At 57.0% G+C, this 56,960-nt stretch carries 57 protein-coding genes (2 of these 57 only partly in view); 29 read left to right on the forward strand and 28 right to left on the reverse strand.

All coding sequences use genetic code 11. The annotated features are described in order from the left end of the window. From FXO11_RS10945 to FXO11_RS10965, 5 genes are all read right to left on the reverse strand, one after another. Window positions 1–1,934: the 5' portion of a flagellar hook protein FlgE gene (locus FXO11_RS10945; protein ID WP_148863003.1), read on the reverse strand. The gene continues 10 nt to the left of window position 1, outside the view; the window shows 1,934 of its 1,944 coding nt (coding positions 1–1,934); its start codon is at window positions 1,932–1,934; its stop codon lies off the left edge, out of view. Window positions 1,935–1,955: 21 nt separating this feature from the next. Next, complete coding sequence (locus tag FXO11_RS10950) at window positions 1,956–2,630, reverse strand: flagellar hook assembly protein FlgD (protein WP_148863004.1); 675 nt, start codon at window positions 2,628–2,630, stop codon at window positions 1,956–1,958. A gap of 22 nt (window positions 2,631–2,652) precedes the next feature. Beyond that, window positions 2,653–3,102, reverse strand: coding sequence for a flagellar basal body rod protein FlgC (flgC, locus tag FXO11_RS10955; RefSeq protein ID WP_148863005.1), 450 nt, complete (start codon window positions 3,100–3,102; stop codon window positions 2,653–2,655). Between the two features lie 27 nt (window positions 3,103–3,129). Further along, window positions 3,130–3,531 (reverse strand): flagellar basal body rod protein FlgB, encoded by a 402-nt coding sequence (gene flgB, locus FXO11_RS10960; protein WP_148863006.1) that lies wholly within the window; start codon window positions 3,529–3,531, stop codon window positions 3,130–3,132. Window positions 3,532–3,729: 198 nt separating this feature from the next. Beyond that, window positions 3,730–4,290: a nitroreductase family protein gene (locus FXO11_RS10965; protein ID WP_148863007.1), complete on the reverse strand. Its 561-nt coding sequence runs from the start codon at window positions 4,288–4,290 to the stop codon at window positions 3,730–3,732. Between the two features lie 277 nt (window positions 4,291–4,567). On the opposite strand from FXO11_RS10965, the gene FXO11_RS10970 reads away from it, so the two are divergent. Together FXO11_RS10970 and FXO11_RS10975 are read left to right on the forward strand one after the other, a co-directional pair. Continuing rightward, on the forward strand, window positions 4,568–4,882 hold the full coding sequence (locus FXO11_RS10970; protein WP_148863008.1) for an Mpo1-like protein: 315 nt from the start codon (window positions 4,568–4,570) through the stop codon (window positions 4,880–4,882). A 1-nt stretch (window position 4,883) separates the two neighbouring features. Then, window positions 4,884–6,302 carry an adenylate/guanylate cyclase domain-containing protein gene (locus tag FXO11_RS10975; protein ID WP_406565630.1) on the forward strand — a complete coding sequence of 473 codons (1,419 nt, stop codon included), beginning with the start codon at window positions 4,884–4,886 and terminating at the stop codon, window positions 6,300–6,302. 75 nt (window positions 6,303–6,377) lie between these two features. Here FXO11_RS10975 and queF read toward each other — a convergent pair whose 3' ends face one another. Genes queF through FXO11_RS10990 form a run of 3 tightly spaced genes read right to left on the reverse strand, consistent with a single transcriptional unit; the run spans window position 6,378 to window position 8,955 of the window. After that, complete coding sequence (gene queF / locus FXO11_RS10980; protein WP_148863009.1) at window positions 6,378–7,196, reverse strand: NADPH-dependent 7-cyano-7-deazaguanine reductase QueF; 819 nt, start codon at window positions 7,194–7,196, stop codon at window positions 6,378–6,380. 53 nt (window positions 7,197–7,249) lie between these two features. Beyond that, entirely contained in the window at window positions 7,250–8,023 is a 774-nt protein-coding gene (locus FXO11_RS10985) for an ABC transporter permease (protein WP_148863010.1), read from the reverse strand. Continuing rightward, window positions 8,020–8,955, reverse strand: a complete 936-nt coding sequence (locus tag FXO11_RS10990; protein ID WP_148863011.1) for an ABC transporter ATP-binding protein — start codon at window positions 8,953–8,955, stop codon at window positions 8,020–8,022. Before FXO11_RS10990 ends, FXO11_RS10985 begins: the two co-directional genes overlap by 4 nt. A 323-nt stretch (window positions 8,956–9,278) precedes the next feature. On the opposite strand from FXO11_RS10990, the gene FXO11_RS10995 reads away from it, so the two are divergent. After that, the gene (locus tag FXO11_RS10995) at window positions 9,279–10,406 is read left to right on the forward strand and encodes an organic solvent ABC transporter permease (RefSeq protein WP_148863012.1); all 1,128 of its coding nucleotides are present in this window, start codon (window positions 9,279–9,281) and stop codon (window positions 10,404–10,406) included. A 100-nt stretch (window positions 10,407–10,506) separates the two neighbouring features. Here the strand turns inward: FXO11_RS10995 and FXO11_RS11000 are convergent, their stop codons facing one another. The 3 genes from FXO11_RS11000 to FXO11_RS11010 all read right to left on the reverse strand — a co-directional run bounded on the left by FXO11_RS11000 (window position 10,507) and on the right by FXO11_RS11010 (window position 12,939). Continuing rightward, window positions 10,507–11,808 carry an HD-GYP domain-containing protein gene (locus tag FXO11_RS11000; protein ID WP_148863013.1) on the reverse strand — a complete coding sequence of 434 codons (1,302 nt, stop codon included), beginning with the start codon at window positions 11,806–11,808 and terminating at the stop codon, window positions 10,507–10,509. A gap of 203 nt (window positions 11,809–12,011) precedes the next feature. Further along, entirely contained in the window at window positions 12,012–12,464 is a 453-nt protein-coding gene (locus FXO11_RS11005) for a hypothetical protein (protein ID WP_227545858.1), read from the reverse strand. Window positions 12,465–12,672: 208 nt separating this feature from the next. Next, window positions 12,673–12,939, reverse strand: a complete 267-nt coding sequence (locus tag FXO11_RS11010) for a PilZ domain-containing protein (RefSeq protein WP_148863015.1) — start codon at window positions 12,937–12,939, stop codon at window positions 12,673–12,675. Window positions 12,940–13,206: 267 nt separating this feature from the next. Between FXO11_RS11010 and FXO11_RS11015 the strand changes: the two genes are divergently transcribed. Continuing rightward, complete coding sequence (locus tag FXO11_RS11015) at window positions 13,207–14,226, forward strand: Fe(3+) ABC transporter substrate-binding protein (RefSeq protein ID WP_148863016.1); 1,020 nt, start codon at window positions 13,207–13,209, stop codon at window positions 14,224–14,226. 77 nt (window positions 14,227–14,303) lie between these two features. After that, entirely contained in the window at window positions 14,304–16,004 is a 1,701-nt protein-coding gene (locus tag FXO11_RS11020; RefSeq protein WP_148863017.1) for an ABC transporter permease, read from the forward strand. Here the strand turns inward: FXO11_RS11020 and FXO11_RS11025 are convergent. Both FXO11_RS11025 and FXO11_RS11030 read right to left on the reverse strand, forming a co-directional pair. Then, on the reverse strand, window positions 15,998–16,495 hold the full coding sequence (locus FXO11_RS11025) for a YiiD C-terminal domain-containing protein (protein ID WP_148863018.1): 498 nt from the start codon (window positions 16,493–16,495) through the stop codon (window positions 15,998–16,000). The genes FXO11_RS11020 and FXO11_RS11025 overlap by 7 nt on opposite strands. 174 nt (window positions 16,496–16,669) lie before the next feature. Continuing rightward, window positions 16,670–18,337, reverse strand: a complete 1,668-nt coding sequence (locus FXO11_RS11030; protein WP_148863019.1) for an AMP-binding protein — start codon at window positions 18,335–18,337, stop codon at window positions 16,670–16,672. Window positions 18,338–18,708: 371 nt separating this feature from the next. On the opposite strand from FXO11_RS11030, the gene FXO11_RS11035 reads away from it, so the two are divergent. From FXO11_RS11035 to FXO11_RS11050, 4 genes are all read left to right on the forward strand, one after another. After that, complete coding sequence (locus FXO11_RS11035) at window positions 18,709–19,044, forward strand: hypothetical protein (RefSeq protein WP_168203159.1); 336 nt, start codon at window positions 18,709–18,711, stop codon at window positions 19,042–19,044. Window positions 19,045–19,267: 223 nt separating this feature from the next. Beyond that, window positions 19,268–20,233, forward strand: a complete 966-nt coding sequence (locus FXO11_RS11040) for an ABC transporter substrate-binding protein (RefSeq protein WP_148863021.1) — start codon at window positions 19,268–19,270, stop codon at window positions 20,231–20,233. A 21-nt stretch (window positions 20,234–20,254) separates the two neighbouring features. Then, complete coding sequence (locus tag FXO11_RS11045) at window positions 20,255–21,157, forward strand: ABC transporter permease (RefSeq protein ID WP_148863022.1); 903 nt, start codon at window positions 20,255–20,257, stop codon at window positions 21,155–21,157. Further along, on the forward strand, window positions 21,154–21,948 hold the full coding sequence (locus FXO11_RS11050; protein ID WP_148863023.1) for an ABC transporter ATP-binding protein: 795 nt from the start codon (window positions 21,154–21,156) through the stop codon (window positions 21,946–21,948). Before FXO11_RS11045 ends, FXO11_RS11050 begins: the two co-directional genes overlap by 4 nt. Window positions 21,949–22,050: 102 nt before the next feature. Here FXO11_RS11050 and FXO11_RS11055 read toward each other — a convergent pair whose 3' ends face one another. Beyond that, window positions 22,051–22,866 carry a DUF6160 family protein gene (locus tag FXO11_RS11055; protein ID WP_148863024.1) on the reverse strand — a complete coding sequence of 272 codons (816 nt, stop codon included), beginning with the start codon at window positions 22,864–22,866 and terminating at the stop codon, window positions 22,051–22,053. A 584-nt stretch (window positions 22,867–23,450) separates the two neighbouring features. Here FXO11_RS11055 and FXO11_RS11060 point away from each other — a divergent pair. Further along, window positions 23,451–25,592: an adenosylcobalamin-dependent ribonucleoside-diphosphate reductase gene (locus FXO11_RS11060; protein WP_148863025.1), complete on the forward strand. Its 2,142-nt coding sequence runs from the start codon at window positions 23,451–23,453 to the stop codon at window positions 25,590–25,592. 29 nt (window positions 25,593–25,621) lie between these two features. Continuing rightward, window positions 25,622–26,317, forward strand: a complete 696-nt coding sequence (locus FXO11_RS11065) for a TSCPD domain-containing protein (protein WP_148863026.1) — start codon at window positions 25,622–25,624, stop codon at window positions 26,315–26,317. Window positions 26,318–26,417: 100 nt separating this feature from the next. Here the strand turns inward: FXO11_RS11065 and murB are convergent, their stop codons facing one another. The 9 genes from murB to FXO11_RS11110 all read right to left on the reverse strand — a co-directional run bounded on the left by murB (window position 26,418) and on the right by FXO11_RS11110 (window position 35,256). Next, window positions 26,418–27,476, reverse strand: a complete 1,059-nt coding sequence (gene murB / locus FXO11_RS11070) for a UDP-N-acetylmuramate dehydrogenase (RefSeq protein WP_148863027.1) — start codon at window positions 27,474–27,476, stop codon at window positions 26,418–26,420. After that, window positions 27,473–27,955: a low molecular weight protein-tyrosine-phosphatase gene (locus FXO11_RS11075; protein ID WP_148863028.1), complete on the reverse strand. Its 483-nt coding sequence runs from the start codon at window positions 27,953–27,955 to the stop codon at window positions 27,473–27,475. Before FXO11_RS11075 ends, murB begins: the two co-directional genes overlap by 4 nt. Next, window positions 27,948–28,745, reverse strand: a complete 798-nt coding sequence (kdsB, locus tag FXO11_RS11080; protein WP_148863029.1) for a 3-deoxy-manno-octulosonate cytidylyltransferase — start codon at window positions 28,743–28,745, stop codon at window positions 27,948–27,950. Before kdsB ends, FXO11_RS11075 begins: the two co-directional genes overlap by 8 nt. 40 nt (window positions 28,746–28,785) lie before the next feature. Beyond that, window positions 28,786–28,974, reverse strand: coding sequence for a Trm112 family protein (locus FXO11_RS11085; protein WP_148863030.1), 189 nt, complete (start codon window positions 28,972–28,974; stop codon window positions 28,786–28,788). Window positions 28,975–28,995: 21 nt separating this feature from the next. Further along, window positions 28,996–30,003: a tetraacyldisaccharide 4'-kinase gene (lpxK, locus tag FXO11_RS11090; protein WP_148863031.1), complete on the reverse strand. Its 1,008-nt coding sequence runs from the start codon at window positions 30,001–30,003 to the stop codon at window positions 28,996–28,998. A 4-nt stretch (window positions 30,004–30,007) separates the two neighbouring features. Next, the gene (gene msbA / locus FXO11_RS11095; RefSeq protein ID WP_148863032.1) at window positions 30,008–31,756 is read right to left on the reverse strand and encodes a lipid A export permease/ATP-binding protein MsbA; all 1,749 of its coding nucleotides are present in this window, start codon (window positions 31,754–31,756) and stop codon (window positions 30,008–30,010) included. 31 nt (window positions 31,757–31,787) lie between these two features. Beyond that, window positions 31,788–32,210: an ExbD/TolR family protein gene (locus tag FXO11_RS11100; RefSeq protein ID WP_148863033.1), complete on the reverse strand. Its 423-nt coding sequence runs from the start codon at window positions 32,208–32,210 to the stop codon at window positions 31,788–31,790. A gap of 5 nt (window positions 32,211–32,215) precedes the next feature. Next, the gene (locus FXO11_RS11105; RefSeq protein WP_148863034.1) at window positions 32,216–32,842 is read right to left on the reverse strand and encodes a MotA/TolQ/ExbB proton channel family protein; all 627 of its coding nucleotides are present in this window, start codon (window positions 32,840–32,842) and stop codon (window positions 32,216–32,218) included. A 65-nt stretch (window positions 32,843–32,907) separates the two neighbouring features. Next, complete coding sequence (locus FXO11_RS11110) at window positions 32,908–35,256, reverse strand: DNA internalization-related competence protein ComEC/Rec2 (RefSeq protein WP_168203160.1); 2,349 nt, start codon at window positions 35,254–35,256, stop codon at window positions 32,908–32,910. A 104-nt stretch (window positions 35,257–35,360) separates the two neighbouring features. Here FXO11_RS11110 and FXO11_RS11115 point away from each other — a divergent pair, with 104 nt between their 5' ends. After that, entirely contained in the window at window positions 35,361–35,900 is a 540-nt protein-coding gene (locus FXO11_RS11115) for a DUF2062 domain-containing protein (RefSeq protein WP_148863036.1), read from the forward strand. On the opposite strand, the gene FXO11_RS11120 is transcribed toward FXO11_RS11115, so the two are convergent. Both FXO11_RS11120 and FXO11_RS11125 read right to left on the reverse strand, forming a co-directional pair. Next, on the reverse strand, window positions 35,901–36,611 hold the full coding sequence (locus FXO11_RS11120; protein WP_148863037.1) for an ABC transporter ATP-binding protein: 711 nt from the start codon (window positions 36,609–36,611) through the stop codon (window positions 35,901–35,903). It abuts the gene before it with no gap. After that, window positions 36,604–37,845, reverse strand: a complete 1,242-nt coding sequence (locus tag FXO11_RS11125; RefSeq protein ID WP_148863038.1) for a lipoprotein-releasing ABC transporter permease subunit — start codon at window positions 37,843–37,845, stop codon at window positions 36,604–36,606. Before FXO11_RS11125 ends, FXO11_RS11120 begins: the two co-directional genes overlap by 8 nt. A gap of 139 nt (window positions 37,846–37,984) precedes the next feature. Here FXO11_RS11125 and FXO11_RS11130 point away from each other — a divergent pair, with 139 nt between their 5' ends. The 9 genes from FXO11_RS11130 (at window position 37,985) to infA (ending at window position 45,486) form a co-directional block, all read left to right on the forward strand. After that, entirely contained in the window at window positions 37,985–38,581 is a 597-nt protein-coding gene (locus tag FXO11_RS11130; protein WP_148863039.1) for a PilZ domain-containing protein, read from the forward strand. Window positions 38,582–38,858: 277 nt separating this feature from the next. Next, window positions 38,859–39,203, forward strand: coding sequence for a phosphodiesterase (locus tag FXO11_RS11135; RefSeq protein ID WP_227545860.1), 345 nt, complete (start codon window positions 38,859–38,861; stop codon window positions 39,201–39,203). Between the two features lie 94 nt (window positions 39,204–39,297). Next, window positions 39,298–40,332, forward strand: a complete 1,035-nt coding sequence (locus FXO11_RS11140) for an agmatine deiminase family protein (protein WP_148864887.1) — start codon at window positions 39,298–39,300, stop codon at window positions 40,330–40,332. Beyond that, window positions 40,329–41,243: a carbon-nitrogen hydrolase gene (locus tag FXO11_RS11145; protein ID WP_148863040.1), complete on the forward strand. Its 915-nt coding sequence runs from the start codon at window positions 40,329–40,331 to the stop codon at window positions 41,241–41,243. The genes FXO11_RS11140 and FXO11_RS11145 overlap by 4 nt, the downstream gene beginning before the upstream one ends. 7 nt (window positions 41,244–41,250) lie before the next feature. Then, entirely contained in the window at window positions 41,251–42,162 is a 912-nt protein-coding gene (locus FXO11_RS11150) for an AAA family ATPase (protein WP_148863041.1), read from the forward strand. 242 nt (window positions 42,163–42,404) lie between these two features. Next, the gene (gene trxB, locus FXO11_RS11155) at window positions 42,405–43,361 is read left to right on the forward strand and encodes a thioredoxin-disulfide reductase (RefSeq protein ID WP_148863042.1); all 957 of its coding nucleotides are present in this window, start codon (window positions 42,405–42,407) and stop codon (window positions 43,359–43,361) included. Between the two features lie 260 nt (window positions 43,362–43,621). Next, entirely contained in the window at window positions 43,622–44,338 is a 717-nt protein-coding gene (aat, locus tag FXO11_RS11160) for a leucyl/phenylalanyl-tRNA--protein transferase (RefSeq protein WP_148863043.1), read from the forward strand. A 12-nt stretch (window positions 44,339–44,350) separates the two neighbouring features. Next, window positions 44,351–45,067 carry an arginyltransferase gene (locus FXO11_RS11165; RefSeq protein ID WP_148863044.1) on the forward strand — a complete coding sequence of 239 codons (717 nt, stop codon included), beginning with the start codon at window positions 44,351–44,353 and terminating at the stop codon, window positions 45,065–45,067. A 200-nt stretch (window positions 45,068–45,267) separates the two neighbouring features. Further along, entirely contained in the window at window positions 45,268–45,486 is a 219-nt protein-coding gene (gene infA, locus FXO11_RS11170; protein WP_148863045.1) for a translation initiation factor IF-1, read from the forward strand. 249 nt (window positions 45,487–45,735) lie between these two features. On the opposite strand, the gene clpA is transcribed toward infA, so the two are convergent. Together clpA and clpS are read right to left on the reverse strand one after the other, a co-directional pair. After that, on the reverse strand, window positions 45,736–48,006 hold the full coding sequence (gene clpA, locus FXO11_RS11175; protein WP_148863046.1) for an ATP-dependent Clp protease ATP-binding subunit ClpA: 2,271 nt from the start codon (window positions 48,004–48,006) through the stop codon (window positions 45,736–45,738). Window positions 48,007–48,024: 18 nt separating this feature from the next. Further along, complete coding sequence (gene clpS, locus FXO11_RS11180; RefSeq protein ID WP_148863047.1) at window positions 48,025–48,387, reverse strand: ATP-dependent Clp protease adapter ClpS; 363 nt, start codon at window positions 48,385–48,387, stop codon at window positions 48,025–48,027. A gap of 724 nt (window positions 48,388–49,111) precedes the next feature. On the opposite strand from clpS, the gene cspD reads away from it, so the two are divergent. The 8 genes from cspD to FXO11_RS11220 all read left to right on the forward strand — a co-directional run bounded on the left by cspD (window position 49,112) and on the right by FXO11_RS11220 (window position 56,697). Beyond that, window positions 49,112–49,444, forward strand: a complete 333-nt coding sequence (gene cspD, locus FXO11_RS20620) for a cold shock domain-containing protein CspD (protein WP_148863048.1) — start codon at window positions 49,112–49,114, stop codon at window positions 49,442–49,444. A 424-nt stretch (window positions 49,445–49,868) separates the two neighbouring features. Next, on the forward strand, window positions 49,869–50,489 hold the full coding sequence (locus FXO11_RS11190; RefSeq protein WP_148863049.1) for a pseudouridine synthase: 621 nt from the start codon (window positions 49,869–49,871) through the stop codon (window positions 50,487–50,489). Continuing rightward, entirely contained in the window at window positions 50,490–50,936 is a 447-nt protein-coding gene (locus FXO11_RS11195; RefSeq protein ID WP_148863050.1) for an NUDIX hydrolase, read from the forward strand. Window positions 50,937–51,137: 201 nt separating this feature from the next. Further along, entirely contained in the window at window positions 51,138–52,307 is a 1,170-nt protein-coding gene (gene mnmA / locus FXO11_RS11200) for a tRNA 2-thiouridine(34) synthase MnmA (RefSeq protein WP_148863051.1), read from the forward strand. 99 nt (window positions 52,308–52,406) lie between these two features. Beyond that, entirely contained in the window at window positions 52,407–53,048 is a 642-nt protein-coding gene (gene hflD, locus FXO11_RS11205) for a high frequency lysogenization protein HflD (protein ID WP_148864888.1), read from the forward strand. Between the two features lie 163 nt (window positions 53,049–53,211). Beyond that, window positions 53,212–54,579 (forward strand): adenylosuccinate lyase, encoded by a 1,368-nt coding sequence (purB, locus tag FXO11_RS11210; RefSeq protein ID WP_148863052.1) that lies wholly within the window; start codon window positions 53,212–53,214, stop codon window positions 54,577–54,579. 1 nt (window position 54,580) lies between these two features. After that, window positions 54,581–55,732: a cupin domain-containing protein gene (locus tag FXO11_RS11215; RefSeq protein ID WP_148863053.1), complete on the forward strand. Its 1,152-nt coding sequence runs from the start codon at window positions 54,581–54,583 to the stop codon at window positions 55,730–55,732. After that, window positions 55,729–56,697 (forward strand): GNAT family N-acetyltransferase, encoded by a 969-nt coding sequence (locus FXO11_RS11220; RefSeq protein WP_148863054.1) that lies wholly within the window; start codon window positions 55,729–55,731, stop codon window positions 56,695–56,697. The genes FXO11_RS11215 and FXO11_RS11220 overlap by 4 nt, the downstream gene beginning before the upstream one ends. Window positions 56,698–56,818: 121 nt before the next feature. Here the strand turns inward: FXO11_RS11220 and FXO11_RS11225 are convergent, their stop codons facing one another. After that, window positions 56,819–56,960, reverse strand: the 3' portion of a protein-coding gene (locus tag FXO11_RS11225) for a LysR family transcriptional regulator (protein WP_148863055.1). It continues 869 nt past the right edge of the window; 142 of the gene's 1,011 nt are visible here — the last part of the coding sequence; its start codon lies off the right edge, out of view; it ends in the stop codon at window positions 56,819–56,821.

A 56,960-nucleotide genomic window follows, 5' to 3' on the forward strand; every position in this document is an offset into this window, starting at 1 on the left:
TTGATAATCGTCTGGGTGACGGAATCCGAAGTTTCGATGGTCTTGGCGTTGGCCTGGTAGTTACGCTGGGCGATGATCAGGTTCACCAGTTCCGCCGAAAGATCGACGTTGGACTCTTCCACCGAACTCGCCTTGATCGACCCCAAAGTACCCGTATCCGGTGCCCCAATGATCGGCTGTCCGGACTCGAAGGTTTCTACCCACGAGGTATCCCCCGTCGGTGAAAGGCCATCGGTGTTATTGAATGCCGCCAGAGCCACCTGCCCCAAGGACTTGGACTGTCCATTGGTGTAACGGGCAAAGATCACCCCCTGATCGGAGACATCCAGCCCGGACAAACGCCCGGTAGAGTAACCGTTCTGCTGCTGGTCATTGACCCCGAAGGATGCCCCGTATTGCGTAGCGTCCCCCAGGTTCAAGACAAAGGCCGAACTCGTGGGCGGCTCCGGAATGGGGCTCACGACGTTACCCGGGTTGATAGGCGGACCATCGGCGCCATTGGGATCGCCCGCGGCATTTTTCGGTACCCAGTCGGTTACGATAATCTCGCCATTGGTGTTGCCATTGATCGACTCCAGGGAACCGTCCTGGTTAAAGAGAGCGGTGTAAGGCGACTGGTCAGTGCCCGCAACCATTTCACCGTCGATTTGCAGATAAACAGACCATTGGCTTTGCCCCACCCCGTTTCCAGGGGATTGGTCTTTGACAAAGAATTGCGTCAACTCATGCGAGTTGCCCAAGCTATCGTAAATGGTCGTAGACGTAGCGTGATTATACGTGCGCTGGTCGATCGGGTTGAAGGCGTTGGTGACGCTTGGATTGGCAGCGCCATTGTTAAAGTAGGCCACGATATCGGAGCCCGCATCGGGCGAGGTAGCGCTGTTGATGCTGTCGTCGGCCGACAGGCTCATCAGGAAACCATCGGTTGCAACGGAGCCGCTATCGCCGGAAGCAACGCTGTCAAACGACGTGCTCAGATGCTGACCGCGGCTATCACGTAAAACCAGATTACCACCGTCCACCTCAGCACTGACGGAAGACAAGCCAGGCGCGGCCGTAATCGCGGCGGCAAGATTTTCTAAAGAGGCAGGCGACCCCACATCGCCGCTGTCGAATGTGACATCGGAAGCACCGGCAACCGAGACGCTAAACTGAAAATCGGGTTGACCCAAAGCATTGTTCAACTGGGTCAGATTCGCCCCGCTAATACGCTGCTCGGTGCGTGCCGACGCATTAATACCTTCGATACCGTTTAATAACTCGGCCAGGTAATCTGCACCCTGTCCAGGCGTCAGTGCCGTAGGCAAGGTTTGGGACTGCGTAGTGCCATCCTGATAAGTAAGAGTAAAAGATTCTCCAAGGATAGCGCTGGTCTCTGCGGCAGAGGGGTTAGACCCCTCTCCCCCGATCAGGAAGGCAACCCGGTTTTCGAGTACGGTCTGCCTTGAGTCCAGATTGACGTCGGTCTGCAAATTAGTCGTCCGCCGCGGCGCCAGGTTAGCCGTTTCAATCTGCAGATCCCCACGCACGCCTGAAAGGTTGCCATCGCCATCCGCGGTGTAGCCCTGAACGCGCATGCTTTGGTTATTAACCACATACCCGTCTTTATCGATACTGAACTGGCCTGCACGCGAGTATCGAATTTCGCCGCCGTTGTTCAGCATAAAAAAGCCATCGCCACTAATAGCCATGTCCAGGCCATTATCCGTAAAGCTGATATTGCCCTGGCCAAATGACTGCTTAACGTCCTGAACATTCACCCCATCGCCGATGGGCGCCGAACCCGACGACAAAAAACCGTTGGCATAAAGGTCGCCGAACTGGACGCGGCTCTCCTTGAAACCCACCGTGCTGGCATTGGCAATGTTGTTGCCAGTGACATCCAGGTCAGCAGACGCGGCTCGAAGGCCACTAAGACCGATATTGAACGCCATACTTCACCTCACTAAAAACTGTTAGTTAATCTGCCGCACATCGGACAGGGCGATCGAGCCCATACCTGCGAGGTTCAGGGTTACGCTGCCTGCGGTACCCAAGGAAACACTGTCCACATTGGCGCTGACCATCGTGCCGAGCTGCTCCGTGCTGCCGTTGTAGCTGCCACTGGCTTTGACCATATACGCGCCCTCCGGCAGATCATTGCCGCTACTGTCTTTACCATCCCAAGTAAACGACGTCTGACCGGCCTGGGCCGCGCCAAGGTCAATCTGGCGCACCAGTTCACCGGAAGAATTCATCACGTCGACACGCAGGCTCGATGTGGTTGCCGGTACACCGATTACGCCCTCAACTTCCCGGGAGGCCCCGAGAATGCCGGTCTGGGACGGCACTAGCACCGTGCGGCCGACCATTGCCGACGCCTGCAGCGCCTGAGTGGAGCGAAACTGACCGACGACGTCCTGCACGCTGCCGGACAATCCCTGCATCTCTTCCAGCGAGCTGAACTGGGCAAGCTGCGCAATGAAATCGCCGTTGTCTTGCGGCTCCAGCGGATTTTGATTCTTCAATTGAGCAATCATGAGCTCCATGAACTCATTTTTGCCCAACTCATCGGAGGCGCCGGCCGAACTGCTTTGCGTCTGATACTGACTCAGTACATCAGCGGCGGCGGTATTATTTATCGCGCTCATGGGTTACTCCTTACTGAGCCGGCTACGACTGGCCGAGGGTGAGGATGCGCTGCATCATCGACTTGGCGGTGTTCATCACGTCGACGTTCATTTCAAAGCTGCGGGAAGAGGACATCATGTCCGCCATTTCCTCGACCACGTTGACGTTCGGGTAATACACGTAGCCGTCTTCGTTCGCGGCCGGGTGATTCGGCTCGTAGCGCATCTGTAGCTGCGCATCGCTTTCAACCACGCCATCAACCTGGACACCGGCGGAGGCGGCGCCTTCAGGCCCCCAGCCGGAACCGAACCCGTCCTGATTCATCATGTTTTGCTGAATGGCGGAAAATACCGGCTTGCGCGCACGATAGGCTTCATCGGTGCTGGAACTGGCGGTTTCCGCGTTGGCAATGTTCGAAGCGGTGGTATTCAGCCGCAGGGACTGGGCGGTCATGCCGGAGCCTGCGATATCAAAAATGTTGCCGAGTGACATGGTATTGATCCTCTACCTGCGAAACCGTTACTGGCCGGTAATGGCCTTGGTCAGGCCGGTAAACTTGCTGTTCAGAAACTGGAAACTGGCCTGAAAATCCATCGAGTTGCGCATGAACGTGGCTTGCTCCTGTTGGGCATCCACGGTGTTGCCGTCCAGCGAAGGCTGGTGTGGATTCCGGTATAGTAGCGCTGCCCGTTCGGTCATGGCCGCTCCCGTGTCGATATGGCCGTCGTTGGTTCGGGTCATCGATAGCCCTTGGGACGTCGCCTCGGCGGCGCCCAGGGCGGCACGAAAATCGATATCCCGTGCCTTGAACCCCGGCGTGTCCGCGTTCGCCAGGTTGTTGGCCAAAACCTCAGCTCTTTGAATCCGGAGATTCACCGCTCGCTCATGCACACCCAAAGCGTTGTTGAAATTGATGGCCATACCGTTTCTCCGCGGAGTTGCCCAAAACAAAAAGTTGCCGAAAATCGACTTTGATGAATCTAAAGCAATTGGGATGCCAGATTGGCTAAAAGCGGGTGAAGGCGAGGCTGGAGCGGAAACTTTCTAGTTCTGGGATGCAAGCGGGGAAGCAAAGCGGCAAGAGCTTTCCCCCTGCCGGCTGGATGCAGTATTAATGCCTCAATCGTTGGGCCACCGCGAAACGAAACTCTTTGTTTCGGCCGGAGCGACGGACGGTTTATTGACGATTGGCGTACCAACGTAGAGAAAGCCGGTAATCGTTTCGTTTGCGGCCAGGCCGAGCCCTTCTCTCACCGCTGAATGGTAGGCGACCGGCCCGGTACGCCACATTCCCGAATATCCGCGAGCCTCCAGGGCAAGTAAAAGGAAAGCCATGCCACACCCGGTAGACAGCGATTCCTCGATTTCGGGGACCTTGGGATGCTTCTGATGGCGCGTAATACCGACAATCATCATGGGTGCCCGATGAGGCATTTGACGCAGTTTCTGAACCTTGGGGGCCAACGGATCATCCGGATCGGCCGCCGCCGCAAATACGTCGCCCAAAGCCTCCAAGCCGTCACCCTCGATAATCAGGTAGCGCCAGGGACGAAGGAGCGCATGGTCAGGCGCCCTGGCGGCGCAGGCAAAAGCCTCTTCCAGAACCGAGGCATCCGGTGCGGGTTCCGCCAGTCTTGGTTCGGACGAGCGGTTCAAAATCGAATTAACAAGCTCACTCATATAAGTTCCTGGTTTGTCAGGGGCCTGGTTTGACAAGGAAATATAAAACCAGATCGACGCAGATCGCACTATAATTGAGCCACTTCGGTATTACTGCTAACCTTGAGGCATACGTAGAAGTGCCTAATTTTTGGCGTCCAAAGCGGGTTTCAACGATAGCCGCGAAAGGCTCAGCCAAGGATGAGGTCCAGGACGCAGCAATGCCGTTTTTCCCTGGCTACCGGGGCACATGATTAATGCTTTGAAGACTATAACAAGAAGTTACCGGCGGAAAGTCATGACCCAAGAAGATCGTGAATTCAAAAGCTTTTCCGAGTTTTACCCCTATTACCTGGAAGAACACAGCAATCCTACCTGCCGCCGCCTACACTACTTGGGCAGCATGCTGGTCATCGCAGTACTGCTTTACACTATGGCCACTACGCAATGGATCTACCTGCTTCTGTTGCCGGTCATCGGCTACGGCTTTGCCTGGCTGGGACACTTCTTTTTCGAGAAGAACCGGCCAGCCACATTCAAATACCCGCTATACAGTCTCCTGGGCGATTGGGTCATGCTCAAGGACATGCTGACGGGCCGAATCCGGTTCTGAAATGATGAATGCACCGCTGGCGAGTGGCAAATCCCTGTTGCTGGACCCCCAGAGCAAACCCGTCGTCATTCCGCCGATGCCCGACTACAACGGTCGAGTACTGGCTTATGTGGGTGCAGCGGCCATTATTTTCACCGGCCTGCACACCGGCTTATTTGCTGCGTGGCTGATCTGGTTAATTCCCGCCGCCCTGCTCTGGCCGCACGCGGTTCATTTTATGACCCGGCGGACGTTTCTGCGGCAATCCCCCCGTATCCGCCACAAGATGCTGTTGCTCGATTGTGCCGTTGGCGGCGCGTTTGTGGGCACCATAGGCCTGATTGCCATCCCCGCTTTGTCCGTGACGATGATGCTCATGTTCAGTTGCATGCTGGTGGGCGGCATGCGTCAGTGGCTGTTCGGGATTCTTTGGCTCGTCATCGGCGCATTGCTTGGCGTGGGATTAAATGGTCTTGCACCCTCGCTTCAGGCGCCTTTGCTGTTGAGCCTCGTCGCTCTGCTTTGTACCGGACTGTACATCTGCATAACCGCCTTTTACGCCCATCAACAGGCGCGGGCGCTGATGACCGCCAAGTCCCAGATCCAATATCAGCGCGAGCAATCCATCGCCCTCTCCCACAAACTGTCTAAATACCTTTCGCCCCAGGTGTGGCAATCGATCTTTACCGGCGAGCGGGATGTAAGGTTGGAAACCCAGCGTAAGAAATTATCCATCTTCTTCTCGGATATCAAAGGCTTTACTCAGCTTTCCGAGGAAATGGAGCCCGAAGCCCTGACCGAGTTGCTCAATCACTACTTCAACGAAATGTCTCAGGTCGCGCTTAAATACGGCGGTACCATCGACAAGTTCGTGGGCGACTCGATCATGATCTTCTTTGGCGATCCCACCAGCAGAGGACCCCGGGAGGACGCCCTGGCCTGTGTCTCGATGGCGATCGATATGCGCAAGCACATGAAGATCATGCGCCAGAAATGGCGTAGCCAAGGCATCAAGACACCACTGGAAATTCGTATGGGCATCAGCGCCGGCTATACCACGGTCGGCAACTTCGGCGCTGAAAACCGAATGGATTACACGATCATCGGCAAAGAAGTGAACTTGGCGAGCCGACTTGAGTCCCTGGCCGATCCCGGAGAAATTCTGATTTCCTACGAGACCTTCTCGCTGATCAAGGACAAGATTATGTGCCGGGACAAAGGGGAAATTACGGTGAAAGGTTTTGGCCGCCCGGTCCCTATCTACGAGGTCATCGACTTCCGCCGGGATCTGGGCGCCGAACGCAGCTTCCTCGAGCACGAACACGCCGGCTTCGCGATGTACCTGGATTCGGACAAAGTTAGGGGCAACGAACGGTCCGATATCCTGCGCGCTCTGGAAGAAGCCGTCGACCGTCTACGTCAGGAGGACGACGTTCCTTAACGCCGGCCCTCGCGACCACGGTTCTAATCGCCATGCATTCGAGCGCATGTAGCTTGCGGGGCCGGCGGCTTCGGTTCACTGCCTCAATAGGCGGGGCATCGGCGGTTCATGCGGATCGGTACTGCGCCAGGGATTGATATCCAAACCGCCACGGCGCGTGTAATGAGCACTCACGGTCAGCGACTCAGGCTGGCAATAGGTCATGAGGTCGGTGAAGACAGTCTCCACACAGTGTTCGTGAAAATCCTGCTTCTGGCGGAACCCCACGACATAGTGCAAAAGCGACGCCCTGTCGATCTTCCGACCCGAATAGCGAATCAGCAAACTGCCCCAGTCCGGCTGGCCGGTCACCGGACAGTTGCTTTTCAGCAAGTGAGAACATAACGCTTCGCTGACCCTATCGCCGCCAGCGGCCAAACGCTCTGGACACGGCGTGTAGGCATCAACCTCTACCGGCTCATCGTCGATCAACTCGAAATCCTGAGGCCGGGACACGATGCTTGAGGGCGCATCCACCGAATAGATTTCCACCGACACCACCGCCCCGCATGCGCTGGATAGATCCTCGCCAATCCGCTCTTGCACCTGTTCGTGACTGGAAAAGACTTCCTGGTTCAGCGAATTCAGGTACAGCTTGAGCGACTTGGACTCGATGATAGTCGGCGAGGCCGCCGGTACGCGGATAACGCCCCACCCGACAGCGGGCACGCCGCTCGGACGCAACCACGACAACTCCCAGGCCTGCCACAAATCCGCACCGAACCAGGGCCAGCGGCCATCGTCTAGCCCAATCCGGCGCCGGTTATCCTGGCGCGGTACCGGGAACAATAGCTCCGGCGCGTAACGCTCCGGATACTCGCTACTCTTGCCCAAAGGGGCGTCGTGCAGTGCCATAGTCTTATCCTGTTCGTAGCCTTATCCTGTCCGTAGCGGATCGTCTTGTCCTGTCAGTGACGGATGCCCTTACCGCGCGCCAGCATCCTCAACGAAACAATGATCAATAACACAATGAAGACCAAAATCATGGTCAGCGATATACCAACATGCACATCGGAGAAACCCAGAATGCCGTACCGGAAGGCGTTCACCATATAGAGAATCGGGTTGATCATCGACACGCCCTGCCAAATATCCGGGAGCAACTTGATTGAGTAGAACACGCCGCCCAGATAGGTCAACGGCGTCAGTATGAATGTCGGCACGATGGAAATGTCGTCGAATTTCGTGGCCAGCATCGCGTTGATAAACCCGCCCAACGAAAACAGCATCGAGGTCAGTGCCACCGTCAGCACCGTCACCAGCGGGTGATGTAAAGACAGGTCGGTAAATCCAAGCGAGAGCAGCGTTACAATCAACCCCACGCCAAGCCCCCGAACCATGCCGCCGGCCACGTAACCCGCCAGGATCAAGTAATTCGGTACCGGTGAAACCAGCAGTTCCTCAATGCTGCGCTGAAACTTCATGCTGAAGAAAGATGACACCACGTTGGCGTAGGAGCTGGTGATGACCGACATCATGATCAGCCCGGGCACAATGAATGACATGTAGTCGTAGCCTTCCATTTGCCCGATGCGCGAACCAATCAGATTGCCGAAGATAATGAAATACAGCGTCATCGTAACGGCTGGCGGCAGCAGCGTCTGTGGCCAAATCCGAGTGAAGCGGCGCACCTCCCGGGTGACGATGGTCATGAATGCCGTTAGTTTGGCCTGAGGGCTCATGACTGGGCCTCCCCATCGCCATTGGGTTGGACCATGCGAATAAACAGCTCCTCCAGACGGTTGGCCTTGGTGCGCATACTCACCACCCGCACGCCTTTGATATCAAGTTGACTGAACACTCCGTTCAGATCTTGCCCCCGGCGTACATCCACTTCGAGTTGGCCGTCACCGTTGAGGCGGGTTTCGAAATCCGGCAACAGGGGAACCTCATCGAGCGGCTCGGCCGTGTCTAGCAGGAAGGTCTCCAGACTAAGTTGCTTGAGCAAATCGCGCTTGCTCGTACTCTGGACAATTTTCCCAAGATCGATGATGGCAATGTTACGGCAGAGGGCTTCCGCTTCTTCCAAGTAATGGGTGGTGAGGATAATCGTGGTGCCTTGGCGGTTCATTTCCTCCAGAAAGGCCCACATGGAACGCCGCAATTCGATATCGACGCCGGCGGTGGGCTCGTCGAGAATCAGCAGGCGCGGTTCGTGGACCAGAGCGCGGGCGATCATCAGTCGCCGTTTCATGCCGCCGGACAGCATGCGGGCGGGTGAATCACGCTTGTCCCACAGCCCTAGCTTGCGCAGATAACGCTCTGCCGAATCCCGGGCCTGCCGAATGGGAATGCCATAGTAACCGGCCTGCGTGACGACAATATCGAAGACCTTCTCGAACTGGTTGAAGTTCATCTCCTGGGGCACCACCCCCAGATTCATCTTGGCGGCGGACAGATCGGTATCGATATCGTGCCCAAACACGGAAACCTGGCCACCGGTCTTGTTCACCAAAGAACAGACGATGCCCAACGTGGTGGACTTTCCAGCGCCATTGGGACCCAGCAGGGCGAAGAAGTCCCCTTCCTTTACCGTGAGATCGATACCCTTGAGCGCTTCGAAACCTGAATCGTAAACCTTGCTCAGGTTCGCGATCCTGAGTGCATCCGTCATCGGTGCTTGCCTGTAGTCGGGAAAAGCATTTGAAGAACCAGAATTCTGGCCAATGTGCCGTTAGCACACTAAGCGAGGAGATCCGCAAGTGCTCCTTCTATAGTGGCGATTCTTGCGAATTCAACCCTTTGCGACGCGTGCTGGGCTCGCCCGCGCAACGGATAGGATGCGAGAGGGATAGGCCTGGCCTCAGGTGCACATGACTTTGGCAAAGTGCGACGGACGTCCAACAACAGCCCCATTTCACTCCCTATAATCGAGGCAAAACAACGACAGACCGCCGCAGCTCAACGGACGGCGAACCATGGAAAGAACGGCAGACTATGCGACTCAAGCCCCTTGTGTTGATCTCGTCCCTTGCCCTGCTGCAAGGCTGTTTTGGCGGTGACGGCGATGATGGGGATGACACCCTCACAGGCCAGCTCACGCTCACCGGCGTAGAGGGCCTCGACTATCGAACCCAAAGCCAAACCGGCGAAACCGATTCCGCCGGGCGGTTCAGGTACTATCCGGGCGAAACCATCAGCTTTTCGATCGGCAACCTGGAAATCGCCTCTGGCGTGCCCACCGATAAGGTCATTACGCCCTTACAGTTTCTGCCTGAAAGCCGCGCGGCCCTGCAAAGCGCCATTGCCGACGAGCAGGGCCTGCTCAGCCATAAGCCGGTCGAACGCCAAGTCATCGGGCTTCCGGCGCTGATCAACCTTACCCGCCTCTTACTCACACTCGATGACAACCAGTCTACGTCCGACGGCGACGGCGTGACCGTCACCGACCGCGTAATCAGCCAACTTAACGAACAATTGAACACCCTGGACGCGGAGATCGATTTTTCTCAGCCGGTCGGGACTTTCGCCTTGGCAGATATCCCTGAAAACAGCGAGGACGCTCCGGAGTACTCGGCGGTGAATCGGCTCCTACGCGAGATCTGCTTCTATCCGGAGGATGACGAGTTGTGCCAGCAACCGCCCACCCAAGCGGAAATCGATGCAGCACCGGAACTGGGCGACGGCGAGGAGCGTGATCCGGACATCGACTACACGCAAGATCTCGAAAACAAACGCGATCGTATCCTCGACGCCATCCGAGACGTCAACGACATCGACCTGGAGGACGTTGAGGAATACCTGTTGCGGGAACTCGACCGGATCACCACCGACAGAGCCAACGATTACTACCTGAGCACCGTTACCGCCAATATTCCGGCAACCGATACTGATATTCGCGAGGTCTTTATCAAAAAGATCGGCGGAAAACCGGATGTGCTGCAAATCGAAGCCAAGAGTACCGACCCGTCGGCGGTTGTCATCCATAGCGCCAGCGCACAGACCCACTCGGTGGAGTATTTTATCGATGGTGCGCCGGGGGATGAAAGCGACCTTATCGTCAACTTCCGCCCGGCAGGGGATTACCGATGGTTGCGCAAACCGTTACGAGTCATTATCGAATAACGCGCTCACTCAGACCGAGCGAACCCCGGGGTTGTCCATCTAGGGTGTAGCTAGGACGTAGCGTCGCGTCCCTCCCTTGTAATGAAGAGCTAGAGCAGAATCAGCCGATCAGATGGCGCCAGCTCCAGCGGGAGCTGGCGCCAGTGACCTCGAAATGCCGTGGGTCCAGGCCTTCCGCTCCGAACGGCAAGCAGTTGCTGACCGATAGGACCTCGGACGATTCACGCCCCTCGTTGAATTCCGCCAGATTGACCACCTGGGCCGCTCTTAGTGGTTTCTGCTCAGTGTCGGTCATGACCATGACGTGAGGCCAAAGGCGCCGCCCCCGGGAATTGGAGACAACCGCCCCTCGCTGACCGTTACTCAGTTGCACCAACGTACCGGTAGGATAGACGCCGATTGACTGGATGAAGTGCTCCACCAAATCCTCCTGGAACTCTATATTGCGTAGCTCATAGAGATGCGCCACGGCTTGCGCCGGCGTCATGGGCGTTTGTTCCTGACGGGGCTCTACCAAGGTCTCGTAGTAATCCACCAGACCCGCAATCTTTGCCAGCAACGGAATCCGGTCCCCTCTAACCCGAGTCGGAAACCCAGAGCCGTTGTGGCGTTCCCGGTGATACTGCACGACATTAATCACCGCGCGCGGCATGTCCGCCTGTTGCAGCCGATGGACACCTCTTGCCACATAAGTCCGGAATTCGGCGTACGCCTCGGCGCCCAGCATCGTTTCGTTGCGGACAAGCTCAACGGATAGATCCAGCTTACCCACATGGCACAGCAGCGTTCCCAGGGCCAGATTAGTCAGGGCAACAGAGTCCAAGCCCATATGCCGGCCGCACACAAGCGACCAGACTGCAGCGTTGAGCGAGTGACGGTAACTGTAGTCATCGTGCTGGCGCAGGCGGGCCACCCAGAGCATGGCATCCGGGTTGCGGATTACGCTGCCGGCCATCCCTTTCGCTACCCGGCTCAGCGGGCCGAAATCCGGCGAGTCGCCGGCACGAAGCTGACGTTCAACCTGCTTGAGTGCCTTATCCACATCCAACAACACGCGCTGGCTATGGCGCACCTCTTTCTTCAAGCTGGCTGACAGCGGATAGGCCTTGCGGTTGCGCACCTGAATAGGGGGCAACTGAACGATGTCCTCATCGACCCGTTTGGCGCTGCGACGCGTAAATATAGGAGCCTTTGAGGCTTCATATTCGGACGTGTCGCGGGTTTCGGCCACATCGACCATAACCCACTTACAGTAGGAGGTTAGTGAGCGTATTTCATCCTGATTGCGGATGTAGAAGCCCTGAATCGGAAATGGCGTCTCATGCCACGGGCGATCCAGGTCGGACACAAATGCGCCGACCACCAAATCCTGAACAGCAACCTTATTTTGGCGGACACCCACGGTGTACTCAATCCCATGACATCAATCGATGTTTTCATTCTGACGCGCTCAACCCAAGACACAATTACAGTTTTGTACCTACCTGTAACCGAGGCATAACAGTTCGTTACAGAGTTTATCCGCAAGCAACAAAACGTAGCATTGAGATCGCGTTAACGGTGTGATCGTGACAGGGGTCACATTATAACGTGGCGGCAGCGAGGCTAATTGGCGTTGCAAACGCTAGCATCGAATTCAGGCGGACGTGCGGATAGGCTATTGCGTGGGGCCTGGCGCACACGAATCGTGTAAGGAACGACCGAGGCACGCAAGTAATCTTGGTTGACGGTTTCTCCGTCGACCATGGTCTCGCTAATCTTGGGTTTACATGAAACCACAAGCTGCAACTCTCGCTCCAGTTGCAGGACCCGCTCCGCGTTGCTGATGCGCATACACTGAACCTGGGCATCAGCTGCTTGACCCGTTGCCGCAACAAGATCGAGCTCGGGGCTTCCGCAGGCAACAATACCTTTACCGCAGTCTCCAGCGTGAGGTGGCTGCTGACCTTCATCCTGCAGGGACCAGGTCCGTGTGCTGCACTGGGTTTCCAGGCGTACAGGTGTCGCCTCGTCCGAGGCCACCCACCAATCGGGATAATCAACCGTTCTCCAGATCACCCGAAACTGGCGCTCCTCACCAGCCGAATTAGCGGCGGTAAATGCACCGTAATGCGTACTGTAGGATGCACACCCACTAGCAGCGGCCATGACTAGGAAAAGTAGGAGGAAAGGCCGGAAATTCGTTTTCATCATTGATCCATGCCAATCACGCAGGGCTTGAGCGCGCCACCTTGGGGCGGGCTTTTACGCCAAACCAGCCACACATCTATTCATCGATAAACTGAAGCCCGAAACCATCGACGGACATACGCACGACTTCCATTTCAAGCACAGGCGCGGGCACAGGCAGCCCCTGGACCTGAACTTCCACCCGATCCCCTAACTCAGGCAGTTCACTGCCCTCAGAAACGATGAAAATACCGCCATCGGAGATATCGCGGGTATTGTATACCCTCCGCCCGAGGGAGGGGTGGGTAACACTCACCTGCGCATTTAAAGCGGTGCGGATATGGGCACGTCGGTTACTGGACATCGTTGAGCTCAGTTACAGCTTTGAAAACATATGGATGCGCGGGCCGGGGCCGCACACCTGATCCTTTGTTTGCTGGAGAGCATAGCACTAAATACATTGAATTTGCCTGCAATTATTTGCAAACCGGTAGTTGATATTTGCAATCATTAAAATGAGAATACGTTCGTTTCTTATCATCGGTCAGAATTTAGGGAGTTTCATGCGATCATTGCTCCCGTGAAATGATAAAACCCTAACTTTCCCTGACATTGCAGGAGTTTACTATCCATGTTCAAGCGCACTTCGGCCACGGCCCTAACGGCAGTTCTTCTTGTTTCAGCCCCGACCTTCGCGAGTGCAGACGGTGAAGTGAATATTTATTCCTACCGCCAGCCGTACCTGCTAGAACCCCTCCTCGAAGCGTTCACCCAAAAGACCGGCATTGAGACCAACGTCGTGTTTGCCAAGTCAGGACTGGCCGAGCGGCTTGAGCGCGAAGGTCGCAATAGCCCTGCCGACGTTGTAATGACCGTGGATATCTCCCGGCTCAACGAGCTGGTCGAGCGCGACTTGACCGCATCCGTGGAGACCGATGCGTTGATGAACGCTATCCCGGAACATTTCCGTCATCCCGAGGGCAAATGGTATGGCCTGACAACGCGCGCGCGTCTGATTTTCGCCTCCAAGGAGCGGGTTGAGGCCGGCGAAATCTCCACCTACGAACAGCTGGCCGACGATAAGTGGAACGACCGTATCTGTACGCGCAGCGGCAAGCACCCCTACAACGTTGCTCTGATCTCCTCGATGATCGCTCATCATGGCGAAGCGGAAACGGAAAAGTGGCTTGAAGGCGTCAAGGACAATCTCGCGCGTAAACCCCAGGGCGGCGACCGGGACCAAATCAAGGCGGTTGCCGAAGGTGTCTGCGATATCGCCATCGGCAACAGCTACTACTACGGCAACATGCTGGAAGACGAGAACCAGCGTCCCGCCGCCGAAGCGGTCAATCTGGTCTTCCCCAACGCTGATGGCCGTGGCACTCACGTGAATATTAGCGGTATGGCCCTGACTCAAAGCGCGCCTAACCGCGACCAGGCGATCAAGTTCATGGAATACCTCACGACGCCAGAGGCGCAGTCTATCTACGCCAAGGTTAACTTCGAATATCCAGTCAATCCGGATGTCGAGGCTTCGGAGCTGGTATCGAGCTGGGGCGAGTTGAACGCGGACGACCTTTCACTGCAAAAAATCGCAGAAAATCGCGAAGCGGCGGTCAAGATGGTCGACCGGGTTAACTACGACAACTGATCGACGTTGTTAAAGCGGGAATCTGGAAGGGGGTCTGCTAAACTGCGCGCCTTTCGGACTCCCGCAACAGGATAGGCATGAATCAGGCGGCTGACAGGCTCCCCACCCGGGCACAACTCCAGGCACAGCAGGGACAAATGCGCTCGGGAACTGCCAAGCGGTGGGTCTTTTCAGCCGCCCTCACCACGTTTCTCGTGGCCCTGCCCGTTTTATCGGTTCTTTATCTGGCTTTTTTTCCGGACGAGAACATCTGGCCGCACCTGATCGACACCACGCTGCCTATCTATCTCTCCAATACCTTCAAGCTCATGCTTGGGGTAGCGACTCTGACGCTGGTGATCGGCGTTGCCACGGCTTGGCTGGTGACCATGTGCCAGTTCCCCGGTCGGCGCTTCTTCGAGTGGGCGCTGCTGCTGCCATTCGCCGTCCCTGCCTATGTCATTGCCTATGTGTATACCGATCTTTTGGATTACGCCGGGCCGGTGCAGATTCTTCTGCGTGATATATTCGGCTGGCAGAACGCCAATGACTACTGGTTCCCTTCTATCCGCAGCCTGCCCGGTGCGACCCTGATGATCGGCTTGGTGCTCTACCCCTACATTTACCTTCTGGCCCGTGCCGCTTTCCTGGAACAGTCCCCCTCTCTGTTTGCCGTTAGCCGCAGCTTGGGCCAGTCCGCATTCGGCACGTTTTTTCGTGTTGTTTTGCCGATTGCGCGTCCAGCCATTGCCGTCGGCCTGTCCCTGGTTCTCATGGAAACGCTCAACGACTTCGGCACCGTCGACTTTTTTGCGGTCAACACGCTTACCGCGGGGCTGTTCGATACCTGGCTGAATCTGGGGAATCTCGGCGGCGCGGCGCAAATCGCCACGGTGATGCTCAGCTTCGTTCTGATCCTCGTGACGTTAGAGCGGTTTTCCCGGCGCCGCCAGGAACAATACGCCGCCCGGGACCTTCGCGACCCACTGCATCGCTTCCGCTTGTCCGCCAGACGTCAGGCCCTCTGCGTCCTGGTATGCACAATTCCGTTGCTATTGGGTTTCGTCGTGCCTGCACTGGTGCTGGGTTACTACGCGTGGGAATACTTTGCAGAAAGCTGGACGGATACTTTTTTGCGCAATGCGCTGAATAGCATATTACTGTCCGGCGCTGCGGCCTTGACGACCCTGGCCATTGGCCTCTTGCTCGCCTACAGCCGCCGCCTGCACGACACCCGCGGCATGCGCATCCTGATGCGGCTATCCAGTCTCGGCTACGCCATGCCCGGCGCGGTGCTCGCTGTAGGTGTGATCATTCCGCTGGCCGCATTCGACAACTGGCTCGACCTGCGGATGGAAGCGTGGTTCAACTGGAATTCAGGACTGCTACTCAGCGGCACCGCCTTCGCCATCGTGTTTGCCTACACCGTGCGATTTCTTGCGGTGTCCGCCGGCAGCCTGGAAAGCGCTTTGCAAAAGATCACGCCCAGCATGGATATGGCGTCCCGTTCCTTGGGCGTACCGGCGGGCAAAACGCTGATGCGCGTCCACTTACCCATGTTGCGCGGGACACTGCTCACCGCAGCGTTGGTGGTCTTTGTGGATTGCATGAAGGAATTGCCGGCTACGCTGATCTTGCGGCCTTTCAATTTCGACACCCTGGCGACCTATGTCTACCAGTTCGCCTCGGATGAGATGTTGCGGCAAAGCGGGTTGCCGGCGTTGATTATCGTGTTGGCCGGCATCGTGCCGGTGATGGTCATGAGCCGCTCGATTGCACAATCACGGGAATTTCATTGAGTTTTGCCAACCCCCGGCCCGGCCATCGCTTGTTCGGACTTGAGGACGACAAACCGGCCGCTAAAGGTGGCCGCTGGAAACGCCGATCCGCGTTCGTCCACAAAAACGGTGGACTCCAGACAAACCCGTCCCTTACCCCGTCGTTCAACACTGCGCGCGAAACGCAGCATGTCATTTTCCGGCGGCAGGGTGCAGCGGGCATGGAAATCATTGCTGACCGGCAACCCGTAGTCCATGGTGCCCGATTGGATGACAACCCGTCCCATCAGATTGCGTTCTTCAAGCCATAGTTCCAGTAAAGACCAGGCGGCGGTCACCGCAACGGCATAAAGACTGCCTCCAAACCCTGTGCCGTGATGGTTATAGTTGGGGGCCAAAGGCGCGCGGGCAATAATGCTTGTGCCGGTATAATCCGAAAAGGTTACACCCAAAGCGCGCGTTAGCGGGATTTCTTCGTTGATACGTTTTTTCAACTGGGCAAGTTGCGCCATCGAAACACCCTCCTTTATGGCCAGTGTAAACCGCGCCGGATAGACACCCAATTCGACCAAAGGCGGTTCCCGGAATTCCCCTGTCGATAAAGCGTTCTCCAGACGAAAAAAAGGCCTCGTTCGAGGCCCTCTTCATACGGCGCTATGCGGCATCACAACACCCAGCCTTCGCGGCTACTGCCAGATTACCGGCTGTTTCGTCTCGTACCATCGGTCCGTATTAGCCTGGTAAGCATCCTCAACCACGTTGCGCTTGAGCTTCATCGTCGGTGTCAGGAAGTCGTTTTCGATGGACCATTCATCCTTGACCACTGCAATGAACTTCAACTGTTCATGGGGATCGATTGCCTGGTTAACGTCGGTCAGCAGTAGTTTGAAGCTCGCTTCCAACTCGCTGCGGAAGGCATCATCGGCGGTCTTGCGCTGGGCGTCTTCGGAGAGCATCACCAAGCAATGGGGTTGTGGGTAATTGGCACCCGATACACACACCATCTCGATATCCGGGTGACTCATCAGACGATTCTCGATCGGGGCGGGAGCAACATACTTGCCCTTGCTGGTCTTGAAGATTTCCTTGATGCGACCGGTCAGCTTCAGGCGCCCCATATCGTCGATCTCACCCTTGTCGCCGGTACGCAGGTAACCATCCTCATCGAAGGTTTCCCGGGTTTTTTCGTCGTCCAGATAGTAGCCCATCATGGTGGCCGGGCTTTTGACCAGCACTTCGCCCTGTTCGCTGATCTTCACATCCACGCCGGGCAGCGCTTCGCCGACATAGCCGGTGCGGGCCCGACCGGGCTTGGTCATGTGCGAATAGGCAAAATTCTCCGACATGCCATAGCCTTCCAGCAATTCCAGGCCAAGGCCGCGGTACCATTCCAGAATATCGTGCGACAACGGCGCGGAGCCGCTACCCGCAAATTTCACATGCTGTAATCCCAGGTTAGTCAGGATTTTTTTCTTGATCACTCTATTCAACAACGGAATGCGCAACAGCTTCTCGAGCTTTTGCTGCGGCATCTTCTCGAACACCCCGTGCTGGAACTTGGTCCAGATCCGCGGCACCGCCAGGAAAAGTGTGGGCTGAGCCCGTTTCAGATCGTCGACAAAGGTGTCGAGCGACTCGGCGAAGTAAAGCTGAAACCCGCGATACATGGACCCCAGCTCCACAACGAAACGTTCGAACACATGGGACAAAGGGAGATAGGAGAGCATGCGTTCGTGAGCGGAAACTTCCAGCGCTTCGGTTCCGCCCACCGATGCGTATCCCAGATTGGCAAAGCTCAACATGACACCCTTGGGCCGGCCGGTGCTGCCCGAGGTATAGACGATAGTCGCCAGTTCGTCGGGCTCGCGGGCAACGTTTTCCTGAAGTGGCGGATACTTGGCAACGATATCGTCCCAGGTTTTGAAATCGTTCCCAGGGCTCAACGGATAGGAAATACAATGCACCGATTCCGGTACACCGGACTTCATGGTCTCCCAGTCATCCAGCTTGCCGACAAACAACGCTTCACAACGGCTGTGATCCAATACATAGCGGACGGTATCCGCGTTCAGAGTGGGATACAGCGGCACGGAAATGTGCCCGGCCATCCAGATCGCCCAATCGGACATGATCCAATGGGCACAGTTTTTGGAAACAATGCCGATGCGGCTCTTATCCGGCAGATTCAACGATTTGAGGTAGGAGGCCATGCGGCGCGCCTCGCCGACAGCCCGGCGCCACGTGTAATCCATGACTGCGCCGCCGCCCATCGGCTGTGTCATGTAGATGTCTTCCGCCTTGGCGGTTTCCCAATGGTAGATCATCTCGAGTGGAAGTTTGTTTTTGGTGTCCATGGACTGTCCTTGCCTGTTTTTTGAGTTTTGTTTTTTGGCTGCCACAACGACGGGTCGTCGCTGGCTCGGTCCGGCTATCGTCGCGTTACGCTAATCTCTAAATTATTTGCGCCCGAAGCCTCTCCGTCTGATTCAAATAATTTCATCACACCTCAAGCCATCAAAATGTGACAGGACTTCAACTAAATGACAGTAGACGCTAATCGGGTTGGCCACAAACTAGCGCAACGGGACAAATGTACCGAAGGAGATGTAAAGCCGACCGGTTTTAGGGCACGATAATGGGCCACATACAATAACAATAGATCGCGACGATGAGCTTTCACCGCAAACCGACCATGTATGTCTGCATCAGCTGTGGTAAGGGCCTAATGGACCCCGTCTCGCGCCTGGACGAACCGGACCCGGCGGATCGCTACCAGTGTAGCTATTGCGGGCAGAAAGCGACTATCCCCCCGCTGATGATCAGCCTGACCCAAATCGGCTCTTGCCTCGCCGGACTGGGCTTTACGCTCTATTTGCTGCTGGGGCATCTCAACGCGGTTCTCAAGGCGTTCCAACTCAATACCGATGCCGACTTCACCTCGGACCTGTGGCTGATCGCGCTGGCTACGCTGTTTTTAACCGCCTTTCTCTATACCGTCTCCAAAGCGTTCCAGAATCTCAGAACGCAACTGCGCTACCGGCACGTCCGGTCGCCTTCCTAAGGAGTTATTCGGGGCTCCCTCAGCATCCCGTTGTCCGACGTGTATAGCTGCGGTTTCTCACTAGAGAGCCGATTCTGCGTTCTATGATAGAATCCGCGACTTTTCGACGACGCGGTCGACCGTGCCAAGAGCACCGGCTCGACTCAAGAATCACGCTCTTTCGTGCTGGTTGGCCGATGGGCCTGTAAAAAAGACATTCCTAACAAACCGGGAGTACAAGCGTATGACCAGTTACACCCTGAAAATTGCGTTTTCGGCCCTTCTTCTTGTGCTCGCCAGCGCTGTGCAGGCCGACCCTAAAGTTGTCGCCGTCACGCAAATTGTCGAACACCCTGCCCTCGATGCCGTTTATCAGGGCATCAAAGATCAGTTGAAGGAAGAGGGTTACGCCGAAGGCTCCGACGTCACCTACATGCACGAGAGCGCTCAAGCCAACACGGCGACTGCGTCTCAGATTGCACGTAAGTTCGTGGGCGAGCAGCCGGACGTCATCGTCGCCATCGCAACCCCCTCCGCCCAAACCGTCGCTGCGGCAACACGCAATATCCCGGTGGTCTTCTCTGCGGTAACCGACCCGGTTGGCGCGCGCCTGGTTTCCAACATGGAAAAACCCGGCAAGAACATTACCGGTATCACCGATATGCTACCGCTGGACAAACACCTCGATATGCTCCTGCGGGTGACGCCGGACGCCAAGCGCATCGGCACGGTTTACAATCCGGGCGAGGCCAACGCCGTCGCATTGATCGAGCAGCTCGAGGAACGCCTGAAAGCACGTGACCTTACCCTGATCAAGGCGGCAGCCACCAAAACCTCCGAGGTTCTAGGCGCAGCTCGCTCCCTCACCGGAAAAGTCGACGCTATATATCTCACCACCGACAACACGGTCATTTCCGCGGCCGAAGCCGTGATCTCGGTGGGCGAGCGCGCTGACATCCCGGTCTTCGCTGCCGATACCGCGACCGTTTCCCGTGGCGCCGTCGCCGCACTGGGCTTTGACTACTACGATGTCGGTCGGCAAACGGGCAAGGTGGTCAGCCGCATTTTGTCCGGCGAAAACCCCGGCGATATTCCGGTAAGTGGTGTCGAAGCATTATCCCTCTTTGTTAATCCAGCCGCCGCAGAGCGCATGGGTATTGAGCTGGCGCCGGATGTCATCGAAGACGCCGAAGAAGTCATTGAGAACTGACACTGACTGAAAGAGACGTTTATGTTGAGTGAAATCGCCCTCTACGGGGCCTTTGAGACCGGGCTTATCTATGGCCTGGTCGCCTTTGGGATTTACCTGTCTTTCCGGGTACTCCACTTTCCCGATCTGACAGTAGACGGTAGTTTTCCGCTAGGCGCTGCCGTTGCGGCTGTGTTGATCATTGGCGGCTACAATCCCTGGCTAGCCACGGGTGCGGCCATTATCGCGGGAATGGCGGCGGGCGCCGTGACCGCCATCCTCAACGTACGTCTCAACATCCTCAATCTCCTTGCCTCTATTCTGACCATGATTGCGCTCTATTCAGTCAACCTGCGCATCATGGGCCGCCCCAATATCGCTCTTCTGACCGAGGAGACAGTGTTGACGCCCTGGTATGACATCGGACTCGAGTTCCACCAGGTACCGGTACTGCTGTTCTTCATCTTTGCGATAGTGATGCTATTCCTGTTGTGGCGCTTTATGCAGTCGGAAACCGGCCTGGCCATGCGAGCCACCGGAGCGAACCCGAGAATGGCCAGGGCCCAGGGCATTGCCACCGGGTGGATGATCATCCTTGGTATTGCTCTGTCAAACGGATTGGTGGCTCTGGCTGGGGCATTGTTCGCGCAGAGTCAGGGTGCGGCGGATGTCACCATGGGTGTGGGTGTCATCGTCGTGGGCTTGGCCTCGCTGATTGGCGGTGAGGCGGTGCTGGCGCCCCGCAGTGTACTGCGCGCTTTGGTTGCCTGCATTCTCGGCGCCATTCTCTACCGTATTGCAATCGCCCTGGCGCTGAATGCCGACTTCATCGGCCTCAAGACCCAGGATCTCAACCTGGTCACGGCGGTGCTCGTCACCCTGGCCATTGTGTTGCCTAACGCACGGCACTCGATCAAGAACTTCCTGTCCCGGAGCCGCACATGATTAGTGCAACCGACCTCAAGCTAACGTTCGGCAAAGGCACGCCGCTGGAAAACCCGGCGCTGCGGGGGCTCAGCCTGACCGTCAATCAGGGCGAATTCGTGACCGTCATCGGTAGCAACGGCGCGGGCAAATCCACCTTACTGAATGCGCTGTCCGGAGAGGTCATCGTCGATAGCGGACGCATTGCGGTGGATGGCAAGGAGGTCACCCGGTTGCCGACCCATAAGCGTGCCGGCCAAGTGGCCCGGGTATTCCAGGATCCGCTGGCGGGCACCTGCGAGGATCTCACCATCGAGGAGAACATGTCGCTGGCGATTCGTCGCGGCATGGGACGCGGCTTAGGTACAGCCGTGAAAACCCGCTATCGCGAGCGGTTCCGCGAAGGGCTGGCAGGACTCAATCTTGGTCTTGAAGATCGCCTCAGCGATAAGATGGGACTTCTCTCCGGTGGCCAGCGGCAGGCTGTCAGCCTATTGATGGCCAGCCTCAACCCATCTAGCATCTTGTTGCTCGACGAGCATACCGCCGCGCTGGACCCGCGTACCGCAGCGTTCGTCCTAGACCTCACGCGCCGGATTATCGAGGAACAAAAGAAAACCGCGCTGATGGTGACCCATAGCATGAAGCAGGCATTGGAAGTTGGTAGCCGTACGGTCATGCTCCATCAGGGGCAGGTTGTGTTCGATATTGGCGGTGGGGAGCGCGAGGGCCTCCAGGTCGCGGACCTTCTACAATTGTTCGAGAAGCAGCGCGGCCTGGAAGTGTCTGACGATAGCTTGCTCCTGGGTTAGCGCACGATCAATTGGCACGATCCATTAACACCATCGCTCAGCACCATCGATTGGCGCAAAAAAGCCATGGCGAGAGCGCCATGGCTTTTTATTTCAGCGACCTCAATGGCCGTAGACACGCATGGCCGTATCGGTGATCACCAGGTCATCCAGTGCCACGGAGCCAATGGACGTTTCCCCCACCAGCACACCGCCAATGGTGATATCAGACCTGAATTCCTGAAGATCGATGGCCAGCGCATCGCGACCATCGGCTCGATGACCCCGGTACATATCGAGCTCGACGGTGGCGAAAAGATCCAGAACCCGTTTTTCATCGATATCGTACTCGTCGCCGGTCAAGCGCAAGTCTCTAATCCCCACAGCAATGAACGGGGCATCGAACTCCAGGTCATCGATCGCAATATCCGTTCTGAAGTTGAGATAATCCGTTTGCGTGTCGACTCGAATGGTGGCGGAGCCCAGAAGCGCATCCATATGGAAATTATCGAGTATCGTCGTCGAATCCGTCGTACCTCGCAGTTGCCACTCACCGGTACTCACGCGAAGATCCACTGCACCCAGAATGGGAACCGGCTGAACGTTGATAACGGCATCACCGTCGGCAAGCACATCGATATCGATACGGATGTTGTCGATCAAGTCGCTCGCCGGATGACTCGTAAGATTGGTCCTAAACTCCGGGAAAAGATCGGTACGATTGGTCCCGCCGATTTCGATATCGCTAATCGCCAGCATTCCCTCGTCGATATAACGGAACTCATCGATATTCACTTTCGTCTCAAGCTCAATGGACACACCAGCCTGTCCGGTGACTGCACCCATCTCGCTGTCGTCCAGCATTTGTATTTCCGCAACGGCAGCAACAGGCGTCACGGCCAGGCATAACACCAGCGGTTTGAATTTCAGGCCTTTCATTGCTGTTAGTCCCTTATTGCTCTTATTGGATATGAAGTGATACCGCCCGAGCGTCATCGCGCCGCCTGGTTTCGCTCCATAGACTCACTTTAGCGACACGTCATTGCTATAGACGTGCAGACCGTCACAATTCCACTGTTGGTCTGGTGAAGTAAGGTTCTAGCCTGGCCAATCAAGGATCACGCCAACCACAACATGTAGTGTGCGCTTCCGCGGAGACGGAACCAATTCAAGGGTAGAGTGCAAGGTATTCGGTATTGATTTTTATCAACCACCCCACTCCCGCCAATAGTTTTCTCCATCTTCACAGACCACAATATCCTGTTATACTCACCGAAAAATGACCGGACATATTGGGTTTAAGCACAAAAACCCAGGCAACATAGCAACGGCGTTCTCGGCGTCGTTCCTGCTTCGTGGTGCAGCCAGCGTCTTCCGGTAGCCAACGGCCCGGAAAATAGGCCTACGAAGTCACGAACACCAGATATAGTGTTTTATTTTTGACCAGGGGCAACAGGTTTCTGGTTTGGGGTCAGGCTCGACGAGGCCTGAAACGAGAAATCACCGGAGCATTGAGGGCGGCAATGAACGCGAAAGTACAGGAACTCATATCGACTATTCCCATGCAGGATGCCTCGCTGGACATCTGGAACAGTAAGTACCAGCTCAAGACCAAAAGTGGCGAACCGGTCGATGCCACTATCGAGGAAACCTACGCGCGTGTCGCACGCTCCCTGGCCGGCGTTGAAACCAATAAGAGCAAACGCGAGAAGCATTTCAAGGAATTCGTCTGGGCCCTGAAACATGGTGCCATTCCTGCCGGACGTATTATTTCCAATGCTGGCGCGGAAGCTCACAAACCGGCGACCTCGACGATTAACTGCACGGTTTCCGGCAGCATCAACGACTCCATGAACGATATTCTGGAGAAAAACCACGAAGCCGGCCTCACCCTCAAGGCGGGCTGCGGTATTGGCTACGAGTTCTCCACGCTGCGCCCTAAGGGCGCCTATGTTGCAGGCGCCGGCGCAACCACCTCCGGCCCGCTGTCTTTCATGGATATCTTCGACCGCATGTGCTTTACCGTATCGTCGGCCGGCGGTCGCCGCGGTGCGCAAATGGCGACGTTCGACGTCCACCACCCGGATGTTATCGATTTTATTCAGGCCAAGCGCGAAGACGGCCGGCTACGCCAATTCAACCTGTCGTTACTGATCACCGAGGATTTCATCGAAGCGGTGAAGAACGGCGAAGACTGGCACCTGTCCTTCCCCGTTACGCAGAAAGAGGCCGACGCGGAAAGTCTCGATTTGAACGATAAGAGCCAGTACGTCTATCGCGACTTCCCGGTGCAAGAGGGCTACGTGTGCAACGATAGCGGCGAAGTGGCTTGCCGCATCTACAAGACGGTCAAAGCCCAGTTCATCTGGGACAGCATCATGACCTCCACCTACGACTACGCGGAACCCGGCTTCATCCTGATCGACAAGGTCAATCAGATGAACAACAACTGGTTCTGCGAGGATATCCGCGCCACCAACCCTTGCGGCGAACAGCCCCTGCCCCCGTATGGTAGCTGCCTGCTGGGATCGGTGAACCTAACCATGTTTGTGGACTATCCGTTTACCGACCAGGCCAGCTTCAACTACGAAAAATACCGCAAAGTGGTGGGCATCTTTACCCGCATGCTAGACAACGTGGTGGAGATCAACGGTCTGCCGCTGGGAGAGCAGCGTCACGAAATTACTTACAAGCGCCGCCACGGCATGGGTATCTTAGGCCTCGGCTCTACGCTCGCCATGCTGCGTATGCCTTACGGTTCGGAAGAATCCGTCGCCTTTGCCGAAGACGTGGTACGCGAAATGGCCGTGGAAGGCTGGCGCCAATCCCTGGCCCTTGCGGACGAAAAAGGCCCGGCGCCGATCATGAACGACGAGTTCGAAGTCACCGGGAAGATGCTGGCAAAGTGCCCCCAACTGGCACAAGACGGCATCAAGGAAGGCGACAAGGTACCTGGCCGCATCCTGCACGCCAAGTACAGCGCCTACATGCAGCGTATTGCGGAGGTCGAACCGGAGCTGGTTGCCAAGCTGGCCGAGAAAGGCGGTCGCTTCACCCACCATACGTCCATTGCGCCAACAGGTACGATCAGCCTGTCCCTGGCCAACAACGCCAGCAACGGTATCGAGCCTAGTTTCTCGCATCACTATGCGCGCAACATCATCCGCGAAGGCCGCAAGACGAAGGAGAAGGTGGACGTGTTCTCCTACGAACTGCTGGCCTACCGCCATCTGATCAACACCAAAGCGATGCCTTTCTCCGAGGAACCGGAAGCGAAGCTGCCAAGTTACTTCACAACGTCGGACGACGTCACCCCGACACAGCACGTAGATATCCAGGGCGCCGCGCAGAAATGGGTCGACTCTTCCATTTCCAAGACCGCGAACGTGCCCACTGATTTCCCTTATCCGGATTTCAAGGACATCTACATGTACGCCTATGAGAAAGGTCTCAAGGGCTGCACCACTTTCCGCTTCAATCCAGAAGCTTTCCAGGGCGTCCTGGTGAAGCAGAAGGATCTGGAGAGCACGGAGTACGAATTTACTCTGGATGATGGGTCCAAAGTCAGCCTCAAGGGCCATGAGGAAGTAGAATACGACGGTGAAATTCATACGGCCGCCAATCTCTTCGATGCCCTCAAAGAAGGCACTTACGGCAAGTACTGATCCGTCACTACAGCACAGGACATAGAACGATGACTGTTAAGATCGATAAGAAGATCGTCGGCTATCGGGTTACCAAAGCCGACGATTCAAAGAACCAGCCGGCTGAATCTGCGGATAACCTGGCGCCCCAGCCGGTCAAGATGAATGAGTACATCGAGCGGCCGGATTTTCTTTTGGGTACGACCTATAAAATCAAGCCGCCAGTGGCCGAGCACGCGATGTACATCACGATCAACGACATCCTGCTCAACGAAGATACGGATCACGAAAGCCGTCAACCGTACGAGGTCTTCATCAACTCCAAGTCGATGGAGCACTTCCAATGGGTTATCGCGCTGACACGCGTTATCTCGGCGGTTTTCCGTAAGGGTGGCGATGTCACTTTCCTGGTGGAGGAGCTGCGCTCGGTTTACGACCCCAATGGCGGCTACTTCAAGAAAGGCGGCGTATTCATGCCGTCGCTGGTCGCCGAAATCGGTGCGGTGATCGAGAAACACATGAAAGCCATCGGCCTGATCGAGAGTGAAGAGCTGGGCGACGTCACCAAGCGCGTACTGGCCGAAAAACGGGCAGAGTTCGAATCGCGCCAGCCAGCCAATAACGAGACGGGCGCTAGCGACTATCCGGCAAACGCCACGTTATGCAGCAAGTGCAGCACCAAGGCGGTTATCATTATGGATGGTTGCGCCACTTGCCTGTCTTGCGGTGATAGCAAGTGCGGCTAATACGCTGACAGGCCAAGCTGAAAATCCACCCGGACTGCGGTCCCGGTGGATTTTTTCGCCCCTGGGGCGAGTAAAACTGGGGCAAGAAAAAATAGGCGCTTTAGAATCCGAAGGCTTCGCGCATGTCCACCGGAAAAATGCGGGGCTCCACCTCAAGCACCACACCAAAACGAGACTGCACGTCATCCCTGATACGCGCCGCAAGGGATAGCAATTCCCTACCCTCGCCGTTGCCATGATGCACCAACACCAATGCCTGACGATTATGGACGCCCACATGGGATTCCCGATGCCCTTTCCACCCACAAAAATCGATCAGCCAGCCTGCGGCAAGCTTGGCGTTGTCCGGACCTTCATAGGCGACTAGTTCCGGAAGCTCGATTTTAAGGGCCTGATAATGCTCAAGGGAAACCACGGGATTCTTGAAGAAGCTACCGACGTTGGGCAGCATATCAGGGTCCGGTAATTTGCGGCAGCGAACCTGAATGACCGCACGCGCTACATCTTCGGCAGTCAGCGAATCGGGCTCAACGTCGTCGCCGAAGTACGCCTGCAAATCACGGTACATCAGGTTGAGTGGCGCTTTCTTGGCAAGGCGCAGCCTGACCTTCAACACAACGTAGCGAGTGGGATTGCGCTTGAAAAGGCTGTCACGATAACCAAATTCACACTCATTGGCCGCCAGCGTGCGAATGTCTCGAGCCTCACGGTCCCATACCTGAACATCGATGAGACTCTGCGAAAGCTCGACGCCGTAGGCCCCGATATTCTGAATTGGCGCAGCGCCCACCGTTCCGGGGATCAGCGCCAGATTCTCAATTCCACGATAGCCGGACCGAACCGCGTACATCACCGTTTCGTGCCAGTTTTCTCCGGCGCCTAACTCCAGCGTCGCGGCATCCGCAGAGACATCGCTCCAACAACGGCCATTAATGCCGATCTTTACAACCAGGCCCGGGAAATCACCGGCAAGGATGACATTGCTGCCCCCACCCAGGATCAATAGCGGCAGGGAGCGGCTATCAGCCCAGTCAATCGCATCGCACAGCTGCTCGATAGTGGCGGCGCGGTATAACCAGGCCGCTCGCGCCGGTAAGCGCAACGTATTGCATGCCTGTAGGCACACATTCGCCTCGGGCTGAACCACCTCAGAATTCAAAGTCGGTTCTCCCGGATATCCCGGATCAAGCCATCACACGCATCTTCTATCAGATCCAGGACCCGCTCGAACCCATCACCATCACCGTAGTAGGGATCGGGCACTTCCTCCTCTTGATGACGGGTCGCGTAACTCAGGAACAGTTCGGGGCGGGCCTTCGCGTTGTCGGAAGTCAGAGCGGCCACCCGGCGTTGATTGTCGCTATCCATGGTGAGGACATAGTCGAATCGATCCATATCCCGGGGTTCGATCTGACGCGCCCGCAACGACGACAAGTCGTAACCTCGGCGAAGCCCGGCTTCCATCGCCCGCGGATCAGGTTGCTTCCCCACATGCCACTCACCCGTGCCGCAGGAGTCGACCGTGACCCGGCCAGTCAGGCCCGCTTCGTCAAGGCGTTGCTGAAATACGGCTTGGGCGGTCGGCGAGCGGCAGATGTTGCCCATACAAACGAACAGCACGTTTACCGGATCATGCATCGACCTCAACCTCCTCGAGTCCGTCGGCAAATATCCGCCTGACATGCTCCAGATCTTCCGGCGTATCGATCCCGTTTAGCGGCCGTTGCACGGCGATGTCGACGTGAATACGCGCCCCATTCTCCAGTGCACGCAGCTGCTCGAGGGACTCTGTCTTCTCCAGTGGGGACGCTTGCCAGCCGACAAAGTCATGCAGCAGTCCGACGCGATAGGCGTAGATACCAATGTGGCGCAGATAGCCCATTCCCGCTGGCAGCAGGCGCTCCGGGATTGCTGTGGTTTCCGACCAATCGTTACGTGCCCACGGAATGGGCGCGCGGCTGAAATACAGCGCAAAGTTGTCCTTGGCGCGAACCACCTTAACCACGTTCGGGTTGAAGATCAGCTCCGGTGCCTGAACCTCCTCGCATAGCGTCGCAATTTTGGCCTGCGGATACTGCTCAAGATTTCTGGCCACCTGGTTGATCAAGGCAGGAGGAATCAGAGGCTCGTCACCTTGCACGTTGACGATGCGGTCGTCCGGGGCAAAGTTCAGCGCCCGCGCCACCTCTTCAAGTCTATCGGTGCCAGACGCATGGTCCTCTGCGGTCATCATCACTTCGGCGCCGAATTCACGGGCGGCCTCGGCAATGCGATCGTCGTCTGTGGCGACGATAACGCGGCTCGCCTCGCTTTCGCAGGCGCGCTCGTAGACGTGCTGAATCATGGTCTTTCCACCGATTTCCAGCAGCGGTTTGCCGGGTAAACGGGTGGAGGCATAGCGGGCGGGAATGACTACGGTAAATGACATGGGCGTTCCTAACTTGTCGTTTATCCGGGCGTCAACGCGCTCAGCGCTTTTCCAGACGCTCATCCGTGGTTAAAGTTCGGGCCTCGTTGGCCAGCATGACCGGAATGCCCTCCCTGATGGGGAAGGCCATTCCGTCTGGGCGGCAGACCAATTCGTCGCGGGCATCGTTAATAGCAAGTTCACCCTTACAAACCGGACACGCCAACATGGCGAGCAATTTCTTGTCCATTATGGATTCCTACATCAATCATCATGGGCGGGCCGCTCGCGGCAATTGCAGTTCCGCAAGGCGACGATCAAACATTGTCCAGAAAGCATCCGGCAAGGCAGCACGAACTTCAAGTGACCAGCAATCCACATCGGCAAAGTCCCCGCACTTCACGGCATCCTTAGCGGTCATGACCAGAGGCTGATTTGCGGGATGCCGCAAATCGTCCGCTTTGAACGCATGGTGATCGCCCAGGGGCCGCTCCTGAACCTCCGCGCCCAAAGATCGTAGCGTGTCGAAAAAACGTGCCGGATTACCGATACCGGCAACGGCAGTCACGGCGATACCGGACAACCAGTCTAAAGGTCGGTTCTCGCCGGTTTTCAGATTCACGAGCCGGTAAGGCTCCATTTGCATAGTCTGACATTGAGGGTGGTCCAGTTGCGCCAGCTTACCAACGCCATTGATTACGACGGCATCTACCCGCGCCAAGCGTTCAACCGGCTCCCGCAAAGGACCCACGGGAATGGGCGCGCCGTTACCAAGACCACGCCCGCCATCAAACACCGCAATTTCCAGGTCCCGACCCAGGGCGTAGTGCTGGAGGCCATCGTCGCACACCAGTATATCCGCCAGGTTGTTATCGTACGCCCACTGAGCCCCTCGGGCACGTTTGGGATCGACCACAACTCGGACACCACCCTGGCGGGCGAGCATTAACGGTTCGTCGCCGCTGAGATGGGCTGCGGTGGACGCGCAAACTTCCAACGGATAGTGATCCGATTTCCCGCCATAGCCCCGGCTTACAATAGCCGGTCGCCAGCCCTGTTTTTTCAGGTGAGCGACGATAGCCAAAGTCAGCGGGGATTTGCCGGTGCCACCCGCCGTGATGTTGCCAACGACGACGACAGGGATGGGCGGGCGGCTGACGTCACGCCGCCCGGATAGATAGGCCTCCCGCCGACGCCGGGCAATCCAGCGATAGAGCCATGCTAGCGGCCAAAGCAGCCAGAGTGGACGGCCTTCTCCATACCAGAGACGGTCGACCATGGGGTCATCCTGCCTCGCTGAAATTGGTCTGGTGTAGCTGGGCGTACACGCCGCCCTGCTCCAGCAAGTCCTCGTGGCGCCCTGCTTCCACAATCTGTCCGTCGTCCATGACCAGGATACGGTCCGCCTTTTCGATCGTCGACAGACGATGAGCGATAACCAACGTCGTACGCCCTTTCATGACCAAATCCAGAGCAGCCTGAATATGGCGCTCGGACTCCGTATCCAGGGCCGACGTCGCTTCGTCCAACATCAGGATCGGCGCGTCTTTTAGCAGCGCTCTGGCAATCGCCAGGCGTTGGCGCTGACCACCGGAGAGCATGACGCCGTTGTCGCCAATCAACGTATCCATGCCCTCCGGCATGCGGTCGATAAATTCGAGGGCATGCGCTTTTGCCGCCGCTTCCCGTATTTCTTCCCGCGTGTGTTCGCGCAGTGCACCGTAGGCAATGTTGGCGCCAATCGTGTCGTTAAAGAGCACCACGTTCTGGGTCACCAAAGCGATCTGGTTGCGCAGTGCCCGCAAGGTGTAATCGCGGATGGGGACGTCGTCGATCAGAATCTCGCCACCGGTGTATTCGTAAAAGCGCGGCAGCAGACTGACCAACGTGGATTTACCGCTACCGGAGCGGCCGACCAGCGCCAAACTCTGGCCCTGAGGAATCTCGAGATCGATGGATTTCAGCACATCGTCGAGCTGGTCCCGGTAGCGAAAAGATACCTGCCGGAAACTGATATCGCCTTTGGCCCGATCGGGCGCGTATGTGCCGCTATCGTCTTCGGGTGTTTCGTCTATGGTTTCGAATACGTCGTGAGCGGCAGCGACACCCTTCTGTATTCGGGCGTGAACCGATGTAACCTGGCGGATCGGCTTGGCCATGGTCGTTGCAGCGGTAATGAACGCGACCAATTCACCCGTACTCATTCCGCCCCGGATTTCCGGCGCCAGCATAAGCCAGACGAGCGAGGCAATGGCGAAGGCGACTAGCACCTGAATGACGGGCACGCTGATGGCCTGAGTGGAGGCCATTTTCAGGCTCTGGGTCAAATTACGGTTACTGACTTCGTGGAATCGCTCGCGCTCGTATCCCTCACCGCCGAAGATCCGGACCACGCGATAACCACTGATGGATTCGGACGCCACGTGCGTGATATCGCCCATAGAACCCTGGATGCGGCGACTCAGCTTGCGGAACCGCTTACTGGCGAAGCTAACAACAAAGCCGATGACCGGCCCCACAGCGACAAAGATCAGTGTCAGTTTCCAGTTGGTATAGAGCATAAACCCCAGAAGGCCGACAATGGTCAAACCTTCCCGTAGCGTAATCGTTACAGCGTTGGTGGTCGCATCCGCCACTTGCTCGACATTGAACGTCAGCTTGGATACCAAGTGACCGGCGGAATGATCGTCGAAAAAGCGCGAAGGCAGTCGCAGCAGACGGTCGAAAACCTGGGTACGCAAGGCGTTGACCACTTGCCGACCGACATAGTTGATAAAGTATTGCCCCAGGAAGGTGCCCAGTCCGCGAAGAGAGAAAACGCCGACAATTAGGCCGGTTAGCAGCAAGCGATTTTGCTCGGTGGGATTCTCGATGGCCTTGATCACATATTCCATGGCCGCTGCCATGCCTGTCGAGGCGGCGGCATAGATGACGTTGCCGAGGACAGCTAGGGAAAATGCCAGCCAGAACGGCTTGACGTAGGCCAGTAGCCGCTTGTACGTCTGCCAGTTGGTTGCGGTGTCCGCAGTCATAATTCAGTTCCGGTCGGTCTTTGGTACGTCGTCACTCGCTGTCCGTTGTGCGCTGGGTGGTTATACTGAGTTTGACGAAACCAAGCTTGCCCGCGACATCCATCGCGCGCACCACATATTCGTGGGGCGTCTGGGCGTCCGCCGTAATAATAAACGGCAATTGGGCATCGCCTCCGGACACCTCCTGGACCGCTTTCTGGAGCGTCTCTTTCTGGTTATTGACCAAAGGTCGGTCGTTCACCGAATACAGCCCCTCGGCGTTGATCACCACATCCACCTGCTCGGCCTGCGCTTCGGCAATTTCGCCATTGGCTTCGGGCAGGTCGACTTTGAGGTGGCTCTCCCGGGTAAACGTGGTCGACACCATGAAAAAGATCAACAACAGAAAGACGACGTCGATCAGCGGCGTCAGGTCGACACTGACTTCCTGACTTCTCTGGCGCTTGAACTTCACGGCGCTCAGGCTCCTTCTACGTCGATTTCACGATCGCCGTGGACCACCTCGACCAGCTTGATGGCCTCTTGCTCCATATTGACGACCAGTTCGTCGACGCGACGGATGAAGTAGCGGTGGCAGATCAACGCCGGGATCGCCACGCTCAAGCCAGCGGCGGTGGTCATCAGCGCTTCGGAAATACCGCCGGCCAAATTACCGGCATCGCCGACCCCGGCAAGCTGGATTTCGGCAAAAACCTTGATCATACCGATCACGGTACCTAACAACCCCAGTAGCGGCGTAATCGTCGCCACGGTGCCCAAAGGGTTTAAAAAGCGCTCGAGCTCGTGGATGGCCTGGCTGGCCTCCTGCTCGATGCTTTCTTTCATAATCTCCCGGCCGTGCTTGGCATTCATCAAACCACCGGCAAGCACGCGCCCCAAGGGGGAAGAAGACTGGAGAGCCTTCAGTTTGCGGGCATTGAGCTCCTTCTTTTTGATCCAGCGCCAAAGCTCGTTAATCGTACTCTGCGGGGCAACGCGCGACGCCCTCAAGCTCCAGAAACGTTCGAGAATGATGGCAAGGGCGAGAATGGAGCACGCAATAATGGGCACCATAATGATGCCGCCCGCCTGAAGAAGCTCTAACACACTTTATCTCCTGATGTTTAACTGCCGCGCTACTTTAGCACAGGCGCGGCCAGCCGCCACACCCTCTACGGGCGGCCGGAGGATTGTGCGGGAGGTGCCGCTATCCAGAACGGCGCGCCCGCGCGAGCGGGTACGACATCGACCGCCTTATCGCGCAACCGTACCCTGATGGCGCCTGCTGACGCGGTATTGAAGAGAGCGGCGCCCGCTGCACGATAGCGCGCGCTAACGCTCCTCGCAGGATGCCCGTATGGGTGGCGGTAACCCGCCGAGAAAATCACCACATCGGGCTTCAGGTCGTTGACCCACGCGGTGCTGGACGATGTCTTGCTCCCGTGGTGCGGGGCTACGACAATGCGCGGCTTGCCAGTAGGTACATCATGCTCGGCCAGCCAAAGCTGCTCCTGCGCTGCGGTAATATCTCCCGGCAGAATGATCTCGGCGTGGTCCGTGGTAATTCGCAACACGCACGAACGTCCGTTACCCGGCGCCGACGCCGGGGCCTGCCAAAACGCGAGGCGGGACTCGCCGAAGCGGATCTGCTCACCGCTCTTGCAAGCATCCAGCGTTATTGCGGACGCTTTCAGCTTACCCGCAACACGCTCAGGCTCACCGGTCACGAAGTAGCGGACGGGATAGTGCCGAAGCAACGAACTCAGGCCGCTGGCATGGTCTGCATCGCCATGACTGATGACCAGCGTATCGATCACCCCAATTCCCAATTGGCGGAAATTGGGACCGATAACAGCATCCACGGACGTATAGCCCGAAGGCGAACCCGGCCCGGTATCGTATACCAGAACCTGGTCCCCTTCTCGGTAGAGCGCTGACAGTCCCTGCCCCACGTCCCAAACCCAAAGTTCGGGGTGGGCAACAGAGGCATTTTGCGGAGATCGTGCCAAGCTGCCGCCCATAGAGATGATCGCCACCGCGGCAAACGCAGCGCGTGACGCACGACGGGTTGGCAATAGGCAGGCCGTGACCGCTAGAGCCATGACCACAGCGGCAAATGCGTCGAAACGAAAGCCTTCCGGCGAAACATCGGCAAATCCTTGGAGCGCCCACATGAACCCACCCAAGACCGCCTCTAAAATCGGCGCGCAAAACTCAAGCGCCGTTTGCGAAAGCATCCCCAGGGGCGTCAGCGTGAACAGCAATGGCATCAACACAAAAGACATCAGCGGGATCGCCAGAATATTGACCAGCCAGCCCAATGCCGCTGAAGGCAGATCCATAAACGCAAGGATCGGCAGCAGCCCGGCCATCACCGCCACCTGGGCTTGCAACAATGCGTGAACGAACCCGGTTGGTTGTAGCCGGCCGGAGAACATAAGGATCAGGCAGCCGACAGCGCCGAAGGAAAGCCAGAAACCGCCGTCCAATGGGGCAAAGGGATCGAGGAGCAGCACACTGCCCAGAGCCACCAGCCACCCAGTCCAATAGCCGGATAACCGGCCACTGAGGTAGACACCCATCACCACAGTCGCCATGACCAGCGCCCGCTGCGTTGGCACGGTGAAGCCGGCAAGTAACGCATAGCCCAAACAGGCCAGCAGACTGGCGGCAGCCACGCTCCAGCGCTGTGCACGCGCACCGACGTAACGCTGGCCCAAGCGTCCAATCAGACGTTTGGCCACCCAACCGCTAAAAAGGCCGATCAAACCGATGTGCAGGCCTGAAATTGCGATCAGGTGTGAGGTTCCCGTCGCCTGGAACAGGGCCCAGTCCTCCGCATCCAGCAAGCGTCGCTCGCCGAGCAGAAGCGCCTCCATCAGCGGGTACGCCTCGAGCTGTCCATAGCGCTCGCTCAATTTGGCGGCAACGGACTCGCGCCACTGGTGATAACGACAGCCCGGCCCGCAGGCAATATCCGGAGCCGGCGTCCATTCCCGAACACTGCCGGTGGCGCCAAATCCATGGCGAAAAAGCCAGGTTTCGTAACGAAAGCCTTGCGGATTTACGCTGCCATGAGGCGGCTTGAGCCTTACCGCCAAACGCATGCGGAGCGGAAGCACGGCCCCCGGCTCGGCGCCATAAAGTGCAAGCCTCAACTTTTCTACTCTTTCGACTTCAGGATCGTTCTCGACCCAACGGACGACACAGAAATCGAAACGCGAGCTGTTGTAGGCTCCGGGTGCGACCAGACTACAGCGATACCCCTCTACGGTCTGGGATGGTAGTTGGCTCTGGTCAGGAAGTTGGTCCTCCAGCCGTTCGCTGGCCGACCAACTGGCCCATAGCAACCCGAGGACAAGACAGGAAAAGCAGATCGAAAGAGTGCGGAGTCTTTGACTCAGAAAGGACAGGGTGATGCCTGCAATCAAGGCAATCCACAACAGGACCAACGGTGGTATTTCGCCAACACAATAAAGTAAGATGACGCCGCCCGCGAATGCAGCAATCCCTGCGCGCACACTAAAACTCCCGGGCAATCCTTGCCCTTTATAGTCCATAATTACCGCACACCGGCCTCGGCCGTATTACAGTGCTGAATCCAACCCATAGGCAGTCGGACGCCATGCCGAAAAGGTTCATCAAGCGTTATATGCCAAGGCCGGAGAAGATCAGGGACATGAAATCCCTGCGTTTTCTTGGCGACGTATTGCATGAACCCAATCTCTGGCACATCAACCGTCACGCCGTTTGCAGGGCCTTCCTGATCGGGATTTTCCTATGCTTCATCCCGATACCCTTCCAGATGGTCGCAGCCGGTTTCTTCGCTATCTGGTTTAACGCCAATCTGCCACTTTCTGTCGCGCTGGTCTGGATTAGCAACCCGCTGACGATGCCGCCCATTTTTTACTTCAACTATAAGGTGGGCGCCTGGCTATTGGGTCGCCCGGTGCTGGATTTCGAGTTTCACCTATCTTGGGGCTGGCTGAGCAGTCGGCTGATCGATATCGGCGTTCCACTTTACGTCGGCTCGGTCGTTCTCGGCGTGCTATCGGCCTGCGTCAGCTATCTCGTCATTCAGTTCCTATGGCGGCGCAAGGTGCGGTCGGACTGGCGCAAGCGGCGGGGCATACGTCAAGGCACCCGCTCGCTCGGTCACCGGTAATCAGGCATCCTCTACCAAGCGTCCCTCTTCCAGTCTGAGAACGCGGCCCAAACGGTGGGCCATATCAATGTCGTGAGTGACCACCACAAAGGCGATACCGATCTGGTCCCGCAATGACTCGATCAGACCCTGGACCTCCCGCGCGGTTTGTTCGTCGAGGTTGCCCGTGGGCTCGTCCATCAGCACACACTCCGGCTCGTTCACCAGCGCTCGGGCGATGGCCACCCGCTGACGCTCTCCCCCGGATAGCTCGCCAGGCTTGTGGTCCAGCCGTGCGCCGAGCTTTACGCGCTCCAGGATTTCCCGGGCTTTGACGCGTGCAGACGCCATCGATTCCCCTGCCAACGCGCAAGGCATCATCACGTTCTCCAATGCTGTGAACTCTGGCAACAAGTGATGAAATTGATAGACGAAACCGAGCTGACGGTTACGAAACTTGGCCCGCCCCTTTTCACGCAAGTTGTGAATATCCACGCCGCAGATGGAGATATGCCCGGAGGATGGCTTGTCGAGGCCGCCCAATAGATTCAGCAGGGTCGTTTTGCCGGCACCACTGCTACCGACGATGGCAACGGTCTCGCCAGCGGAAACCTCGAGGGAAATACTGGAAAAAATCGTGAGCTCCGCCGGCCCCTGACGGTACGTGCGGGTAATTTCGCGACAGTCGATGACCAGGGGCTTGCCTTCGAGAGTCTGGGCAGCATTACTCATAACGCAGGGCCTCCGCCGGATCGACACGGGATGCTCGCCATGCCGGATAGATGGTTGCAAGCAGGGCCATAACCAGACCCGAACCGCTGATGATGAAGACATCGTTCCATTGGAGCTGGGAAGGCAGATAGCTGATGAAATAGACATCGGGACTGAGGAACGTTATTCCCAATACGCCCTCGACCCAACTGATAATTGCACTGATGTTTTCCGCGCCCAGAATGCCGAGGATAGTGCCCACAAGCACACCCGAAACCCCGATAATCGCGCCCTGAACGATGAAAATCCGCATGATGCGTCCGGGCGTTGCGCCCATCGTACGCAGGATCGCAATGTCCGCAGTTTTGTCGGTAACCACCATGACGAGCGTGGATACGACGTTAAAGGCCGCCACCGCCACGATAAACATCAACAGCAGACCTATCATGGTCTTTTCCATGCGTATCGCCTGGAACAAGTTGCCGTGGGTACGCGTCCAGTCTGACACGTAATAGCGACCGCCCAGCCCACGCGCCACCTTTTCGGCCACCCGCGGCGCTTTGAACAAGTCGTCGACCAACAGGCGCACTCCCTGGGCCTTGCCGCCCGTACGCATCAATTTAGCGGCATCGTCCATGTGGATCAGCGTATAGCTACCATCGAGTTCGGCACCGACGCTGAAAATCCCCTTAACGGTGAAACGCTTCAGCCGCGGCAATACACCCGCCGGCGTGATCGACGCTTCCGGCAGCACCACCGTGACCTTGTCGCCGATCTGCAACCGCAGGCTGGCCGCGAGCAGCCGCCCCACGATAATACCGAATTCGCCAGAACGCAGGTCCTCCAGCGAGCCTTGTTCCATGTGGTTTTCGATGATAGATACCTGACGCTCTTCGTCCGGCAGAATACCGTTGAGCATCACGCCGTGGACGTTGCCGGAACCGGTCACCATTCCCTGTCCCTGAATAAAAGGCGCAGCGGCAATAACGTCAGGCGTTTCCGTCGCCTTTTGATCGATACGCTGCCAATCGTCAACCGTGCTTTGGCCTTGAATGGTCGCATGGGGCACCATACCCAGAATGCGCTGCTGCAGCTCGCGATCGAAACCGTTCATAACCGATAGCACGATGATCAGCAGGGCCACGCCCAGCATGAGCCCCAAGATCGAGGTCAGGGAAATAAATGAAATAAAATGATTGCGCCGTTTGGCTGCGGTATAACGCAGTCCAATGGAAAAAGATAAGGGCTTGAACATGTATGAGGGCCTACCGCTTCCCTGAAGTCGATCACGCAGCGTCCCTCTAGGGGCCGATCTGCTGTTAAACTTGCTCTATCCACGCGCAGTTCATTTGCGCAAAAAACACCTTGCTGACGAGGCGTTCAGGAGTATTGAGATGGTTCCGAACCCCACTGAAGACCGGCGTGATTATTTCAGGATCCACGACAGAATCGGTCTTGAATTCCAGCCAATCGACGACAGCAAGGCTGGTTTCCCCGGCGATCCGTTTGACGACCACGAGCTGGCGCCACTCCACGACGAACTGAGACGCATCGATCAGGATGTCCGCAACCAACTGGCAAGTCTGGCCGAGAGAGACCGCCTACTCGCCAACCTGATGAAATCCTTTAACACCAAGGTCGACACTTTGGCGCGCATTATGGCCTTTGAGCAAAATCCGTTGCAACCGAACCAGTGGTATGAAGCCACCGTCAGTGAAGGCGGGATTGCCTTCCCCAGCGACGACGACAAGCTGTGCGTCGGAAGCCACCTCGCCCTACGCTTGACCTTGCCACCCGAGCTTTTCCGTCCGCAAGGTACCGCCGAAATTGTGTCCATCAGCGAAGGCGCCGACAATCGACGCTGGTTGCATACCGAATTCCGTGCCCTCGATGACGCCGACCGGCAGCAGATCGCTCGCCATATCATGCGCTGGCAGATTCGCCAGCGCCAGCGCGAGAGCGGTGACAATTCCGTTACGGATACCCGCTAAACCGTTACCTCAGCAATATTCCCTTGGAACATAACCTGTAGTAGTGTTTGACCGATAATAAATTTACGTAACCAAAACAACGCTTAGCAGCTGTTACCCGATGAGTTTCCAAGCGCTTGGGCGTCAATGAACACAGGTCCACGCCAAATAACCTCTGTTAAGCCCACGGTGTGCCAACAGGCTGATGCTTTAAGTAAAACGGCTATTGCCGAAAGGCGCTAATCATTGAAAGACTTTTGACCATTGAAAGACGATGACCACGAAGGTGTACCGTGTCATGAAAACTCAAAAAAAGGCTGAAAACCGCACGCTTCGACCGTCCTTTTTTCAGCGAATGGGCTGCGCGCTGCTGATGGGTGGTTTGATGATGACCGGCGCATGGTCTGTCCATGCCGACGAACTCCGAACGCCGGTGATGCAACAAGGCGCCGAGCGCGACTCGGTGTCCCTGCCGCGCCACGGCCAAACCCAGGATCAGGTGCGCACATCGTTCGGCCAACCCCAGGGTATCAAGGGCCCCGTGGGCCAGCCACCGATAACGCAGTGGCTCTACAACGATTTTGTCGTCTATTTCGAGTACGACCACGTAGTTCATGCAGTAATGAAGCCCGAATCACGCTGAAGGCCGCCACGAATAGACGTTCGTACTCAAAGCAGAGACCGGGCCAGGCCTACCCATGGATATAGGTGAGTAAATTTTGAGCACATCCCGCCGAATGCCTGCTGAATGGGCGCCGCAAAGCGCAGTCATGTTGACCTGGCCTCACGGGGGGACCGACTGGCTGGATAGCCTCGGCGACGTGGAACGGGTTTTCGAAACAATCGCTCGGGCTGTGCTGCGCTTCGAACATCTGCTTCTAAGCTGCGAGGATGCCAGCCGGTTAACAACGCTGACGGCATCCCTCAACCAATGGGCGGATAACGGCGGCTATCCCGGCCGCGTCTACAGCGTCAACGCCCCGGCTAACGATACCTGGGCCCGTGACCATGGCCCGATTGCCATCGACGCTGCCGGCCAAACTGAGCTGCTGGATTTTCGTTTCAATGCGTGGGGCGACAAGTTTGCCTGGGACAAGGACGATGCCTTGAACCGCCATCTCCACGAAGCCGGAGCCTTCGGCAGCACGCAACTGACGACGGTAGACCTCGTTCTGGAAGGTGGATCGATCGAATCCGACGGAATGGGCACCATTCTGACCACCAGCGAGTGCCTGCTTGCGACAACTCGAAACCCCGGCTTTGACCGTGCCGAGATCGAAAGCAAGCTGAAAGAAACCCTAGGGGCCGAGCGTGTGCTCTGGCTCAACCACGGATACCTGGCCGGCGACGATACCGATAGCCATATCGATACCTTGGCCCGCTTTTGCGCGCCTGACCACATCTGCTACGTGCGCTGCAATGACGAAGGCGATGAGCATTACGCTGCCCTGCGCGCCATGGAAGCCGAGCTCGAGCAATTTAGACGCGCCGACGACACGCCCTACCGCCTGACAGCACTGCCCTGGCCCGATCCCTGTTACGGTGAAGAGGGTGAGCGTCTGCCGGCTACCTATGCCAATTTCCTGATCATCAATGGCGCCGTGCTTTTTCCGGTTTACGACGTACCCCAGGACGACGAAGCTGTCCGCATTGCCGGCACCCTCTTTCCCGACCGGGAAATCGTACCCATCGATTGCCGCCCTCTCATCCACCAGCACGGCAGCCTGCATTGCGTGACCATGCAGCTGCCCACGGGGGTTGTTAACCCATGAGCGATAAGCGCGAACTCAAGGTTGCCGCTATCCAGCAGACCTGTAGCCACGATAAATCCGTCAGTCTGGCCACCTCTGAACGGCTGGTCCGCGAAGCAGCGGGCAACGGCGCGCAGTTGATTGTCCTGCAGGAACTGCACGCCACGCTCTATTTTTGCCAAACCGAGGACGTCGCCGTATTCGAACTGGCCGAACCGATTCCCGGGCCCACCTCGGAACACCTGAGCGCGCTGGCCAAAGAGCTTGGGGTCGTGCTGGTGGGTTCGATTTTCGAGCGTCGCATGAACGGCGTATACCACAATACCGCGGTCGTTTTCGAAACGGACGGAACCCTGGCCGGCCTCTACCGCAAAATGCACATCCCGGACGACCCGGGCTTCTACGAGAAATTCTACTTCACGCCGGGAGATGCCACGTTCAACAGTGGAGAAAACGGTTTCACCCCGGTCCGAACTTCGGTCGGCACCCTCGGCTTACTGGTGTGCTGGGACCAATGGTACCCCGAGGCAGCCCGGCTAATGGCTCTGGCCGGCGCTGAATTGCTGATTTATCCCACCGCTATCGGCTGGGACGTCACCGACGAGCCCGACGAACAGGCCCGTCAACTTGAAGCTTGGGTAACCGTTCAACGGGGGCACGCCGTCGCGAACAACTTGCCGGTCATTGCACCCAACCGGGTCGGTACCGAGCCGCACCCCGAAGGCATTGGCGAAGGCATTCGCTTTTGGGGAAACAGCTTCGTGTGCGGTCCGCAGGGGGAGTTCCTGGCGCGCGCCAACGACGCCGACGAAGGCGTACTCTACGCCACTATCGACCGCGACCGCAGCGAGAACATCCGCCGTATCTGGCCGCACTTCCGTGATCGCCGGATTGATGCCTACGGTGAAATACTGCGCCGGGTCAGGGACTGATTCCGCCATGAAAAAGTTGATCGACGCCACGGTTGAACGGCTCAACGCGATCCTTCTCGGCAAGGATCACCAGGTTCGCCTTGCAGTGTGCTGTTTGCTGGCCCGAGGCCACCTGTTGATTGAAGATATTCCCGGCATGGGCAAGACCACCTTATCCCACGCCATTGCCCGGATCATGGATCTAAGCTACACGCGCATTCAGTTTACCAACGACCTGCTTCCAGCCGACGTGCTGGGTTTTTCCATGTACGACAAAGAGGCCGGCAGTCTGATCTTCCATCCTGGGCCCATTTTTTCCGAGGTTGTGCTGGCCGATGAAATCAATCGCGCCTCTCCCCGCACGCAGAGCGCGTTGCTGGAAGCCATGGAAGAACGACAGGTGTCGATCGAAGGCGAAACCCGCCCGTTGCCCTCGACGTTTTTCGTCATCGCCACCCAGAATCCGCTGGAACAGGGCGGTACCTATCCCCTGCCGGAATCCCAGCTTGACCGTTTCCTGATGCGCATCGAACTCGGTTATCCCGACCCTCGGGCGGAGCGGGAATTGCTGGAAGGCACCGATCGACGCAGCCTGATACAGGCACTCAGCCCGCTGGTCAGCAGCGACGACCTGCAAGCACTGCAGCAAAGTGTCGAGCGAGTCAGCACCAGCGCTGCCCTGCTCGACTATGTGCAACGCCTACTGCAACAGAGCCGGCGTATGCCTGGCGTCCTCTATGGTCTGTCACCTCGCGCCGGTTTGGGGCTAATCAGAGCAGCCAAAGCTTGGGCATTAATGGATGGCAGGCATCATGTCCTACCGGACGATATACAGGCGGTACTGCCGCCGGTAGCACGCCACCGGCTGGAGCAAGGCGAAACGCGCCAAAGTCTGCAGCGCGTCCAGCTTCTGCTGGAACAGGTTTCGGTTCTGGCCTAGTGTGCCGCACGGCATACCAGTGACCCGCCGGGTGTTTCAGCGCTTGAAATCGAGGCTTTCGTCGTCATATCCGCCTATCCGATCATGTCACGGAACGACGTCATCATAGCCCGGCGCAATAAAACAGATTAGGCCAAACAATTCGGGCTAGGCACAGGATCATGGTATTCTCGCCGGCATTTACAGAACGGGTGGCGCGTCCTGGCAACCACCCGTGAGACACATTCGAGAGAGACACCATTATGAGCGAAGTCAAACACTCCCGACTGATCATCCTGGGTTCCGGGCCCGCTGGCTACACCGCTGCGGTCTATGCTGCCCGTGCAAATCTGAAGCCGACACTGATCACCGGCATCGAAGTTGGCGGCCAGCTCACAACCACCACGGACGTGGACAACTGGCCTGGCGACAACGATGGCGTGCAGGGCCCGGAGCTGATGCAGCGGATGCTGAAACACGCGGAGCGTTTCGAGACTTCAATCGTCTACGACACCATCAACGAAGCCGATCTAAACCAACGCCCCTTTCGTCTTAAGGGCGACAGCGGCGAGTACACCTGCGATGCACTGATCATTGCCACCGGCGCATCGGCGATGTACCTGGGGCTGGAATCCGAGGAAAAGTTCAAGGGCCAAGGCGTTTCTGCCTGCGCCACCTGCGACGGCTTTTTCTATCGCAAACAGAAAGTCGCGGTCATTGGCGGCGGCAACACAGCCGTCGAGGAAGCGCTATATCTGTCCAACATCGCCGACGAAGTCACGCTGGTGCACCGCCGGGATAAACTGCGCGCCGAAAAGATCCTGCAAGACAAACTGTTCGAGAAGGAGAAAAACGGCAACGTTAAAATTCTCTGGGATCACACCCTGGACGAGGTGCTCGGCGATGCGACCGGCGTGACCGGGATGCGGGCACGGAGCACCAAGTCCGACGAAACCCGCGACCTTGATCTGGCCGGGGTCTTCATTGCCATCGGTCACAAGCCCAATACCGGCCTATTCGAGGGTCAGCTGGATATGGACAACGGCTACATCCGCATTCGGTCAGGGCTTGAGGGCATGGTAACCCAGAGTAGCGTTCCTGGCGTATTCGCGGCCGGTGACGTTGCCGACCACGTGTACCGGCAAGCCGTAACTTCCGCCGGCTTCGGCTGCATGGCAGCGTTGGATGCCGAACGTTTCCTGGATCAGCTTTCAGACTAACCGCCGCCATCGCCCGCACCGACCGGTTCGGGCGATGGCATGCTCACTCTGCCGTGTGTCTTTTCCTACCGCATGCTACGCTTTGACCAAACGAAAGCGCCTCTGAACCGGTCCGAGCCCCCTTTTGCCGGTCCCAGCACTTGCAGAGCGCGGGCCTACTGGGCGCGGCCATCGCCGCTGAAAGCCGCGACGCGGAACGTGCCTGGCTCACAGGGGCATTCAGCAACTCCACGGCATGCCAAGGAATATCCGAACCAACAATGACCTCTTTGCCCTGGCTTGATCCCGACGAACTCTGGTTTCCCTCGCCTGAGGAGGCACTGGAGGAGCCGGACGGCTTGCTCGCGATCGGTGGAGACCTAGCCCCCGAACGCCTCGAATTGGCGTATCGCAACGGAATATTCCCATGGTTTAGCGAGGAACAACCGATCCTCTGGTGGTCCCCTAACCCCCGCTGTGTGCTGTTTCCGGGCGAAGTTCATATTTCCCGGCGCCTAAAGCGCACGTTGAATCAGGGTCAATTCAAGATCACCATCGACCGGGATTTCGCCGGTGTGATTCGCGGGTGCGCCGAAGTACGCGAGGAAGGCACCTGGATTACCAATGAAATGGAGCAGGCGTACCGCAAGCTTCACCGCCGCGGTAACGCCCATTCTTTCGAAGCCTGGAATAGCGAGGGCCAGCTGGTGGCCGGGCTCTATGGTGTGGGTATCGGCTGCTGTTTTTTTGGCGAATCGATGTTCACCCGGGAGGATAATGCCTCCAAAGTGGTTTTCGCCCACGTCGCCCTCCAGCTCGAGCGCTGGGGTTATGCCATGATGGACTGCCAAGTGGAAAACGGCCACTTGATCAGCCTCGGTGCACGATGTATTCCTCGCTCCCAATTTTTAACTATACTGTGGAATAACATCGATAAAACGCCCAGACACCGCTCCTGGACAATGGATCTTTCCTGGTCCGGCAGCGACGTTGAGTGAGAGGTGTCACTGATGAGCAGCCTCAAAACGCTGGTTTTCTTCGCCACACCACCGCACGACTGCAGCTATCTGCCAGACCGCGAGGCGACCACCATGTTCGTGGACCCACGAGCGCATGTGGACAAGCGCCTCTACAGTCAGCTCACAGCGCTCGGTTTCCGGCGCAGCGGATCTCACTACTACCGTCCCCACTGCGAAACCTGTAACGCCTGCATTCCAGTAAGACTGAATGCGGAAAAATTCATCCCCAACCGGTCGCAGCGGCGGGTCTGGAAACGTAACGACGACTTGTCGTTCCGGGTCTCTCCGGCACGCTTCCAGGAAAACTACTATCAGCTTTATGCCCGTTATATCGAAGAGCGCCACTTCGACGGCGATATGTACCCGCCTTCCCGGGAACAGTTCACTTCATTCCTCGTAGAGGGCGCCAACCAAAGTGAGTTCCTCGAAATGTGGCACGACGAACGGCTTATCGGCCTTGCGGTGGTAGACGCTCTGGATGACGGCCTATCAGCCATCTACACGCTATTCGATCCGGACGAGGATGAGCGTGGTCTTGGCACGCTGGCCATTCTTTGGCAAATTGAGGAGGCCAAGCGGCGTAGACTTCCTTATCTTTACCTGGGTTACTGGATCCGTGAGTGCCGCAAGATGAACTACAAGGCTCGCTTCAAACCCCTCGAAGCCCTAATTGGCGGCCACTGGCAGCAACTTATCGCCAGCGGTTAGGCGCCACCGACCTACGCACCAGCACCTTCGGTATTTATCGGGTGTCTGCTTTTGCTATACGCTCATAATTCAGGCAGAATTGCGCACATTTATACGACCGGCACCGGTAATGGCTTGATTTTTACCGGCGCCGACCCGATGTAATAGGTTCACGACCATTACGCCCAAGACATACATTAAAATTGTGAGGTTTCTACTGAATGGCAAAAGCTGATGTCATTGAAATGGAAGGCGTCATTGTCGATACCCTTCCGAACACCATGTTCCGCGTCGAGCTGGCCAACGGCCATGTCGTTACCGCACACATCTCTGGCAAGATGCGCAAGAACTACATTCGCATCCTGACTGGCGACAAGGTCAAGGTTGAGCTGACTCCCTACGACCTGAGCAAGGGCCGCATCGTTTATCGCGCCCGTTAATACCCAGTCCGTTTATAGTCTGCGTAGCCAATAGTCTGCACAGTCGAGTCCGCTGCCGCTAGTTTCTACGGTCTTAGCACCCGCGCTCCCTTTCCGGGCCGAGCGCGACAGATGGCGGACAACGAACTGGAGAATGAAAGCCCCACATGGGGCTTTTTTTTGTATCTAGCGCGCAAGTACAAACGCACTAAACAGACCAAAAAAAACCCGCTCCGGTGGGAGCGGGTTCGGTTTTCAGAACAGCAATCGTTAGACCGCTTCGGCGGGTTCGTTCTCGTACTCGAAGACCAGATCGTCGTCCTCGAGGTGAACATGCACTTCCCCACCACTTTCCGCTAATGCACCAAACAGGATCTGCTCCGCCAGCGGCCGCTTGATCTTATCCTGGATCAGACGCGACATCGGGCGAGCCCCCATGGTGACGTCGTAGCCTTTACCCGCCAACCAACGCTTGGCCTCATCGTCCACATGCAAGACCACACGTTTCTCGTCCAACTGGGCCTGAAGCTCCGTCAGGAACTTGTCCACAACGTGCGTGATGGTATCCCGGTTGAGATCTTCGAACTGGATAATGCCATCCAGCCGATTACGGAACTCCGGCGTGAACGTCTTGGTAATAATCTCCATGCCATCCGTACTGTGATCCTGCTCGCTGAAACCTATGGAGCGTCGGCTCATCGATTCCGCACCGGCGTTGGTCGTCATCACCAAAATCACGTGGCGGAAATCGGCCTTACGCCCATTGTTGTCAGTCAGCGTACCGTGATCCATGACCTGCAACAGCAGATTGAACACTTCCGGATGCGCTTTCTCGATTTCATCCAGCAGCAGCACACAGTGCGGCTGTTTGTTCACCGATTCGGTCAACAAGCCACCCTGATCAAAGCCCACATAGCCCGGAGGCGCCCCGATCAAGCGGGAAACGGTGTGCCGCTCCATATACTCGGACATGTCGAAGCGCACCAGCTCGATACCCAAGACCTTGGCCAACTGCCGTGTGACCTCGGTCTTGCCTACACCGGTAGGACCGGCGAACAGGAAGGCACCTTCCGGCTTCTCCGGCGCTTTCAAGCCGGCACGGGCCAGCTTGATCGCGGTGGACAGCGACTCGATGGCTCGATCCTGGCCAAACACGACCATCTTAAGATCGCGCTCCAGGTTACGCAGCAAATCCTTGTCGCTGGTGGACACGCTCTTCGGCGGGATCCGCGCGATGGTTGCCACGACATCCTCAATTGAGGACACGCCGATCACCTTGCGCCGCTTGTTGGTCGGTAGCAGACGCTGACGGGCGCCGGCCTCATCGATCACATCGATCGCCTTATCCGGCAGATGACGGTCGGTGATGTAGCGATCAGCCAGTTCTGCGGCAACGCGCAAGGCTTTGTCGGTGTACTTAAGATCGTGATGTTTCTCGAAATGCGTCTTCAGCCCGCGAAGGATCTGGTAGGTATCCTCGACGCTGGGCTCGTTGACGTCGATCTTCTGGAACCGGCGCGCCAAGGCACTGTCTTTTTCGAAAATGCCACGGAACTCAGAAAAGGTCGTGGAGCCGATACAACGGATCTCACCCGAACTTAGCAGTGGCTTGAGCAGATTCGATGCATCCATCACACCTCCGGACGCGGAACCAGCACCTATTATCGTGTGAATCTCATCGATAAAGAGGATCGCGTGATCCACTTTCTTGAGCTCGGCCAGTAGACCCTTGAACCGCTTCTCGAAATCACCGCGATACTTCGTCCCCGCCAGCAACGCGCCGAGATCCAGCGAAAAGACAATGCCATCGGAAATAACATCCGGCACCTGGCCGTCGACGATACGCTTAGCCAGGCCTTCAGCAATAGCCGTCTTGCCGACACCGGCTTCGCCGACCAGCAAGGGGTTATTTTTGCGACGGCGAACCAGGATCTGGACCACACGTTCAACTTCGTGCTCACGACCGATCAGAGGATCGATGCGCCCCTTACGTGCCTGTTCGTTCAGGTTAGTGGCGTAGCTTTCCAGCGGCTTCGAGGAGGCGCCGTCTTCACCCACTTCTTCTTGGGCGTGATCTGTGCCGCCTTCCTGTTCCTCGCTGCCCTGTACGCGAGAAATACCGTGGGAGACGTAATTGACCACATCGATCCGGGCAATGTTCTGTTTTTTCAGAACGTATACGGCCTGGCTCTCCTGTTCGCTAAAGATGGCCACGAGCACATTGGCACCAGTGACTTCCTTCTTGCCGGAAGACTGGACATGGAATACGGCCCGTTGTAGCACGCGCTGAAATCCCAAGGTGGGCTGGGTTTCGCGCTCGCTGTCGTTGTGTGGAATAAGGGGCGTGGTTGAATCCACAAACTCCAGGAGTTCTTCCTGAAGCCGCTGAAGATCCGCGCCGCAAGCCTTAAGGACTCCCACCGCCGAGTCATTATCCATCAAAGCGAGCAACAGGTGCTCGACGGTCATGAATTCATGACGCTTGTCCCGGGCATTCTTGAACGCTGTATTCAGCGTAATTTCCAGATCTTTGCTTAGCATGGGCCACCCCAAGGTCTATCAGTCCGCACGTTCAATCTCGCAAAGCAACGGGTGCTCGCACTCCGAAGAGTACTGGTTCACCTGCGCCGCTTTAGTTTCCGCGATGTCACGGGTATATACCCCACATACGGCTTTTCCCTGTGTATGGACGAGCAGCATCACCTGCGTCGCCTTCTCTTCATTCATACTGAAGAATTTCATCAGGACATCAACGACAAAGTCCATCGGTGTGTAATCGTCGTTGAGGAGAATGACCCGAAAACGTGCAGGACGTTTCAGCGCGGGTTTCTCCGGAGAGACGGCCAGACCATCTTCGCGATCTGGGTCCTGTTCATCCTCCCCTTGATTTAATATTAGTAGAGAATTCTCGATGTTCCGCATGATTCATTACCGGATTTTAGATAACGAGGAGCGGTGCAAGTTCCGCTCCTTCACAGAAGGTGGTTCCGCAGACTCAAGTTTTCAAGATGAATCTGCTAATTACGTTGACCAAAAGCATCACGACGCCGGCGAAGCAGCGCCTGTTAAGGAACCCGTGAATAACATCCACGTCGGATCTAACGTAAAGGTTAAAGCAACTCGCAATCATTCAAAACAATGCCCAACGGCAACGCGCGATTTGTAGGAATGCCGGGGGCTCGTCAAAACTCGCGATACGCTCGAAGACGTGATCGTTAACCGCGACAGTTATTCGCGATAGCTAACGTGGATTGTTCCAAAAGCTCCGAAGGCTGCGTTCTGACCATTGCGTCCGACGCCCCCTAATCTTGCAAAACGCCCGTATCAGCCATTAACTGCGAGTCACTTGCATCTTTCAGCACAATCAGCGTCGGTTGGGGGGAACATTTTAAAGTCGCTGAATCGGAGGCGTCATAAACTGACCTCATATTAACGCCTACGCAGTCCGCTCAACCAGTACTTTGCGGTACTTTGGCTATTGACTCAGAAGGAATATTGGTCAACAGTAGAATCGGCAATGTAAAATTCTGTAAATCCCGGGTCGAGAGCTCGATTCGGCCGGTTTCATCGGTTCATTAGCCGTTCCGGTATTCATAAATTAATGAATAGCAATAATAAGACGAGCAGGAAAACAAGGGAGTGAATCATGCCTCAAGGCAAAGTGAAGTGGTTCAACAACGCCAAGGGTTACGGCTTCATTATCGAGGATGGCGGTAGCGAAGACTTATTCGCTCATTTCTCGGCCGTACAAATGGATGGCTACAAAACGCTCAAAGCCGGCCAGGCGGTTAGCTTTGACAAAAAACCGAGCGACAAAGGCACACACGCTATCAACATCGTTCCCCTGGATCGACTTGAGAAGCGCGAACCGACGTCGCATTCCCAGACACAAGCCGCGAATTCCGAGCACTCGGATTCCGAAAGCGAAGCTACCGAAGGCTCGGAAACGCGCAGTCATCTGCGAACCATCCACGCCTGACGGTAGCTGTTGGTCGCTTAGCGGATAGCGCCGAATAATTTCGGAGCTGCCCCCTAAGACCAAAAACTTTTTCATTCAGGTTCATTGCGAGCCGGATAAGAGGCATTTATTGATTAAATTTTCCGCTCCAGTCAATTTTAAAACTGTGCAGACACCATAAAATCTACTTCAGGCCAGGCCGACCTCGGTTGATCCGGGTCGGCCTTTTCTCGCTCTGGCTCGGCCTGCAAACGTCGCAGGCGCTCAGTAGTGGCGAATAGTGGCGAGGTCACTAGATCGTCGGCCCAGCGTCCTCTCCTTCCACAAGCTCTAGTTTTACTGGGCTCTAGCTTCACTAAAATCTAGTATTACTACATGCTCACGGACAGCCGCGTGGCAATACGGTAATTTTAAAGCCGCCCAACCCTATCGTCCCGAACGTTTCATGGCCAATCTGATCCTGTTAAACAAACCGTTCAACGTCCTCTGTCAATTCACGGACAACGAGGGCCGAGCCACCCTCGCTGACTATGTTGGCGTCAGCGATGTCTATCCAGCCGGCCGTCTCGACTACGACTCCGAAGGTTTGGTACTGCTGACCGATGACGGTGCGCTTCAACACCGTATCGCCTCGCCTCAACAAAAAATGGCGAAGACCTATTGGGCACAGGTTGAGGGAAACATCGACGACGAGGCCCTAGCGCGATTGTCCAACGGCGTTGTACTGAAGGACGGCCCAACTCGCCCCGCCAAAGTGCATCGATTGACGGAGCCAGACCTCTGGCCCCGCAACCCGCCGGTGCGTTTTCGCGCGAATGTACCCACCAGCTGGATCGAGCTAACGATCACCGAAGGAAAGAATCGCCAGGTCCGCCGGATGACCGCAGCCGTCGGCTTTCCTACCCTGCGACTCGTACGGACATCGATCGGCGACTGGGATATCGACGGGTTAGCCCCGGGTGGCACCCGGCAACTTCAGATCCACACACCCCAGAAAGACATGCGTCGCCGCACTCATGCCCCCCGACGCCACCCGACGAGCACACGCAAGAAAAGGAACCGCTGAATGACATGGAAACCACACGCCACCGTCGCCGTGATCGCCGTAAAGGACGGGCGCTTTCTAATGGTGGAAGAACGCAGTCATGGCCGTATCGTCTTCAATCAGCCCGCCGGCCACGTCGAACAGCACGAAACCATCCTCGATGCCGCACGCCGTGAAGCGCTTGAAGAAACAGGTTGGGAAGTTGAGCCGCGGCACTTCCTCGGACTCTATACCTACGTAGCTCCGGCAACCGACGCCACCTATTACCGCTTCTGTTTTGTTGCCGATGCAGTCAAGCACGCCACCGAGGAGCTGGACCCCGACATTATTGCTGCCCACTGGCTCACCTACGAGGAGCTGCGTGAACGCCAGGACGACCTACGCAGCCCCCTGGTCCTCAAGTGTATTGAAGACTACCTGGCGGGCCGCCGATTTCCTCTCTCCGTGATTGTCGATCCTGCGGGATAGAGAACTGTTCGCCTAAAATGAATGACTTTGGCCGATACTTGTTAGTACTACTTGTTAGTACTAAAGAGACTAGTCGCAACTACGGATCGCGCGCGCGGCCAAAACTGATAGAATGCGCGCCAAACTTTTTTATTTTTTGGTTGCAGTGTCCTTTTTTCGGTTACCGACCCATTCTCGATGACTAACTCGTCCTGACTACTCATGACTCGATACGCGCCTCAAGACCATCACAACACCCGGGTTATCGTCGGCATGTCCGGCGGTGTGGATTCCTCCGTAGCGGCTCTGCTGCTCAAGGAACAGGGTTATGCGGTTGAAGGCCTGTTCATGAAAAACTGGGACGAGGACGATGGCACCGAATACTGCACCGCCATGACAGACCTCGCCGATGCCCAGATGGTCGCGGACGAAATCGGCATTACCCTGCATACCGCCAGCTTTGCCGCCGAATACTGGGATCGGGTGTTCGAGCACTTCCTATCGGAATATCGTGCCGGGCGCACGCCAAATCCGGATATTCTGTGCAACAAGGAAGTGAAGTTCCGTGCATTCCTCGATTACGCGATGACCCTGGGCGCGGATTACATTGCCACTGGCCACTATGCGCGGCGGGATATCGGGCCTGATAGCAATGCACGCCTGCGCAAAGGCCTCGACCCCAACAAAGACCAAAGCTATTTCCTGCACGCCGTCTCCGGTGAGCGCATTGGTCGTACGCTGTTTCCTGTGGGAGAGATCGAGAAGCCCGAAGTCCGCCGCCTGGCAGAGGCAGCAGGCCTTGCGACCCATGACAAGAAGGATTCCACCGGAATCTGCTTTATTGGCGAGCGGAAGTTCCGCGATTTCCTCAAGCAGTACATTCCTGCACAACCGGGCAGCATAGAAGCGCCGAATGGCGAGGTTATCGGCCGCCACCAAGGGCTGATGTACCACACCATCGGCCAACGGCAGGGACTGGGCATTGGCGGTCTGAGCAATTTCAGCGACGATCCTTGGTACGTTGCCGAGAAAGACCTTGATCGCAACGTTTTGATTGCAGTACAGGGCAAACAGCATCCCCTGCTCTTCTCTCGAGGCTTGACCAGCGGACCGATCGATTGGGTTGCAGGGCAACCGCCTGCGACCGAATTTCGTTGTCACGCCAAAACCCGCTACCGTCAGCCCGATCAGCCTTGTACCGTACGTCTTGAAGGGACCGGTTGCCGGGTTGATTTCGACGAAGCTCAACGGGCGGTGACACCGGGCCAATCCGTGGTGTTTTACGATGGCGACATTTGCCTGGGCGGCGGCGTCATCGAGACCACCCGGCGCGACGGCGAGTCTGAAATCACCGCGGTTGAGTCCGCCGGATCTGTGGCTCGTCCCGCTTGATGATCTGGCTTGAGCCGCTGATCGCCAGCGGTTCCCAGTCGCAAACAAGACCCAACTGGCATGACCGCCAACCGGGCGGCAACGAAGAGTGAGGTAGCGTTGAGTCGATCACTGGAAGAACAGACCTTAGCCCTGGCCGGGGTATTTCAGGCCGCTGCGCTGGTACAGCAGATTGCTCATCGCGGTCAGTGCGCCCAGTCCACCTTCGAAACCTGTATCGGCTCGCTATTCGCGACGGATCCCCCCAACACGCTCAGCGTTTACGGTGAGCTGAGCGACCTGCGTGAAGGACTTGCCGTTCTGGGCAGTCTGCTGCAGAAACAGGAAGGCCAACAGGACATCGAGATCCTTCGTTACGCCCTCAACCTGGTACATCTGGAGTCACGCCTGCGTAAGCACAAGGATATGCTGCAGATCATCGGCAGCCGGATCGATCAGGCCCGCCATACCGCTGATCACTTCGGCTATAACCACATGAATCTCGTCAACAATCTTGCCTCTGTCTACACCGACACCATCAGCACGTTCCGTCTGCGCATCCAGGTTACCGGCGACCCCAATCAGCTACGTGTGGAAGAGAACGCGGCGCGGATTCGCGCCCTGCTGCTGGCCGGGATTCGGTCTGCGGTGCTTTGGCGCCAGACCGGCGGCCGCCGCTGGCATCTCGTGTTCTACCGCAAACGCGTGGTCGAAATGGCACGACGCCTCTCCGAACAGGCCAACCAGTCCGTTTTCCATTAGCGTTCCGGCGGGGACATCAGTCGCCGCTCGGCTCCCCGATGCGCCTTGGGTGGTGTATCATAGACGCCATTTTCAACAGCAGTGAACGCTCCGGCCGCTCCCTCCTACGGTTTGGCCACCCGATTCACTGCAGTCATAGCATGATCTTTTTGAGAGGTTTCCGATGGAATTGACGTCCCTGACCGCCATCTCACCGGTTGATGGCCGGTACGGCGAAAAAGTCCGCATTTTTCGCGAAATATTCAGCGAGTATGGCCTGATCAGGAACCGCGTCACTGTCGAGATCCGTTGGCTGCAGCAGTTGGCGGCACATCCGGGAATCAGCGAAGTACCCACGCTATCGGAGGAAGCCAACACGGTTTTGAACAATTTGGTAGCCGATTTCAGCCTGGCCGACGCCGAGCGCATCAAGACCATCGAGCGCACGACTAATCACGACGTCAAAGCTGTCGAGTACCTCATTAAGGAAAAAATCGCCGACACGCCCGAGCTGCATGCGATCACCGAATTCGTGCACTTTGCCTGCACATCGGAAGACATCAACAATCTATCCCATGGACTCATGCTGCGCGAAGGGCTGGATTTGGGCCTGATCCCGGGTATGCAGAAGATCATCGACAAGTTGGCCGATTTGGCCCGGCAGCACGCCGAGCAGCCGATGCTCTCACGTACGCATGGCCAGACGGCGTCGCCCACGACCGTTGGTAAAGAATTCGCCAACGTCGTCTATCGGCTGCGCCGCCAACTGGAGCAGATCAAACGCGTAGAAATCCTTGGCAAGATTAACGGTGCGGTGGGCAACTACAATGCCCATCTGTCCGCCTACCCAACTGTAGACTGGGCCGCCAACGCTGAAGCCTTCGTCGCTACCCTGGGCCTCGACTGGAATCCATACACGACCCAGATCGAACCGCACGACTACGTTGCCGAGCTCTACGACGCCATCGCTCGCTTCAATACCATCCTGATCGACCTGGACCGGGATATTTGGGGCTACATCTCGCTGGGTTATTTCAAGCAAAAAACCGTGGCTGGCGAAATCGGTTCGTCCACGATGCCCCACAAGGTGAACCCGATCGATTTCGAGAACTCGGAAGGCAACCTCGGCATCGCTAACGCCCTGTTCAGTCATCTTTCCGCCAAGCTGCCCGTTTCCCGCTGGCAACGCGACCTGACCGATTCCACTGTGCTGCGCAATCTGGGCGTCGGTTTTGCCCACAGCTTGATTGCCTATGAGGCCACGCTCAAAGGCCTGAGCAAGCTGGAAGTGAACCCTTCGCGCCTCGACGAGGATCTGAACCAAGCGTGGGAAGTACTGGCTGAGCCGATCCAGACCGTGATGCGTCGTTACAACATCGAAAAGCCTTACGAGAAGCTCAAAGAGCTAACCCGCGGCAAAGCCATGACGCCGGAACTGATCCAGGACTTCGTGCGCAACCTCGAGATCCCCCAGAGTGCCAAAGACGAACTACTGGCGTTGACGCCGGCCAACTACATCGGCAACGCTGTCACCCAGGCCAAGGCCATTTGATATGCAGCTTCCCGGCGGTCTGGATGCAGCGGTTTTCCTACGGGACTACTGGCAGAAAAAACCTTTGGTGGTACGACAGGCTTTTCCTGGCCTGTCATCACCTGTAACGCCGGACGAACTCGCCGGGCTGGCCTGTGAACAGGCCGTCGAATCCCGAATCGTCATCGAGAATGACAATGGACGGCCCTGGCAATTGGAAAACGGTCCGTTCGAACCGCAGCGCTTTGAAAGCCTGCCATCCACCCACTGGACCCTACTGGTTCAGGGACTGGATCACTGGGTGCCCGAGCTTAGCCCCCTGCTCGACCAATTCAGGTTCGTGCCCAATTGGCGGCTGGACGATATTATGGCCAGTTACGCACCGGAAGGCGGGAGCGTCGGGCCCCACTACGACCAGTACGACGTTTTCCTGCTCCAGGCCCAGGGTCGGCGCGAGTGGCACTTTGGCGGCCAGTGCGACGACAGTTCACCGCGTGTGCAAGGAACGCCGCTTCGCATACTCGAAGCCTGGCAGGGGGAAGAAACCCAAATCCTCGAGCCCGGCGATATGCTCTACTTGCCTCCGGGCGTTGGCCACCACGGCATTGCGCTGGACGACTGCATCACCCTATCCATCGGCTTCCGTGCTCCCAGCCATGACGATATCCTGACCGGTTTTAGCGATTTCCTCTGCAACCAGCCGGGTGCCGGCCAGCTATTGAAGGATCCGGAGCTAGAGGTTCAGACCAATCCCGGACTGATCAGCGATGCCTCGGTCGCCGGCATTGCAAGGATTGTCGAACAGGCGTTGGGCAAACAGGATCTTTTGGCACTCTGGCTGGGCCACTACACGACCGCCCCCAAGAGCAACGACATTGTTGTGCCGCCGGACGAGCCGATAGATACCAAAGAATTACACGCTGACCTTGAACACGGGCAAACCCTGCGTTGGAATGAAGGCTCGCGCTTTGCTTATCGCCCATTTGGCGAGCAAGTAGCGCTGTTCGTCGACGGCGAGCGCTATATGCTTAACGGTGAAGCTCAGGCCATTGCGCCGATCCTGTGCGCCAGCTCCGAGCCCGACTCTACAGCGTTGGCCAGGCTGGCCCAAGATCCAGCCTTGTCGGGCTTACTGGTGACCCTAATCAACCACGGCAGTCTCTACTTCGAATGACACTGAACATTCGCAAATACAGCTGGCAACTGGCGCCTTCCAGCGTTGGCGACATCCGTCAACGCGTTTTTATAGACGAACAGGGCGTACCGCCGGAATTAGAGTGGGACGACACCGACGAAATCTCCGACCATTACTTGGCGGTACTTCCGGATAACACGCCAGTAGCCGTCGCACGCCTCGTGCCCTCCGTTATGGACGTCGGTCGCATCGGGCGCATGGCTGTCCTCAGGGAACATCGCGGCCAGGGCTATGGGGACCAGCTTTTGCGCCACCTGGTCGCTGAGGCTGCGCCGCAATACGATGAGCTCTGGCTCAGTGCCCAAGAGTACGCGATCGCCTTCTACGAGCAGGCGGGTTTCCATGTTTGTTCGACGCCCTACGACGATGCCGGCATCCCACACGTCGACATGCGTTGTCTGGCGGCAAACCAGATTATGGCGCGTCAGGATGAACAGCTGAGCACGCCAGCCGTCTCCGGTAAGGACGACACCACCTGGCATTTCGAGACTGAACGGGATTGCCTGGACCTGATGGATTCCGTCGCGGGACAAGCGAGCCAGCGGATTTGGCTCTATGATCGCCTATTGGATCACGATCTCTACGATCGCAAACGGTTGCGGGATATTTTTTCCCTGATGGCCCGGCGCCACCGGGTGTCCGAAATACGCATCCTGGTCCACGACGACAAACCGCTGGTCCAACGACGCCACCAGCTTGTGGAATTGATGCGGCGCTTACCCAGCAAGATTGAGCTGCGGTTGGTCAACGGCAACTACCCGGCTGGAGAACAACCTTATCTGCTGGCCGACCGTCAGGCGCTTGCCTATCGTCACCGTTTCGATGGCATCGAAGGCTGGGCAAAATTCAGCGACCCGGGCGGGGTAAAACGTCAATCCGAAGCCTTCCAACGTATGTGGGATACGGCTCGCTCCTCGTTGGAGCTTCGCGAACTGCCGCTTTGAGTCAATCGCCGCGCTAGTGTGCCGTGCGGTTAATTCGCTGATCTACTGCGCGGCACACTCGTACACCTATCGCCTGACTCGCCTTGATGGTCTGGCGATACGGTCGCCCTTTGACGGCGCCCTACCGTTCCGACTGCAACGCCGACGGCAATTCCTGACTCTCGAACGGCTTGCCGAATTCAGCGAATTCGGTATCCACCTCGGCCGCTACGTCCATGATCAACCGGCGCAGCCACTGATGGTCAGGATTGTGCTGTAGCAGG

The organism is Marinobacter fonticola (assembly GCF_008122265.1).
Lineage (GTDB): Bacteria > Pseudomonadota > Gammaproteobacteria > Pseudomonadales > Oleiphilaceae > Marinobacter_A > Marinobacter_A fonticola.

Excerpts from the sequence above, each read along its gene's own strand:
- FXO11_RS10990 (WP_148863011.1), bottom strand. The coding sequence starts at position 8,955 with ATGACGGATGCACTCAGGATCGCGAACCTGAGCAAGGTTTACGATTCA.
- trxB (WP_148863042.1), top strand. The coding sequence starts at position 42,405 with ATGAGCGAAGTCAAACACTCCCGACTGATCATCCTGGGTTCCGGGCCC.
- FXO11_RS11120 (WP_148863037.1), bottom strand. The coding sequence starts at position 36,611 with ATGAGTAATGCTGCCCAGACTCTCGAAGGCAAGCCCCTGGTCATCGAC.
- FXO11_RS11165 (WP_148863044.1), top strand. The coding sequence starts at position 44,351 with ATGAGCAGCCTCAAAACGCTGGTTTTCTTCGCCACACCACCGCACGAC.
- FXO11_RS11045 (WP_148863022.1), top strand. The coding sequence starts at position 20,255 with ATGTTGAGTGAAATCGCCCTCTACGGGGCCTTTGAGACCGGGCTTATC.
- flgB (WP_148863006.1), bottom strand. The coding sequence starts at position 3,531 with ATGGCCATCAATTTCAACAACGCTTTGGGTGTGCATGAGCGAGCGGTG.
- FXO11_RS10950 (WP_148863004.1), bottom strand. The coding sequence starts at position 2,630 with ATGAGCGCGATAAATAATACCGCCGCCGCTGATGTACTGAGTCAGTAT.
- FXO11_RS11055 (WP_148863024.1), bottom strand. The coding sequence starts at position 22,866 with ATGAAAGGCCTGAAATTCAAACCGCTGGTGTTATGCCTGGCCGTGACG.
- msbA (WP_148863032.1), bottom strand. The coding sequence starts at position 31,756 with ATGACTGCGGACACCGCAACCAACTGGCAGACGTACAAGCGGCTACTG.
- FXO11_RS11030 (WP_148863019.1), bottom strand. The coding sequence starts at position 18,337 with ATGGACACCAAAAACAAACTTCCACTCGAGATGATCTACCATTGGGAA.
- FXO11_RS10985 (WP_148863010.1), bottom strand. The coding sequence starts at position 8,023 with ATGAGCCCTCAGGCCAAACTAACGGCATTCATGACCATCGTCACCCGG.
- mnmA (WP_148863051.1), top strand. The coding sequence starts at position 51,138 with ATGACTCGATACGCGCCTCAAGACCATCACAACACCCGGGTTATCGTC.
- FXO11_RS11145 (WP_148863040.1), top strand. The coding sequence starts at position 40,329 with ATGAGCGATAAGCGCGAACTCAAGGTTGCCGCTATCCAGCAGACCTGT.
- FXO11_RS11150 (WP_148863041.1), top strand. The coding sequence starts at position 41,251 with ATGAAAAAGTTGATCGACGCCACGGTTGAACGGCTCAACGCGATCCTT.
- lpxK (WP_148863031.1), bottom strand. The coding sequence starts at position 30,003 with ATGGTCGACCGTCTCTGGTATGGAGAAGGCCGTCCACTCTGGCTGCTT.
- FXO11_RS11020 (WP_148863017.1), top strand. The coding sequence starts at position 14,304 with ATGAATCAGGCGGCTGACAGGCTCCCCACCCGGGCACAACTCCAGGCA.
- FXO11_RS11010 (WP_148863015.1), bottom strand. The coding sequence starts at position 12,939 with ATGTCCAGTAACCGACGTGCCCATATCCGCACCGCTTTAAATGCGCAG.
- FXO11_RS10965 (WP_148863007.1), bottom strand. The coding sequence starts at position 4,290 with ATGAGTGAGCTTGTTAATTCGATTTTGAACCGCTCGTCCGAACCAAGA.
- FXO11_RS11085 (WP_148863030.1), bottom strand. The coding sequence starts at position 28,974 with ATGGACAAGAAATTGCTCGCCATGTTGGCGTGTCCGGTTTGTAAGGGT.
- cspD (WP_148863048.1), top strand. The coding sequence starts at position 49,112 with ATGCCTCAAGGCAAAGTGAAGTGGTTCAACAACGCCAAGGGTTACGGC.
- clpA (WP_148863046.1), bottom strand. The coding sequence starts at position 48,006 with ATGCTAAGCAAAGATCTGGAAATTACGCTGAATACAGCGTTCAAGAAT.
- queF (WP_148863009.1), bottom strand. The coding sequence starts at position 7,196 with ATGGCACTGCACGACGCCCCTTTGGGCAAGAGTAGCGAGTATCCGGAG.
- FXO11_RS11125 (WP_148863038.1), bottom strand. The coding sequence starts at position 37,845 with ATGTTCAAGCCCTTATCTTTTTCCATTGGACTGCGTTATACCGCAGCC.
- kdsB (WP_148863029.1), bottom strand. The coding sequence starts at position 28,745 with ATGTCATTTACCGTAGTCATTCCCGCCCGCTATGCCTCCACCCGTTTA.
- FXO11_RS11195 (WP_148863050.1), top strand. The coding sequence starts at position 50,490 with ATGACATGGAAACCACACGCCACCGTCGCCGTGATCGCCGTAAAGGAC.
- FXO11_RS11035 (WP_168203159.1), top strand. The coding sequence starts at position 18,709 with ATGGACCCCGTCTCGCGCCTGGACGAACCGGACCCGGCGGATCGCTAC.
- aat (WP_148863043.1), top strand. The coding sequence starts at position 43,622 with ATGACCTCTTTGCCCTGGCTTGATCCCGACGAACTCTGGTTTCCCTCG.
- FXO11_RS11025 (WP_148863018.1), bottom strand. The coding sequence starts at position 16,495 with ATGGCGCAACTTGCCCAGTTGAAAAAACGTATCAACGAAGAAATCCCG.
- infA (WP_148863045.1), top strand. The coding sequence starts at position 45,268 with ATGGCAAAAGCTGATGTCATTGAAATGGAAGGCGTCATTGTCGATACC.
- FXO11_RS11215 (WP_148863053.1), top strand. The coding sequence starts at position 54,581 with ATGCAGCTTCCCGGCGGTCTGGATGCAGCGGTTTTCCTACGGGACTAC.
- FXO11_RS11050 (WP_148863023.1), top strand. The coding sequence starts at position 21,154 with ATGATTAGTGCAACCGACCTCAAGCTAACGTTCGGCAAAGGCACGCCG.
- FXO11_RS11190 (WP_148863049.1), top strand. The coding sequence starts at position 49,869 with ATGGCCAATCTGATCCTGTTAAACAAACCGTTCAACGTCCTCTGTCAA.
- clpS (WP_148863047.1), bottom strand. The coding sequence starts at position 48,387 with ATGCGGAACATCGAGAATTCTCTACTAATATTAAATCAAGGGGAGGAT.
- FXO11_RS10975 (WP_406565630.1), top strand. The coding sequence starts at position 4,884 with ATGATGAATGCACCGCTGGCGAGTGGCAAATCCCTGTTGCTGGACCCC.
- FXO11_RS11065 (WP_148863026.1), top strand. The coding sequence starts at position 25,622 with ATGACTGTTAAGATCGATAAGAAGATCGTCGGCTATCGGGTTACCAAA.
- purB (WP_148863052.1), top strand. The coding sequence starts at position 53,212 with ATGGAATTGACGTCCCTGACCGCCATCTCACCGGTTGATGGCCGGTAC.
- FXO11_RS11220 (WP_148863054.1), top strand. The coding sequence starts at position 55,729 with ATGACACTGAACATTCGCAAATACAGCTGGCAACTGGCGCCTTCCAGC.
- FXO11_RS11060 (WP_148863025.1), top strand. The coding sequence starts at position 23,451 with ATGAACGCGAAAGTACAGGAACTCATATCGACTATTCCCATGCAGGAT.
- flgC (WP_148863005.1), bottom strand. The coding sequence starts at position 3,102 with ATGTCACTCGGCAACATTTTTGATATCGCAGGCTCCGGCATGACCGCC.
- FXO11_RS11130 (WP_148863039.1), top strand. The coding sequence starts at position 37,985 with ATGGTTCCGAACCCCACTGAAGACCGGCGTGATTATTTCAGGATCCAC.
- FXO11_RS11040 (WP_148863021.1), top strand. The coding sequence starts at position 19,268 with ATGACCAGTTACACCCTGAAAATTGCGTTTTCGGCCCTTCTTCTTGTG.
- FXO11_RS11115 (WP_148863036.1), top strand. The coding sequence starts at position 35,361 with ATGCCGAAAAGGTTCATCAAGCGTTATATGCCAAGGCCGGAGAAGATC.
- FXO11_RS11015 (WP_148863016.1), top strand. The coding sequence starts at position 13,207 with ATGTTCAAGCGCACTTCGGCCACGGCCCTAACGGCAGTTCTTCTTGTT.
- FXO11_RS10995 (WP_148863012.1), top strand. The coding sequence starts at position 9,279 with ATGCGACTCAAGCCCCTTGTGTTGATCTCGTCCCTTGCCCTGCTGCAA.
- FXO11_RS11075 (WP_148863028.1), bottom strand. The coding sequence starts at position 27,955 with ATGCATGATCCGGTAAACGTGCTGTTCGTTTGTATGGGCAACATCTGC.
- FXO11_RS11140 (WP_148864887.1), top strand. The coding sequence starts at position 39,298 with ATGCCTGCTGAATGGGCGCCGCAAAGCGCAGTCATGTTGACCTGGCCT.
- FXO11_RS11135 (WP_227545860.1), top strand. The coding sequence starts at position 38,859 with ATGAAAACTCAAAAAAAGGCTGAAAACCGCACGCTTCGACCGTCCTTT.
- FXO11_RS10970 (WP_148863008.1), top strand. The coding sequence starts at position 4,568 with ATGACCCAAGAAGATCGTGAATTCAAAAGCTTTTCCGAGTTTTACCCC.